Here is a 57,671-nt window from a genome sequence, read left to right as displayed (position 1 = left end):
CACACCTGGGTCTTCTCGGACCGTGTCGTGCTGCGCGAAGGACAACCGGAAATCGATCTCCTCGATGGCGGCACCATCGGCGCGAGCAGCGGCGGCACGCCGCGTCACAAGCTGGAACTGCAGAGCGGTTATTCCCAAGGCGGACTTGGCCTTCGCCTCACCGGCAGCTGGCAAAGCGGCACCACCGTGAACGGCATCGCAGGTTTCCCCACGACACAGCTGCGCTTCGACGATTTCGCGAAGTTCGATCTCAGGCTCTTTGCCGATCTTGGCCAACAACCCAAGCTGGTGGACAAGATCCCATTCCTGCGCGGTTCGCGCCTGACGTTTTCCGTCGCGAACTTGCTCGACTCCCGCCAGCGTGTTCGGGATGGCAACGGCGCGACACCCTTCGCCTATTCGCCCTACTATCTCGATCCGGTCGGGCGCGCGTTCCAGGTTACGTTCCGCAAGCTGTTCTTCACGGCTCCGCCACCAGGGCAGCGTCCGGCCCAGGGGTTCCGGCGCTGAAAACAGGGTGATGGCGGCGTTCGGTCGCCATCACCAACCTGCTGCGGAGCGCCCCAGGCAGAACAAGGAAGTGACGCGCGTTTGATCTCGATCGCTGTCACGCTAAAGCGGACGGGCTGGGTCCGGCAGTGAGCGAAAGGCGCTCAGAGGCTGATCTGCGCCATGATCATTACGAAGAAGAGGACCAGCGCGGTCGTGGCGAACCCGGTCAGAAGCGCGGTTCGCCACAAAGCGCCGAAGACGCCAAGACCATAGGCTCCACGTAGCTGCCGGAACATGTGGATTGGCGGCAGGAAGAACAGCAGTGTCATCAAGACGCTCGCGCCGAGCCGGTCGAGCACCATGCCAAGGATGACCAGTATCGTCATGAAGCATAGAGAATAAGTGACGAATACCGTATGGTCGTAAAGGTGGAACCGGCGGCTGAAGGGAAACAGCAGCCACAGGAACGGCACCGAGATCGGGATCAAGGCCCAGCTGTATTTATACGCATAGGTCTGAAGTTTGTACGCTGCCAGCTCCGGATTTTTCCTGAACTTTCTGATCGCCTTGTCGATCTTCTCGAAGTTGCTGTACCGTGTCGCACGCGGCATGTTCTCGGCGATGGCCGAGCGGGTGTCGGTGAGCGCCTCCAGCGCGCGTTCCCGGCTGTCGATGCGGCTGTCGATCGCGCCGGTATCCGCGCGCCGGTCCTGCAAGATCTTGCGCTCGGCTTGCAGCCGCGAAAGTTCGCTGCGCGTATCGGCTACTGCCCGGTCCAAATCCGCGTTCGAAAGGGCGGGGGCTCCGGCAAGTTCGGCCCCTTCCAGCGCGTGGAACACCGCGAACATGAGGAAGACGCTGAAGAGAAACAGCGCGATCGGAGACACGTAGCGCGCGCGGCGACCATCGACATACTCGCGCGTCAGCTTGCCCGGGCGCCAGGCCAGCATCGGCAAGGTGCGCCAGATCCTGCCTTCGAAATGGAAGACCCCATGCAGCAGGTCGTGGAAGAACCCGCCGAGACTGCGATGGACGTGTGCCGCCTGCCCGCAGGCATGGCAGTGCGACCCGATAAGCGGCGTGCCGCAATTCAGGCAAGCCGTCTCATGGGTATGGCCGTCCCCGTCCAGGGTCAGACTGCCGTGCGTTGCCTGAGCAGCCAGCGCGCCTTGGCCGATTTCGCCGAGACTTTCCGTGATCCCGTTCATGCCGTTCCCCCTGATGCAGAGCGAACCTATCGCGTTGTCCGCGCGCTGAACAGATCCGACGTGAGCGGCCTGAGCCGGGCGCTTTTCAGGATCGGCGCTCGGCCAGCTTGGTTTCTATAGCGCTCCACAACCGCGCGAAGTGCTGTGCGGCCGGGCTTTGGGGGGAGTGCGCGCCGACCGGCTGCTGCAACACGGCGCATTGCTCCACCGCGCTGGCATAAGGCACCGAAGGCCAGGTCGGATTGGCTTGGCGGGCCTGCTTATGCAGGCCGCGGCGCAAGTCGAGCATGGAAAGCACCGGCAGGATCGGCGGATGGCGACGCGTGTTGCCGGCGATTTCGCGGACCACCAGATCGAAAGCGCGAGCGGAGAGTGGGGACGGCGGCAGCGGCACGATAATAAGGTCGGCGGCGCGGACGACTTGCGCGGAAAGCTCGTTCATGACTGGGGGGCAATCGAGCACGATCCGCGCATAAGTCCCGGCCAGTTCTTCGGTCAGCCGGGCAAGCCGTTTGCGCTTGCCGATCCGCACGAACTGCGCATCCAGAGCGCGGATGCTTTCGTCGGCGGGAAGAACGTCGATCCCCTGCCAAGCCGTGCGCTGGATCAAGCGGGTGGGCGAACGATCGCGCGAGAACACTTCCTCGGCAAGCCTAGACCCTTCGGATTCGAGGCCGTAGAGAAAGCCCGACCCGCCCGCTGCGTCGAGATCCCACAAGAGCGTCGAGTGTCCGCCCTGTGCCGAACACCAGGCAAGATTGGCCGCGAAGGTCGTCTTGCCGACGCCGCCCTTGACGCTGTAGATCGCAATCGTCGCGCCTTCCGCGGGTCTTGCAGCGGAAACTTCGGCGGCGTCAGAGCGCCGCGCTTTTCCACCTGCGGACAGGCCCGCGATGCGGGGTAACTTGTTCTTCTTTCCTACCACGTCCAGATCGTCGCCGCGCCGCAGCGATCCGTCAACCGGCAACTCCACAAATCATGCGAGAAGGCTGAAACGGGCTCGGCCCGCAGTCTCCACCGAAGCCTTGCAGGCAAGTCGAGGGAGAACGCGGGCCGATGCCGCAAACCGGAAATGATGAGGCGGAATGTCCGCCCTCAATCAGCCGTCGTAGTCGCCGCCCAGCGAAGTGTTGCGGGTCGGAGCCGAGGCGGTGATGCGCAGGGCTTCGGCCGACTGGCTGAGCGAGCCGATTTCGTCCATCTCGTCGTCGTCGTCGGGCAGAACGCGCTGCATCGAGGTGACCAGCGTTTCCTTGAGGTTCGCCGGAGTCACGGTCTGCTCGGCGATTTCGCGCAGGGCGACGACCGGGTTCTTGTCACGGTCGCGTTCAAGGGTCAGCTCGGCGCCGCCCGAGATCTCGCGCGCACGCTGTGCGGCCAGCAGGACCAGATCGAAGCGGTTGGGGATCTTGTCGACACAATCTTCGACGGTAACGCGCGCCATGGGCACTCCGTATGAAATCTGGTGGATCGGTAAACGTCGCCCGATAAGCGCCCAAGCAGGCAAAGTCAAGAAAAGCGCTAAGAGACCAAGGCGGCGCGCCGGAAGCACTCGGTTTCGTGATCGTCGATCACGCCCACGGCCTGCAACCAGGCATGGACCACCACTGGGCCGACGAACCCGAAGCCGCGCTTCTTCAGCGCCGCCGACAAGGCATCACCCACAGGCGACCGCGCCGCGCTGCCCGTACCGTCACCCGGCAGAGGCTGGCCGCCGACATGCGACCAGACGAACGTCGAGAAATCGTCGCCGCGCTCCTCCATCGCCAGGAAGGCCTGGGCGTTGCGGATCGTCGCCTCGATCTTGGCTCGCGAACGAACGATCCCCGCGTCCGCCATCAAGCGCTCGAGTTCCGCCGGGCCGTAACCTGCGACGCGCCGGGGATCGAACCCTTCGAAGGCGCTGCGGAAGGCATCCCTCTTGTTGAGGATCGTTCGCCAGGACAGCCCCGCCTGGAACGTGTCCAGCACCAGCTTTTCCCAAAGCGCACGGGAATCGCGGACCGGCACGCCCCATTCCTCGTCGTGATAAGCCTGCATCCGCGCGTCGCTCTCGGCCCAGCGGCAGCGGTGGATCGTAGAGGTCATCGTGCTTTCCGAAACGTGAGATTGTAGCGCCAGGGCCCGGCATCGGGATGGTAGCCGCGCTCTACGCTGTCCAACCCATGGAACACCATGCGGGACGGCCCGCCCCAAACCACCACGTCTCCATGATGCACGCGGTGGCGCCGCGCCTTGTCTCCGCGCGACAGGCCGCCCCACAGGAAACCTGCGGAAAGGCCGAGCGACACCGACACGATCGGCGCATCGTGATCGCGCTCGTCCATGTCCTGGTGCAGCGACAGCCGGGTATCCGCGTCGTATCGATTGACGAGGCACGCGTCTGGCAAGAAGCCCGGATAACCCGCGCTCTCCGCCGCACGCGTGGCAAGCGACAGAAAGAGGTCGGGAATGGGCGGCCAAGGTCTTCCGGTCTCGGGGTCTAAAGACTGATAACGATAGCCCCGCCGATCGCTCACCCATCCGGTGATTCCGCAATTCAGCATCGCTACCGACAGACGGCCACCGCTGCGGGTCGTCATATGGCGGAAGGGCGAAATTGCCGCGAGGCGGGGGATCTCGCGCAGCAGTTCCTGCCCCTGGTCCAGCGCTTGGCCGCGCAGAAGTACCGCGCCGGGCCCGAGCGGCAGCGCCTCGCGGCTCTCCGCAAAAAGGTCAGGCTGCATCGTGGAAAATGATCCCCAAGGTGTGCCGCTTGCCGGAATGAACCTTCGAGACGCCATGCCGCATGACGACCCGGTAGTCTCCCCGGGTGCCGCGCTGGGGCCGCTGGTTCACGGCGAAGACCACACCATCTCCTTGCTCCAGCGGCACGACGATCGGCCGCGACTGCATGCGAGGTCGCTGCTCGGTCAGCACGAACTCGCCGCCGGTGAAATCCCGCGCGGGCCGGGACAAGAGGACCGCGACCTGCAGCGGAAAGACCTGCTCGCCGTAGAGATCCTGATGCAGGCAGTTGTAGTCGTTCGGCCCGTATTGCAGCAGCAACGGGGTCGGACGGCGCTGCCCGGCGGCGTGGCACCGGCCGAGGAACGCGGCATGATCCTCGGGGAAGCGCGAAGTCCGATCCATGCGTTCGTGCCAGCGGTTGGCGATCGGCGCCAGCCAGCCATAGAGCGCGGCGCGCAGAGCCTGGACGGGATCCGGCAGCGGATAGGCGAAGTAGCGATACTCGCCCTGACCGAAACCGTGGCGCGCCATGTGGACATGGCTGCGAAACGGCCCCTGCTGGTCATAGAGATCGGCGATCAGCGCGCAGTCCACCGGGTGCAGGATCCGCGGCAGCCGTGCCCAGCCCTCGCGGTCCAGATCGGCGGCGATCGTGGTCCAGTCGTACGGTGGAAGGGTGATGGGGGCGAGCGTGCTTTCGGTCATGAACGAATATCTAGCGCCTCGCCGAAGCCGTGGCGATCCGATCCTTGCGACCAAAACCGCCGGCGCCTCGCGAACCGGAGAGATTTCGTTACCTCATCCACTTATCGCTATTGATTCGCATTATATTGTGCGACCATGGGGTGTTTCGTTTTGCCCAGAAAGATCCCGATGCGCTTGAAACCCCTTATCCTTGTTGCCGCGAGCGTCACCGCCGCGCCTGCCTCGGCCCACTCGCCTTATCTGCTGCCGAACGGCTTCGTGCTGGACAAGGGCGGCCACGTCACGGTGGAGGCCTCGTTCAGCGAGCACGTCTTCGTGCCGGCGGTCGCCATGCAGTCGGACGACTTCCACCTCGTGGGGCCGGACGGTGCCGCCGTGGCTCTCAAGCCAGTGATGCTGCGGCATCTGGCGGTCCTGGAGGCGCAGCTTCCGGCGGACGGCACCTACCGGCTCACCAGCGGCGAGCGGCAGGGGCGCATCGCCAAGGCCGCGCTGATCGACGGCATCTGGGAGTTCGTCGATCCGCGGCGCACCCTGCCGCCGGGCATGGTCCCGGTCGACATGCAGAGCGTCACCAGGGCCGAGGCTTTCGTGACACGCGGCAAGCCGAACGCGGCGGCGCTGGCACCTACGGGCAAGGGCCTAGAGTACCGCGCGATCACCCATCCCTCGCTGATTCGCGCCGGTCAACCTGCCGCGTTCGAAGTGTTGTTCGACGGCAAGCCGTTGCCCGGTGCCGAAGTCGAAGTGGAAGTCGCCAGAGCTGGAGACGTGGAGAACGCCCGCCTGCCGATGATCACCAGCGACGCCAAAGGCCGCTTCACGGTCGTCGCGCCCGAGCCAGGCCTCTACTTCGCCATGACGCGGCACCGCGTCGGTCCGGCCGGTGCCCAGCCGGCCCGCAGCTACACTTACGCCCTGACATATTCCGTTTCGAAATAAGGAAAGATGCCATGAAATCCCGAGCTTGCGCCATGTCCCTGCTTGCCGCGCTCGCCACGGCCACGGCTGCCCATGCCGCGTCCCACGACCTGACCACCTTCATCCAGGAGCAGGATCTCGACGGCGACGGAAAAGTCAGCAAGGACGAGTTCCAGCGCGGCCGCGATGCCGAATTCGCTCGGATGGACCGCAACGGCGACGGCGTCCTCTCCCACGACGAATATGTCGGAGACTATCGCCAGCGTCTCGAACGCGAACTGGCGCAGCGCCCCGCAGGCGAACGGGACGAGGAGCGCACGCGTCAGATGCGGCAGGCGGAAGTGCGTTTCGGCGTGCTCGACAGCGACAAGAGCGGCGGCATCACGCGCGCGGAGTTTGCCGCGACCGGCTGGGGCATGTTCCTACGCCACGACACCGACCATGACGGCTTCGTCACAACCAAGGACGTACCGGCGAAGGACGCGAAGTAAGAAGCAGCAGGCGGTGCGACAGTCCCGTCTTGCCAACCGATTGCCTCGCCCTCCATGCACAGATCGTCATCCCGAAAGCGTTCCAGGATGACGACAGTGCCTGGCCCCGGCGTCCAGGTCATGGCTGGCGACGTGACGAAGCCATAGGTCCAACCTGCATCATCTCACTGCAAGCTGCGGATGAAGAATTCCGACATGCGCCGCGTCACATAGTCGATCGGCCCCGTCGAGCGGCCCACGCTATGCTCACCGCCCGGCACCACCAGCAGATCGAAGTCCTTGTCCGCCTTGATCAGCGCATCGGCGACCTGCATCGTCGAAGCCGGATCGACGTTGCTGTCCTGCTCGCCCACGATCATGAACAGCTTGCCCTGAAGTCGCGCGGCATTGTCCACGCCCGAGGCATCGGCATAGCTCCTGTCGACCGGCCAGCCGAGCCACTGCTCGTTCCAGCTGATCTTGTCCATGCGGTTGTCGTAGCATCCCGCCATGGCGACCCCGGCCTTGTAGAAATCGCCATGGAACAGCAGGGCGTTGAGCGTGCTCTGCCCGCCTGCCGAGGCACCGTAGATTCCGACACGGCTGATGTCGTAGGCGCGGTCCCTCGCCGCGAGTGCCTTGTGCCAGAGGATGCGGTCCGGGAAGCCGGAATCCTGGAGGTTCTTCCAGGCCACGTCCTGAAACGCCTTGGAGCGGTTGGCCGTTCCCATGCCGTCGATCTGCACGACGATGAAGCCGAGGTCGGCCAGGGCCTGCATGCCGATCACCTTGTCGCCGCCGGAATGATAGCCGAAGGGCCAGAAGCTCTTGGGCACGAAGCTGTCATGCGGCCCGGCGTAGATGTTCTCGATCACCGGATACCTTTTTGCCGGATCGTAGTCGCGCGGGCGCACGACGAGGCCCCAGATGTCGGTCTTGCCGTCGCGGGCCTTGGCGGTGAAGACTTCGGGTGCGCGGAAGCCGGCAGCGGTGAGGCGGCTGATATCGCCCTTCGCGACCGTCTGCACCAGTGCTCCGTCGCTGGTGCGGTGGAGTTCGCTGACATTGGGCATATCCACGCGCGAGTAGGTATCGACGTAGAACTGCATATCGGGCGAAAAGCTGACCGTGTGGTCCGCGCGCTCGGGGGTGAGCGGCGTGAGGTTGCGGCCATCGAAGTCGATGCGGTAGTAGTGGCGAAAGTACGGATCCTCCCCGGCATTGACGCCGCTGGCGGCGAACCAGATCTGGCGCTTCTCGTCGTCTACTTTCACCACGTCGCGCACCACCCACTGCCCACTGGTGATGCGGTTCTTCACTTTGCCGGTGCGGCCGTCGATCAGATAGAGATGGTTCCAGCCGTCGCGCTCTGAAGCCCAGACGATCTCCCGCCCCAGTCCCTTCACATCATGCGAGAAGCGGCGGTCGGCATAGATGAATGTCTTGGCATCCTCGGTGACGGCGGCATGGGCCGCGCCGCTGGCCGCATCGACGGAAACGATCCGCGCCTGCCCGAAACCGCGGCGAACGTAGTCGAACGCCACGCTCTTGCCGTCCGCGCGCCAGTGCGGGGCGGACAGTTCATAGGCGTTGGGAAACAGCGCGGGGTCCACCACGATCTGGCGGCGCGCGGCGACATCGAACAGCACCGGCTGTTCCTGATCGATGGCATCGCCCGGCTTGGGATAAAGCTGCGTGCGAAGTGCCGGTTGCCCCTTGCCTTCCGGCGCCGCCTCGACGCGCAGGACCTGGCGGGCATAGCCGGGCCGGACCCGGTAAATTATCAGGCGGCGGCTGTCGGGGGACCAGGCGATCGTCTCGGGATCGTAGAAGTTGCCGGAGGAGCCGTCGGTACTGAGGCGGACCGCCTCTTTGCTTCCCGCCGGGCGGACGATCAGATTATCGTCCTCCACCAGAGCTTCCCACTTGCCATCCGGCGAGAGCCGCGGGTGATTGTCGGCGGGAACCGACAAGTCGCGCACGACGCCGAAGCCGCGCGGACGGCGCGGGTCCTGCTGCCTCTCGCAAGCGTAGTCGGTCAGCGTGCAGCGCCAGCCATCGTCACCCAGCCAGAACTGGATCGTCTGACGGTCTCCCGCATAGTCGAATGCCTCGAAGGGCAAGCGCAGCGGAGCGACAGGACGACCGAGAGCCTGGGTCAGCGTTGCGGCGAGGCGCTGCTGGTCGAACGCCGGGCTGCGCGACAGCGACCAGGCATCAACGGTCTCGAAAGCGAAACCGCCTTCGACCGTCTTGCGATAGGAGAAGGCCGCTCCATCCGGAGTCCAATGCGCAGGCCAAGCCACATCGCGCGTAAGGTATTGCCAGCTTTCGCGCAGGGCCAGCGAGCGGTGGATGTCCGCTTTGTTCGGGGCGGCATTCACGCCGGCGGAGATCAGCGCCGCTCCGCCCGCGATCATCAATCCGCAGAGACGGGCACGGCGACTAGCAAACGACATGATAACGACCTCGACAGAAACAGAGATCAAAATCGTATACCGTATTACGAACTCGAAGCAATGGTGGCGTTTGGCTGGACGATGCCGAGAATGGAAGCCACGTTGCCGACTGGGTGCAAAATGGCCATGTGATATGGCATGAGACGCATATTGCACTGTGCGTGCCGCCATATGTGAGGCCTCGGCGCACGATGCCGCCGCCATTGAACCCTTCGAGGGAAATCCTAGTTTAACCACCGGGCCCGAGCAGACGGTCCGCTAGAGGAGACGGTCACGGCCATGGATACACGTCGCGAGTCCGACAGCATCGGTGAAATCGAAGTTCCCGCATCGGCCTACTGGGGCGCTCAGACGCAGCGCAGCATCGAGAACTTCCCCTTCTCCTCCAGCGAGCGCATGCCGCTGCCGATCGTCCGGGCTCTCGCCCGCGTGAAGCTCGCCGCCGCCCGCGCAAACCGCGCCCATGGCCTCGACGAGAGACTGGCGGACGCCATCGAGATGGCCGCGACGGAAGTGGTGGAAGGCAAGCTCGACGATCAGTTCCCGCTCGTGATCTGGCAGACCGGAAGCGGCACCCAGAGCAACATGAACGTCAACGAAGTGATCGCCGGCCGAGCTAACGAGATCCTGGCGGGCCAGCGCGGCGGCAAGAGCCCGGTCCATCCCAACGATCACGTCAATCGCGGCCAGTCCTCCAACGACAGCTTCCCCACCGCCCTGCACGTTGCCGCGGTCGTCACGGTGGAAGACGTGCTGGTCCCGGCACTCGACCGGCTGACCGCCTCGCTCGATGCCAAGGCCAAGGCATGGACGGATATCGTCAAGATCGGCCGCACCCACCTTCAGGACGCGACGCCCCTGACGCTCGGCCAGGAGTTCTCGGGCTATGTCCAGCAGTTGCGCGATGCCTATCAGCGTATCCGCGATGCCGAGAAAGGCGCGCTGCGGCTCGCCCAGGGCGGCACCGCCGTCGGCACCGGCCTCAATGCGCCGCAAGGCTTCGGCGAAGCGGTCGCTGCCGATCTAGCCGAGCAGACCGGCAAGGCCTTCGTCAAGGCGCCGAACACTTTCGAGGCGCTAGCCAGCAACGATGCGCTGGTGCAGCTATCCGGCACGCTCTCGACGCTCGCGGTGGCATTGACCAAGATCGCCAACGACATCCGCCTGCTCGGCTCCGGCCCGCGCTCGGGACTTGGCGAACTGGATCTGCCGGCGAATGAGCCCGGCAGTTCGATCATGCCCGGCAAAGTCAACCCAACCCAGTGCGAGATGCTGACGATGGTGGCGGCGCAAGTGATCGGCAACCACCAGGCCGTCACCGTGGGCGGACTCCAGGGCGCCTTCGAACTCAACGTGTTCAAGCCGATGATCGGCGCGGCGGTGATCCGCTCCATCGAACTGCTCGCCACCGGCATGACCAGCTTTGCCGAACGCTGCGTGGACGGTATCGAGCCGAACCGCGGGCGCATCGCCGAACTTCTGGAGCGCTCGCTGATGCTGGTGACGGCGCTGGCGCCCGAGATCGGCTACGACAACGCCGCCAGGATCGCCAAGCACGCTCATGCGAAGGGCCAGACCCTGCGTGAGGCGGCGCTGGAACTCGGCCTGGTGGACGATGCCACGTTCGACCGCCTGGTGCGGCCGGAAACGATGGTCTGACTACTCTCCCGAGGGCGCCGGCCGGCGCTCTCAGGGCAGGTCCTCGGTCTTCGGCAGGACGAGGGATATCCGGCAGCGGAGCCCGGCGGGATCGAAATCGAGCAGCGAGACTCCCTGGTCAGCCAGGAAAGTGCGTTCGATCAGCCGCATGCCGAACCCTCTCCGCTCGGGCGGCGCGACACGGGGGCCTCCACTCTCGGTCCACTTCAGCACCAGTCTTTCCCGGCCGCCGTCATCCTCGATATACCAGGTCAGATCGATGCCGCCCTCACCGCGGGACAGCGCGCCGTATTTCACCGCATTCGTGGCAAGTTCGTGAAGCGCCAGGGCCATCGACACCGAGGTTTGCGGCGTGAGCAGGACCTTCGGACCCGCTGCCGAGACCCGGTCCATCGCCTCGCCCAGCGCTGCCGAGAGCGTCCCCCGCACCGTCGCGTCAAGTTCGGCAGGCTGCCAGCTTCGCTCCGTCAGGACATCGTGCGCCAAGGCCAGCGCCCTGAGGCGTGCGTCGAAGACTTCGCGCGCCGCACCGGAAGAATCCAGATCGCGGAACGACTGGGTGGCAAGGCTCTGCACGATCGCCAGGGTGTTCTTCACCCGGTGGTTCAACTCGTCGATAAGCAGCTGCTGGCGTTCCAGCGCCGCGACTTCTTCGGTGACATCCTGCCCCTGCACGAAAATCTGGCTGACGCGGCCATCGTCGTCGAAAATCGGCTGGAAGATGAAGTCGAGGTGGCGGTGCTCCAGCAGACCTTCCTCGAGGCCCGCGAAAGCCACTCTGACCCCGCGCCCGATGTAGGGCTCACCGGTGCGATAGACCTCGTCGAGCAGGGCCACCAGCCCTTGGTCCACCATTTCCGGCAGAGCTTCGGCGACCGTCCTGCCGATGATGACGCGCTGCCCGGTGAGGCGGCGATAGGCCTTGTTGGCGATCCTGAAGACGTGATCCGGCCCATCTACGATGGCGATGAAGCCCGGCGCCTGGTCGAACATCGCCTTGATCCGCTGGCTCTCCGCCGCCAGATCGCGGTTGCGCGCCTGCACGGCCCGCGCGCGGCTCACTAGATGCCGCTCGTCGCGCAGCTTGCGAAGGCCGTGCAACTCGGTGACGTCCACCGTATGCTGCAGGATGAAGGCGACCTCGCCGCCCGGTCCCAGGAAAGGCGTATGGGTGGCGCTCCAGTACCGGCGTTCCATCGCGCCGTCGTCGCCGCGGATGTCGTAGCGGATCAGGGCAAGCTCGTCTCGCTCGCGGGTCGAGATGACGCGTGCAAAGGAGGCTTCCAGCAGTTCACGGCTTTCCGACCCCGGCTCACTGGGAAATGCCTCGAAAATGCCGCGACCGATCAGTTCCTCTCGTGTCCGTATCGTCGCTTCGAGATAGGCCTCGTTCATCCCGACGATCGTCAGGCTGCCGTCGAGCAGGATGTAGGGGTTGGGCGAAAGGGAAAAAAGCGCTTCGAAATCGATGGCCAAACTTGGATCCATACCGGCAGCATCCTTGAGGTACAGGCTCGGACGCCGTGCGGGCAAAGCGTCGCGCGTGTCAATCGAGAGCCTGTTCATTTCCCGCAAAAGACGGCTGCGCCGCCTTTGTTCCGCACGCTGCGGCTCTATTCGCGCGCTCCCAGCGCGTGGATCGGCAGAAGCGCCGCCCCGAGAGTGATCGGCGAACCGCCAAGGCCGGACACTCGAACCGGCGGACGGCGCCCTTCCACCGTGCTGGCCAGCAATGCCTGCGACAACCTCTCTTCCAGGCCGCGCAGGATCTCCGCAGGCAAGGGACCGGCCAGCACGATCGCGCCGGGATCGAGCCAGGCGAAGGCATTGTTGCAAACCGCCTCGAGTTGACCCGCTGCCCGGTCCATCCAGGCTTCGATGGTGGCGCGCTGGTCCAGGGCTGAAGCATCGATCTGCGCCACCGAGGTGATCGCGCAGCCCTCCGCGCGCAGGCAGGCGAGCAAGTCGAGAGGACTGGGCCGGGGACGATCCATCGGGAACAGGCAGCCCACCTCACCCGCAACGCCGTACTGTCCGCGAACCAGCCGCCCGTCGACGATCACCCCGGCGCCGATCCCGTAGCCGAGCAACACGACGACCACGGTGGAAAAGTCCCTCATCAGCCCGCCGAGATAGAACTCTGCCAGCGCTGCGGCATTGGCATCGTTTTCCAGCCAGAGCGGCCATGCCAGCTCCCCGGCCATGATCTCGCGCAGCGGTGCGCCCCGCCATCCCGGCAGGGCATCGACGACGCTCCAGCGCTCTCCTTCGATCGACAATGCCGGTCCGGGCACCGCTATGCCCATGCCGAGCATGCGCCGTCCGATCAGGTTGTAGCGGCCGATCAGTTCGTGCGTCAGGTCGCGCAGCTTGCGGGCGAACTGCCTGGGATCGATCGGCGCGATGGTCTCATGGTGCATGCCGATCGTGGCCCCTGCAAAATCCACAAGGGCCAGTTCGAGTACGCCTTTATGCGCAGTGGCCCCGATCGCATAGCCTCCGGTCGATGCCAGTTGCAGTGGGACCGCGGGACGTCCGCGCGCGGCATGGGCAGGATCGTCCAGTTCTTCGACCACACCCATCGACAGCAGGGTGCGGGACAGCTTCGTCAGCGCTGCGGGGCTGATCTCCAACCGGTTCGCCAGCGCGGTGCGCGACAGTGGCCCGGATTTGCGCAGTTCCTGCACGATCCGGCGCTGGTCCTTGTCGAAAACGGGCAAGTGCATGGAAGGGCTCCGATATCCGAAGGCGGCCGACTTCGAATTGTCATAATTAATTATTTTATGAATAATAATTAAAAGCGTCATGACCCGTCGTCAAGGGCACCCGCGTCGCCTCTCCGGTGACTAGCAACGAAATGAGGGTCCCCGATGCTCAAGAGCATTCTCGCTTCCGGTTCGGCGCTTGCCGCCATCTGTTCCGTCTACGCCGCGCCTGCCGTGGCCCAAACCGATGCCGCTCCCGCCGACGCGGCCGAACGGGATGCGTCCTCCGACGACATCATCGTCACCGGCTCCACGCGTGCGCAGCGCCGCTTCGACGTTTCCTACGCGATCAACACCGTGTCGCAGGAAGACATGCAGAAGATCGCGCCGGTGAACTTCGCGGACCTTATCGGTCAGCTCCCCGGCTTCCAGACCGAGATCACCGGCGGCGAAGTGCAGAACATCTACCGCATCCGCGGCCTGCCCAACGACGGCGGCTTCGTGAGCTTCCAGCAGGACGGCCTGCCGCTGTTCCATGAGAACGACGGCGTGTTCTTCCGCGGCGATGCAATCCTGAAGCCCGACCTCATGACCGAGCGCGTCGAAGTGGTGCGCGGCGGTCCGGCGCCGGTCTATGCCAGCTATTCGGGCGCCATCATCAACGCGATCACCGTTACCGGCAGCGAAGTTGCCCGCGGCAAGGCGCAAGTGACGCTCGGCGATACCGGCCTCTACCGCCTGGACGCCTTCCAGGCCGGCGCGCTAGGCGAGAAGACCTATTACGCGGTGGGCGGCTTCATGCGCTACCATGACGGCTACCGCGACAACGGCTTCCCGAACGACAAGGGCGGCCAGATCCGCGCCAACATCAAGCATGAGCTGGACAACGGCTTCATCAAGCTGAACGTCAACTACGTCAACGATCACAACGTCTTCTACCTGCCGATTCCGACCAACGACCCGCGCGATCCCAGCAAGTCGCTGAACCGGTACATCGACTATTTCACCGGCACGATGAACTCGCCAGCCTTCCGCCACGTCAACCTGAAGTATCGGGACGGCACCGGCGCGATTCAGAGCCGCAGCAGCGACCTTTCCGACGGCCGCCACATGCGGATGGTGAATTTCGGCGCCCAGTACGAAGGCGATTTCGACGGCTGGCTGGTCACGGCCGCTGCCGGTTACACCCAGGGCAAGAACGACTTCACGGCGTTCTACTCGACCACCAACCCGGTGGACGGCAACGTCTTCGCCAATACATATCTGAACCGTGCCGGCGGCGCGCCGTTCGGCGCCACCCGCTTCGGATACGTTCTGGCCGGCACCAACACGGTATACGACCCCTACTCGGCTTCGGGCCTGGTGATGCAGGGCCAGTACCGCGACATTCATTCCAAGTTCTACTCGGGCCAGGCCAATCTCGCGGTGGCGAAGCAGTTCGACACCGGCATCGGTACCCACGACATCAAGGTGGGCCTCTATGGCAGCCTCTACGGCGAAGACAGCCGCACGCTCTACCAGAACTACCTGATCGAAGTGGCGGGCGAACCGCGCACGCTCGACCTGGTAGGCTACAATGCCGCCGGTGCGGTGGTGGGACGCGTCACCGACAACGGCGTGCTCAACTACGCCGCGACCCTGAACCAGGGCGATTCCGACGCCAAGATGTTCGCTATCTACGCCAACGACACCTGGGAGATCGTTCCCGGCCTGCGCATCGACGGTGGCATCCGCCATGAACGCTATAGCTACAAGGGCTGGGCCGCGCTTACCGCGCAGGCCAACCTGGGCGATGCGACCACGCTTGCCGACGACGCGACCCGCGCCTTCACCGGCGTGATCCTGAACCAGAAGCTCAAGCCCAACGTCACCAACTGGACCGTGGGCGCAAACTACGACTTCAACAGCCACGTCGGGATCTACGGCCGCGCCTCGCACCTCGAAACGCCGCCCAGCGTCCAGACCGTCATGAGCATCAATCCCACCATCATCACCACCGTGGCGGACCAGTTCGAAGCCGGCCTCAAGTTCGCCTCCGGCCGTTCCTATCTCTACGTGACGGGCTTCTACACCAACTTCGACCCGCTCAATGCCTCGTTCCTTGCATTCGATCCCACCACCGGTCGCAACGACGTCAACGTGCCCTTCATCGGCGAGGCGCAGGTCAAGGGCATCGAGTTCGACGGCGCCTGGTCGGTCACGCCGTGGTTCACCCTGAACGGCGCCCTGACCGTCAGCGACCCCCAGTACAAGAACTTCCAGAGCAGCACCGGCGCCGACCCGGAGCAGGCGGAAGGCAACCAGATCGTTCGCCAGCCGAAGGTCTACGGCAACATCCGCCCCAGCTTCGACTTCTCGACCGGCGACACGGACATCTCCCTCTATGGACGCTACACCTACATGGGCAAGCGCTTCGTCGACCTCTACAACAATACGGCGCTGCCCGCCTATGGCACGATCGGAGCGGGCTTCACCGTCACGCACGGAACGTGGCAGATGCAGGTCGTGGGCGACAACCTGTTCAATGCCCATGGTCTGACGGAGGGCAATACCCGCACGGACTCGCTGGCAGGGCAAGGCAGCTCGGAGGCGATCTATGGCCGTCCGATCTTCGGGCGCAACTTCCGCCTGGTCGTGAGCAAGTCCTGGTAATGCGCAAGACGGCGTACCGTGCGGCGGCCGTTTTAGGCGCGGCCGCCCTGCTCTCGCTCGCTTCCGCCCCGGCTTCGGCCGGGGCGGTTCGCGACCTCGAAACCGAAGCGCTTTCCAGTCGCCTGTTCCCGCTGTTCGATACGCTCGGGAAGAATGCCGCCGCACTGGACCACTTGAAGGCGAAACCCGAAGTGGCGACCCTGCTACGCGCCCGGCAGGATCGCCGCGATGCCTGCGGCTCGGATCTCGGCTGCCTCGCCCAGGCCATGGTATGGACTTCCGCAGAGAGCGCCGCCCTGGCGCGTGCCGCCGACGCCTCGGCCGGCGCTGCCCGGGCCGATGACGGCCCTGCCGCCCAGACGAAGCGCGAACTCGACGGCGTCAACGCCATCGTGCGGACTTTCGGCCTCGGTCAGGTTCCCTCCTATCCGCAGATCGACGGCGCGGGCACGATTGACCCGCAGGAGACGCGCGCCCGCCTTCAGGCTGCCGCCTGGCTCGCTCGGACGCCGCGTGCCGCTTCGGCCCAGGGGCTTGATCCCAGCATCGAGTTCGCGCTGGCCCTGCTCGACGTCAGCGATCGCACCGACGCCGCCGGCTTCGAACCGCTCGCAGGCGGGCTCAACGCTGCAGCCATGAAGCGCGCCAAAGGCCTGGACTGGAAGCGCTATCGCTACAGCGCAATGATCGTGACCGGCGTGGGGCCGGAAGTCGAGGACATGGCGCTCAGCCCCTTCGGCAAATATCACCTGCGCCTCGCCGCCAACCGCTTCGCGGCAGGTGACATACCCTTCATCATCGTCACCGGCGGCCGCGCCCATCCCCGGGCCACGCGTTTCGTGGAGGCTGAAGAGATGCGCAAGGCCCTGATCGAGCGCTATGGCGTCCCGGCGGAAGCCGTCGTCATTGAGCCCTATGCCCGCCACACGACGACCAACTTGCGCAATGCCACACGCCTGCTGACGGCGATGGGTGCGCCGCTCGACAAGGACACGGTGATCGTCTGCAATCCCGGCCAGAGCGCGGCGATCGAAAGCCCCGCCTTCGTCCAGCGCAACCTCGCGGAACTCGGCTACGAACCCGGCAAGATCGGCCGCCGGGTATCGCCCACGGAGCTGGAATTCCGCCCGTCCGTGCAGTCCGCCCGGGTCGACCCGCGCGATCCGCTCGACCCCTGATATCTTTTCCAGGAGCCTGACATGCGCCCCTTCGTTCTGGCAGCCCTTGCCGCCGCCATTCTCCCCGCCCCCGCGGTCGCCTGGGGCGGCACTGCCCACGCCGTGATCGATCGTGCCGCGATCGAGGCGATCCCTGACGACGGTCCGGTATTCCTGCGCCGACATGTCGACTACATCGCCGGCTCGGCATCGCTCCCGGACGGCTGGCGCGGCGACAGCGAGCCTTTCTCGAAGATCGAGGAAGACCCCAACCATGGCTGGTTCAAGGAGCAGTTTGCATTTTTGAAGCCGATCCCACGCTCCCGCTATGCCTTCATTCTTGCACTCAACAAGCACTATGAAGCGATCAGGGAAAGCGATCCGGCGACGGCCGCGCGTACCAATGTGCGTTGGACCGGCACCCTGCCCTACGCCGCCATGGAGGCTTACGAACGCCTGATCGCCTGCATGCGCCAGATCCGCACCTTGCGCGCCGAAGGCAAGGACACGGCCTTCGCCGAGCAGCACTGCGCCTTCCAGGTGATCCGCCTGGGACACTACATCGGTGACGGTGCGCAGCCGCTCCACGATTCGGTGAACAGCGATGGTTGGCGGGGAGACAATCCAAAAGGTTACACCCGCGACCGTACCATCCACGGCCGCTTCGAAAGCGAGTTCGTGGACGGAATGGCACTTACCGCGAAGGACATCGGCCCGCGCATCGGCGCACCAGGTCATCGGCAGGGAGACATGTTCGATGCCGTCCTGGCCTTCCTCGACGATGCGGCGAGCCGGATGGAATATGTCTACATCCTCGAAAAGCGCGACCGCTTCGCGAACTTCAAGGACAAGGACGTGCGGGAGCTCGTCATCCTGCAGGCGAGCAAGGGCGCGGCGATGCTGCGCGACATGATCTGCCGCGCCTGGGCGGAAAGCGCGATCAGGCCCGTGCCCCTCTCGCCCTCGCCGCTCGATCCTGCCAATCCGGCTTACGATCCCGAGACGGGCTCCGCTCCGGCGCTGGCCGGGCACTGACGGGAGCAGCAGTCGCCAAGCCCGCATGCCGGATGCGCTTGCGCCCTTCGGCCAGCGCGGAGAGGACGCGGGCGTGGCGCGCATGGCCGATGCGAAACCGCCGCAGCAGGGCGATGGCGGCAAGGCTTCCGGCAATCGGCACGCCGATTCCGAGCGCGAGGATCCCGCCCCGAACCACCGCCGATTGCGCCGCGCCGGGCACATAGCCCAGTTGCCCCAGCGACCATCCGATCAATCCCGTGGCAGCCGCGCCGCTTGCTTTCACGGCCACGAGATAGAAGGCGAACAGTCCCGTCTCGAAACGGCGCTCGTGCTTCCAGGCGACGAAATCCACGGCGTCGGCCAGCAGGCCCCAGGGCAACATGAAGACGCAGGTGAAGCCCATGCCGCTCAGGACCGCGCAAGCCAGCAGGGCGGGCGGCCAGGCCATGCACAGGAGGAACAGCGTCAGGCTTCCGACGCAGAGCATGTGCCCCGCCGCCAGCAGACTGCTCTTGTCGTGGCGGTTGGTCAGCGTGGTCCACAGCAGCACGCCCAGGAACTGCCCGAAGGTCACGGCGACCAGCAGCGAACTTACCGTCTCCGGCCGGTGGAAGACGTAAGTGCCCATGTAGAGCAACATGCGCTCGAAAGTGGGGACCGCAAAGCCGGTGATCAGAGCCAGCAGGCCCATGCCAAGGACGAGCCCATCGCGCACTGGCACGGCGATGCCGTCGCTTTCGCCGTCCCGTTCCGCCTTGCCGTCCGTGTTGTTTCGATCCTCCCTGCCGGATGCCAGTGCCGAAAAGGCCATGGTCATCGCGAAGAGCAGCCCGGCTGCGCAACCGGTCAGTGCCAGCATTTCCACCGCGCGCGCCGCGACGGCCTGCTGGACGACAGGCGTGAGCAGCGAGGCGACCGTCAGCGAGGACATCGTGCTGAAGAACAGGCGGTAACCCGAAACCCGGCCCCGTGCGCGGCTGTCCACGGTGACGCGCGCCATCAAGGCGTTGTGCGGCACGTCGATCACCGCATAGGCTCCGCGAAACAGCAGAAGCGCGCCCGCCACCATCCAGAGGCGCTCCGCCCCCAGTGCCGGCAGCGCGTAAAGCAGCGCGAAGCCGGCCCCGCCCGGCACCGCGCCCGCCATGATCAGCCAGCGATAGCCCCTGCCCGCCCGGCGCAGGCGGATGACCAGCAGGGCGGCCAGGAGGTCGAAAACCAGGTCCCCCGCCAACGCCACCAGCATGAGCAGCCCGGCCACCGCCCCGGGCAATCCGAAGAGATCCGTCAGGAGATAGAGAACGGTAAGATCGGCCCCTGCGAAAACGAGGTTCTTGCCGAAGTTTCCGCTGGCATAACCCAGCAGCCGCGCTTCACCGGCAATATGCCGATGGCTGGCTGAGGATCCTGCCGATTGTTGCTGGGTCGAAAGCACACCGCGTCACATCAAGGAAAAGGCGCAAGACCGGGCGCCACGCCGGCGCTCTAGCGGCAATCCTTTGCAGTTTTGCGACGGTCGCCGCGCTTACGGCACCGAATGTCAATGTATCTCCGCCAGCGTCGTGCCTGCCTGCCGTTCGAACAGCCGCCGGTACTGGCCATGCTCCGACTTCAGCAGATCCTCGTGCGTGCCATCCTCCACGATCTGGCCGCGCTGGAACACCAGGATACGGTCGAGCGCGCGCACGGTGGACAGGCGGTGCGCGATGACGATGGCGGTTCGTCCCACCATGAGCCGCTCCATCGCGTCCTGAATGGCCGCCTCGGATTCCGAGTCCAGGCTCGATGTCGCCTCGTCGAGGATGAGGATCGGCGCGTCTGCCAGAAAGGCTCGCGCGATGGCGATACGCTGCCGCTCGCCGCCCGACAGCTTCACGCCGCGCTCGCCCACCAGGGTACGGTAGCCCTTGGGCAGCCGCATGACGAAGTGGTGCGCATTGGCAAGCCGCGCCGCCTGTTCGATGTCCTCGATGCTGGCGCCGGGCCGGCCATAGCCGATGTTCTCGGCCAGGGTTCGGTGAAACAGCACCGGCTCCTGGGGAACGATGGCGACCTGCCGCCGCAGCGAGACTTGCGTGGCCTGGGTCACGTCGTGGCCGTCGATGGTCACGCGCCCGTCTTCCACGTCGTAGAGGCGCTGGATCAGCTTGACGAAACTGGTCTTGCCGGATCCCGAAGGGCCGACCAGCCCGACGCGCTGTCCGCCGGGAATACTCACGTTCAGGTGCTCGAACAGCGGCTTGTCCTGTCCGGCGTAGTGGAAGGTGACGTCCTCGAAGCGCACCGCTCCGTCGGATATGCGGATTGCCTCGGCACCGGTGCGATCGGCGACGCCGAGCGGCTCGTCGTGCAGCTGTACCAGTTCCTCCATCTCGTTCACCGAACGCTGCAGCATGTGGACATGCTGACCGATGTCGCGGAGATATCCGTTGAGCACGAGATAGCTGGTGATCACATAGGCGACATCTCCGGCGCTGGCCTGTCCCTGCATCCAGAGCCATAGCGCAGCGGCGGTCACGACGGCGCGCACGATCCATAGCAGGCTGGTCTGCGCGCTGCCTGCCCACGTAAAGGCCATCCAGGTGCGCCATGTTCGCCGCCGCCACTTGGCCACGGTGCGGCCGAGCAGTTCCTCCTCACGCAATTCGCCGCCGAAGGCTTTGACGACGGCATTGGTGCCGACGGCGTCAGCCAGAATGCCGCCGATCCGCGTGTCCCACTGGTTGGAAAGCCGAGCGATCGGCGCCAGTACCCGCATCGCCAGTCCGACCGTCAGCGCGATATAGGCGAGCGCGCCCAGGCCCATGACCAGACCCAGGATCGGCCAGTGCAGGGCCAGCAGGATCACCGTGGCCGCCAGGACCGTGAGCGAAGGCAGCAGCGAGAGCAGGAGCACATCGTTCAAGGTATCGAGCGCCCACATGCCGCGCGTGATGCGCCGCACCGTAGATCCGGAGAACGCGTTGGCGTGCCAGTCGGTGGAAAGGCGCTGCACCCGGGCGAAGGCCTCCTGCGTGACGTCGCGCATCATGTCGAGTGTCAGCGGCGTGATCGCCCACCAGCCGAGAAACCGAAATATGACCAGTCCCAGCCCGAGCACGGTTATGGCAGCGAAAGCGCGCCAGGCATCGGCCGCGGCGCCGCTCCCGACGGCATCGATCATCCGCCCCGCCTGGACCGGCACGAAAACTTCGGTGACGGTCGCCACCATCATGGCCCCGCCGCAGGCCGCTGCCAGCAAAGGCGCGCGTGCCCAGTGGCGGAAGGTGAAAGTCAACACTTTGCGCAGAACCGCGGCGCGCGGGAACAGGTCTTCGTCTTGATCGGTCATGAGGTGATTCCATGCAGCTTCGCGCTGTTTCGCGTCTCGGTCGGTTCGGGCCGACTCCGACGAGTTCGGGATCGGCCAGCGAAACAGGTCCCTGGCCGGGCTCCATGCGAGTCGCTACGCTAGGGCTGGCCCGCGAAGGGGTTGTACGGATGGATCATCGTCGCCCTTCCTCGTCTCACGGAAATGCGCATGCCGCGCGCGAGGGCCGCCTTTAGCAGATCGTGCTCGCCAAGGCCAGATGAACGCAGCAAGCCGGTGCCGCCGGCGCGATGGGCCTTTGCGTTCAGCCTCTTCCCCTGCGCCACGCCGGCGGTACACGCGGGATACGGACTGTGGGCGGTTATCGAATTTGGCTATTTGTCCATCGATGCGCGGCAGGCCGGCTTGAGCGCCGCCGCGACATCCGCGAGGAGCCGGCAGCCTTTCGGCAGCGCGCCGTCCGGTAGAGCCTCCATTCTGGAGCTGCCGGAGAGACGCCACCGCCGAGGGGGATATCGCCAGATAAATATCCGCAGCCCATCACACGAAGACCAAGGGCCGGATCAGAGGAGAAGTGCATGGAAGATCCCCGCGCCATCATTGCGCGCGAGCCGATGCATTACCGGCAGGTAATCGCCGTCGCCATCGCAACCGCGCTCAACGCTCTCGACGGGTTCGACGTGCTCTCGATCAGCTTCGCCGCGCCCGGCATCGCCAGGGACTGGGGCATCGACCGTGCCGCGCTGGGCCTGGTGCTGTCGATGGAGCTGTTCGGCATGGGCATCGGCGCCTTCGTCCTCGGCAGCCTGGCCGATAAAGTGGGACGCCGGCCGATGTTGCTCGCCTGTCTGGTGATCATGGGCATCGGCATGGCAATGGCCTCCACCGCGTCGAATGTCACCATTCTCTCCGCCTATCGCCTGTTCACCGGCCTGGGCATCGGCGGCATGCTGGCTGCGACCAATGCCGTCGTCGCCGAGTGTTCGAACGCCCGCCGCCGCAACCTTACGGTCGCCATCATGGCGGGCGGCTATCCAATGGGCGCGATCGTCGGCGGTTCGGCCGCCTCGTGGCTGCTGGCAGCGACCGGCCGCTGGGAATCCGTGTTCGAGTTCGGCGCCGTGGTTACCGTCGCCTTCATTCCGCTGGTGCTCTGGCTCGTGCCGGAAACCATGGCCTTCCTGCTGCTGAAGCGTCCGGCCGGCGCGCTGGAGAAGATCAACCATACGCTGGTGCGCCAGGGCCGACAGCCGCTGGCCGCCCTGCCGCCCGCCGATCCGGTGCAGCGCAAGATGGGCGTCGGCGCGCTTTTCGCACCGGGCATGGCCAGCGTCACGATCATGCTGACCGGCACTTACTTCTTTCACATGATGACCTTCTACTTCCTGGTGAAGTGGATTCCCAAGATCGTCGTCGATCTGGGCTTTCCGGCGGCGCTGGCCGGCGGCGTGCTGGTCTGGGGCAATGTCGGGGGAGCGATCGGCTCGATCGCCGTCAGCCTGCTCAGCCAGAAGATCGGCATCCGGCCGGTGGTGATCGCCTCGATGTTCCTGGCCGCCATCTCCGTTTCGGTGTTCGGCCAGGGCGCGACCACTCTGGGCGGGCTCTCGCTGATCGCCGCCGCGGCCTGCCTCTTCGCCAATGGCGCGATCGCCGGTCTCTATGCCGTGCTGGCGCAGAGCTATCCTGCGGCCTTGCGGGCCGGCGGAACCGGCCTGGTCATCGGCGTCGGCCGCGCGGGCGCCGCGCTGGGACCGATCCTTGCCGGTCTGCTGTTCTCGGCCGGCTGGAGCCTTGCGCCGGTCGCGATCGCGATGGCCTGCGGCACACTGATCGGCGGCGTTCTCCTTTCGCTGGTCCGCTACCGCGAGAACGAAGTCGCCTGAGCGGGGGATAAAAAGATGCGGGGACGGCGGCATGCCACGCGCCGTCCCCGCCTAAAATAGCAAGACGCTCCAGAGAGGACTTTCCATGCGCTCCCCCCGCGCCTTGACACTGCTTGCCTGCGGCACTGCCGCTTTCGCCTTCCAGCCCGCCTTCGCCCAATCGGTTCCGCCGGAATCGGTCAAGACCGACGAGACCGGTACGCTCGCCACCCAGGCGCCTCCGGGCGTCCGCCCCGCCAGGTCGCAGCCCCGCCCCGCCGAAGCCATTCCCGGCGGCCGTCCCGGTCCTGCCGGGCTGCCGCAGAACATCCGCTGGACCGAGGACTGGTCCAATCCGGCCGCTGCAGACGATCCCCTGCTGGTCAAGATCAAGCACATCCCGATCGCGGGCGACGACGTGTACCTCACGCTCGGCGGAGAAGCCCGCGCCTACTACACCCGGTGGCATCGTTCCTCGCTGGGCCTGCGCGCCAACGACGACAACGATCCGCTCCAGTCGCGCCTGCGCCTGCTGGCCGATCTTCACGTCGGTGAAAACCTGCGGGCCTATCTCGAACTCGGCGACAACCGCGAATTCGGCGAGCAGTTCGCCACGCCGCCCAATCGCGACAAGCTGGACGTCTACCAGGCGTTCGTCGACGTCGCCCTGCCTCTCGGCAAGGCCGGGAAGATCACCTTCCGTCCCGGCCGTTTCGAGATGCCGCTGGGCAACGGCAAGCTGGCCGGTGTGCGCGAAGGACTCAACATGCGCTTCACCTACCAAGGCCTGCGCGCGACCTATATCCTTCCGGGCAAGCTTTCGGTGGATCTCTTCGCGGTGAGGCCGGTGCAGATCGATCCAGGCACCTTCGACGACGGCCCCAACGATGCGCAGGTCTTCCACGGCGTCTATCTCAGCGCGCCCAACCGCATCGCCGGGTTCGGAACGGACCTCTACTGGTACGAATTCAAGCGCGACCGCGCCACGCTGACCGCAGGCGTGGGCCGGGACGAGCGCAACAACTGGGGCGGCCGCTTGTGGAAGCGCGGCCCACGCTGGGATATCGACATCGAAGGCACTTATCAGAGCGGTTCCTTCATAAACAAGGACATCCGCGCCTTCGGCGCCATGTTCGAAGGCGGCTATACGTTCGGCGATGCGCCGATGCAGCCCCGCCTGGGCCTGCGCACGAACTACTTCAGCGGCGACAGGAACCCGGCGGACGGCAAGCAGGGCACGTTCGTCCCCGCTGCCGCCCGGCTGCCGCTGATCAGCGAGGCGGCCTTCTTCAGCTTCTCCAACCTCATGGACATCTACCCCTCGATCACGGTCAAGCCCATTGCGTCGATCACCATCATGGCCGGGCCGGACTTCCTGTGGCGCGCACGCAAGGGCGACGGCGTCTACATCGGCCCCTCGGGATCGAGCTTCGCGCCTTATCGCTCCAGCCGCTCGATCGGCACGGACTTCAACCTCGAAGCCTCATGGCAGGCGACCGATCGTCTGGCCTTCCGCCTCTGGGAAACCTACTTCGCCGCCAGCGACTCGTTCCAGGCCAATGGTGGCCGCAACGGCAACTATCTCGGGCTGATGGCGAACTATCGCTTCTAGCCGCATGCCCTTTCTGCGCCTCGGCTCGTCCAAGGCGCAGGAGGGTTGAGGAACACCGGAGGGTGAAGGGTCTCGGAACAATACCGAAACTCTGCAGTTGATCAGATAAGGGATCGGGCCGGGCGGCAACGAAAGGAGCAGCCAGCCATGACGAGATTGACACCGTTTCCGCAAGAGCACCGCAAGCTCGACCTTTTCACGATCGCCGGCCTTGCGGCCATGCTGTGGGTCGTGCTCATCGCCATCGCCCTGATCGTGCTCTAGGATCGTTCCTTAATCGCTCTCCGGTTCAGGTCGCGACCTTCCGCAGCGACTTCTCGATCTCGCCGCCGCAATAGGCATCTGCGTACCGCTCCCGCGAGGTCCGGGAGAGACGTGCAAGCGAAGGCATCCGCATCATCCGGTTCGTCAGGGAAGCCACGCATGGTGCCGAACGGTGCAGCAGTTCGCGGATCCGGCCGAAGCGCTCGCTCATCGTCGACCACAGCACGGCGGTAACGATATCGGCCAGCCCGGGGTTATCGCTGCCCAGCAGAGTGCCGCCGTCCTCGCCCAGTCCATGCTTCCTTCCGGTGGCTTCCCAGATCTCCATCCACCGGCCGAGACGCGGCGTGAAGTCCCGCCATTTCTCCTGCGTCCACATTTCACGGCCGCCATCCAGCGTGAGTTCGTCGATCACGTCGTTGGCGTCGTTGACGACCTTGATCGTTGCGGCACGGCTCTCGCGAGAGGTCGGGAGAAGATCCAGCGTCTCGGCCAGATAGAAGGCTATGGCGGGCATTTGCGCGATGGCGAAATGCTGCGAATTGTCCACCAGCACCGGCGGCCCCATGAACGGGACGTCCTGCCGATCGGGAGCCCTGGCCATGATTTCGCCGATCTCTTCCGCGTCATGCTCCGTCCAGGTTTTTCCGGAGAATGCCAGGATAGCGCGGATGAACTCGCCGCGAAAAGGGACGGGCCAGTAGTAGAGGTCGAAGTCGCTCATGGTCGGCAAGGCTCCTGCAGAGGTCCCGACCCGAATGCCGGTGACGCTCAGGCGTTCCAGTTGCAGGCCCGGAGCGCGCCCATCAGGGCCCTGGCGGCGGTGACTCGCTGGGAGAGGACGGCATGATCTGCTCGATCACCTTGCGGCCATCGATCTGGAGGCCGTTCTGGTCCAGTCGTACATCGACCGGCGCGCCGCCGACCTGCGTGGAGAAAACCGCCCCGCCCTTCTCCACCCGCAAGTCGCTATTCCCCAAGGGAATGTCGCCGAGATCGGGAACGTCGAGCGGTTGGACGGGGCCTTGCGGATCCGGGCTCTCGATCGCGCGCGGCCGCGGCGCGGAACGCTCGCCAAGCGCCTGCTGCATGAAGTCTCGCCATATCCGGGCCGGGATCGTGCCGCCCGAAATGCCCTTCAACGGCGTGTTGTCGTCGTTGCCGACCCAGACGCCGACCACCAGATCCTTGGCATACCCCACGAACAGGGCGTCGCGATTTTCCTGGCTGGTCCCGGTCTTGCCGTAGTTGGCGGCCTGGATTCGCGCGCCGCGTCCGGTGCCGCGGTTGACGGCACCGCGCAGCAGGGCTTCCATGTTCTCGTGAACGCCGTCCGAAAGACTGCTGCGGCCGCTCAGAAGACCATCGAACCAGCCCTCTTCCTTGGCCTTGAACGCGCTCGGCGCTACCGGGAAGCGGTTGCCGGCAATACCTGCATAGGCGGCGGTCAGTTCCATCAGCGTCATGCTCGACGTGCCGAGCGCCAGGCTGGGATCACCTTGCGGCAATGGCGCGGTGACGCCCAGCTTGCGGGCCATGTCGATCACCGCCTTGTCGCCCACCTTCTGAAAGAGGCGCACGGCCGCCACATTGCTGGACCGGGCGAAGGCATCCGCCAGCGTGATGGTCCGCGAATAGGCGCCGCCCGCATTTTGAGGGCGATAGTAGCCGATCTCGAACGGCGTGTTCTCGATCGTGTCTTCCGGCTTCCACCCTTCCTTGAGAGCGGCCAAGTAGACGAAGAGCTTGAACGTCGATCCCGGCTGACGCCGGGCCTGGGTCACGCGGTTGAACGGAGACTTGGCGTAGTCCCGGCCGCCCACCATGGCGACCACTTCGCCGTTCGGGCGCATGGCCACCAGCGCGACTTGCGCCTGGCCCAGCGGCGCGTTCTCGATCGCGCGGCGGGCGGCGGCCTGGAGGCGGGAATCGAGTGTGGTCTTGTAAGTCTGCGCGGCATAGCTCGCTTCGTCGAGTCCGCGGGCCTGCGGCAGCGCCCAGTCGGCGAAGTACGTGCCGGTCGGCAGATCGTTCTTGGAACGCACGTCGAGCCGCGGCGAGCGGATGGCGCGGGCCTGCGCCGGGGTCATGTAGCCAGCATCCACCATGGACTGGAGAACCAGCTTCATGCGCCGCTCGGCCAGATCGTAATTGTTGGTGGGCGCCAGGCGCGAGGGCGCCTTCATCAGCCCGGCCAGCATCGCCGACTGGGCCGGAGTCAGGCTCTCCGGCTTGCGATGGAAATAGTGCATCGCGGCCGCGCGCAGGCCATAGGCATTGTCGCCGAAGTACGCGTTGGAGAGATAGCGTTCGAGTATCTCGTCCTTGCTCAGCCAGGCCTCCAGCCAGAAGGCAATCAGCACTTCGCGCGCCTTACGGGTCAGGCTGCGCTCCGCCGTCAGGAAAGTGAACTTAGCCAGCTGCTGCGTGATCGTGCTGCCGCCCTGGGTGCTGCCGCCGCTGACGTTGCTCCACATGGCGCGCACGATGCCGCGCGGATCGATGCCCCAATGGCTGTAGAAGCGCCGGTCTTCGATGGCGATGAACGCCTGTATCACATGGATCGGCAGCTTCTTCACCTCGACCGGCGCATCGACGATGGCGCCGTTGCGCGCGATCGGCGTGCCGTCGGCCGCCAGCAGCGTGATCTGCGGCGGCGAGATCGGCTGCAGCGACTTCGACAGCGGAGCCGTGATCGCCAGCCAGCCGATCGTCAGGAACAGCAGCATGAGCAGGGCCGCCAGCCCACGCGAAAGCCACCACCACCGCGAACGCCGCCTCCGGGCGGGTTCCTCCGGCGGGGGCGGCTGATTCGGGGAATGGTGCGGCAGCGCATCCTGATCGGGCCGGCCTTCCGACCGGCTGTCCAGGTTATCCAACGTCAAGGCCATGTCTTCGGCTTCGCCTGCCAGTCCCTTACATCAGGCCCACCCCGGGCCGGATCTCGCCAATACGGGGTTCCTTGGCAGCTTGCGAGGCAATTGTTGTCGCAGGATCGACAAACCACCGATCGCAGCCGACGACAAACACGCTAAGGTCAGCCTTATGGCCCGCCCGCAGATCTTCCGGCATACTCCGCCGGTATAAGTTCCGCTCCTCCGGGGCTAGGCTCGGCCGCTCACTCGGGCATTCGGTATTATATGGTCCTGTAGATACGCGGCGTCCCGGCCCCGCGATACATTTCCTTCATTCCGCTGGAAGAAGGAAACGGGCGTGACGGCACTTGCGAAAATCGATGCTCCCAGGCGCGAAGACCGGCAGAACCGCGAACTGCTGACCCTGGAGCAAAGCCTCGCGCTCGATACCGAAAGCGCGATGGGACTCTATTCCGCGCACCTCAACCGGTACATGCTCCAGGTGTTCGATATCCTGGGCCTGGCACAGATGGATATCGAGAGCGCCCAGGGCGTGGAGATCGTGCTGCGGGACGGCCGCAGGATCCTCGACTACTCGGGCGGCTTCGGGGTGCTCGGGCTGGGGCACAACCATCCCCGCATCATCGGCGCCGAACGCCTGTGCCACGAACGCAAGGTGCTGGACTGCATCAAGATCGCCCCGCACAAGCTGCAAGGAGCGCTGGCGTACAATATCTCGCGCTTCCTGCCCAAGCCGCTCAACGTCTCGTTTCTGGCGGTATCCGGAACCGAAGCCAACGAAGCGGCGATGAAGATCTGCGAACGGGTGCAGACGCCCAAGGGCAAGACCAAGTTCCTCTGCTTCAAGGGCGCATTCCACGGCAAGACCCACGGGCCGCTTTCCCTCACCACGGCAACCGACGTGCAGAGCGGCTTCATCATGGGCGTCCCCAAGGAGAACGTGGTTTTCGCGACTTACGGGGATATCGCCTCGGTCCGGGACGTCATCGCCCGCGAGACCGGCGATAAGGGCAACAACATCATCGCCGGCATCGTCGAGACCATCCGCGGCACCTCCTGCCATGTCCCCCGTGCAGGCTTTCTGACGGAGTTCGCCAGAGTCTGCCGGGAAAACGACATTCTCACGATCTTCGACGAAGTGAAGGTGGGCATGGGCCGCACGGGCAAGTTCTGCGCCTTCCAGCACGAGGATGTCGTCCCCGATGTGGTGACACTTGCCAAGACGCTGGGCGGCGGCAAGCGGGAACTGGGAGCGATGGTCACGTCGCAGACCTTGTTCGACAGAGCCTATGGCAACAAGAACGACTGCAACCTCCACAGCTCCAGCTTCAGCGGCATGGGCGAAACTTGCGCGGTGGGGATCGAGACGCTCAACGTGCTTCAGGACGAGCGCCTGATCGAGCGCGCCGCCGTCATGGGCAACTACTTGCGGGATGGACTTGAGAAACTGCAGGAGAAGTACCCGCGCAAGATCGTTTCGGTGCGCGGCGAGGGCTGCTTCCAGGCGATCGAGCTGAACTTCGGGCAGCAACTCGCTGAAAAGGCGATGGACATTCGCACCAACCCGCTGTTCGTCACGTACCAGACCGTGCTGATCGGCGCGATGGCCCGTGAGCTTTACGAGCGGCACGGCATTCTCGTCCATTTCCAGCCCGGCGCGCGCGATCTCCTGCACTTCATGCCGCCCTATGTCGTCAACGAAGACCAGATCGTCCGGCTTCTCGACGCGCTGGACGATGTGCTGGGACGCGGCATCGCCGACGCCACCGTGCGCTTCGTGGTCAAGAACATCAAGCGCGTGCTGGGCTGAACGCATGGCCACCCCCGCCGAGAGGTTTATCCCTGCCGCCACCTTCGCCGCCCCCCGGCGCATCCACCGTGCCGAGGCCGGCGGAACTATCGCCTGTGCCCTGCTCATGGCCGTCTCGCTGATCCTGTACCGGCTCAACAGTCATGTCGGCATGACGGTTTGGCCGGACAGCACCCGCTATATGGGGATCAGCCCGATCCCTTACGATGCGCCGGTCTATCACTGGATGCTGGTCCTGCCGCATGCCTGGGGCGTTCCGCTGCTGACCGCCGCCTTCGCCTGGGGCATTGTGACGCTCTGTGCCAACGTCGCCCTGGTCTTCGCGTTGGTGCGGCGGGCCTCGGGAGACTGGCGCCATGCCGTCGTGGGCACCGCGCTCGTCGCGCTGGCGCCGCAGTTCGTGTCTCTCCACGCAGCCGTGATTTCAGAGCCGCCTTTCATCACCTTCGTGCTGCTGACGCTCTGGTTCGCTCTCGACTACTTTGCGCGCGGCATGCGGCGCGACCTGCTCCTGGCCTCGCTGATGCTGGGCATGGCGACGCTTACGCGGTTCACGGCCCCGCCGCTCGGTGCCGCCATCGTTCTGGTCATCCTGACCGACGCGCGCGTCTCCCTCTCGCGCCGGATCGCCGACAGCGCGGTGCTGGCCCTTCCCGGAGCGGCGCTGTTCTTCGGCTGGGTGGCGGTGAGCACTCTCACTGTCGGCCATTCGATCGGACGCGAGTTGCAGTTCTACGGCAACATGGGCGCGGCGCAGTGGTGGGCGAACCTCAAGACCACGGCGGCCTGGATCCTGCCAGACGCCGTGCCGCTGTCGATCCGCCTGGCCCTGCTGCTTGCCGTTCTCGGCTTCGGCGGGTGGCAGTTCCTGCGACAGCTGGCCGCCTGGCGCCGGGCACGCCTCGATCTCTCGTGTGAACTGCGCATAGCCTTCTCGCTGATGCTGGGCCTGTTCTTCGTCGGCTACCTTGCCTTCGTCTGGCTCTCGACGGCGCTGGAAGCGAACCTCCAGTTCGTCGGGCGATACGGCTTCCCCGCCTACGTCGTGCTGGTCATGATGGTCGCGACGCAGGCGAGCGGACTGGGCCGGCCGAGCGGCCTCAGGACCGTCTGGCTCGCTCTCGCCGCCCTGGCCGCGCTGGTCCTGCTGGGACACACCGTGCGCACGGCCGCCCGGACGCACCAGATGTTCCGCGAAGGCACCGGGTTCCTGAGCCGGGACTGGCGGGCTTCGCCCACGATCGCGGCGGTGAAAGCCCTTCCGGCGAAGGCCGCGCTCTATTCCAACGGCGCGGACGCGCTGGCCCTGCTGACCGACCGTCCGGCGCAGATCACCCCGCAGGAACGCCTGCTTCGCACCAATCGGCCCGATCCCGACAACCCGCCGGAAGCGCAGATCGCGCGAATGCAGGCACAGGCGGACGCGGGCGTGCCGGTCTACCTCGTCACGCTCGATCGGATCGACTGGCGCTTCTATCTCGCCAGCGAGGCGCGCCTCCTGCGCGAACTCACGCTCGTCCCCGCCGGTACGTTCGCCGACGGCCGCATCTATCGCGTCGCGCCCGGCGAAAGCCGGTGAAAGTTCCGCCCCCTCCCTCCGTTTCAGGAGAACCCGGAAAATGCCTACGTCTGACATGACCTCGTCCCAGACCACCCAGGCAGCCGCGAGGGCGGGCAGGACCGCGAGACTGCGCGACTATCTGAGCCTGGCACGCTTCGATCACGCCACCAAACACGTCTTCGTGATCCCCGGCCTCATCCTGGCCTATGCCTTGCGCGAACCCTCGCTTCTGGATGCGCCGCCCCGCATCGCCGCCGGTTTCGTGGTGGCCATCGCGATCGCCTCGGCCAACTACATCATCAACGAATGGCTGGACCGCGAATCCGATGCCCATCACCCGAGCAAGCATCATCGCACGGCGGTCTCGCTGCATCTGTCGCCGGGGATCGTCTACCTGCAATACGCGGCCTTCGCCGCTTTTGGCCTGGCGCTGGCGTCGTGGCTGGGCACGGCGTTTCTGGTGATTTCGGCGGTCTTCCTGGTTTCGGGCCTGATCTACAACGTCCAGCCGCTGCGCTCGAAGGACCGGTCGTTCCTGGACGTGATCTCGGAGTCGGTGAACAATCCGATCCGCCTGACGCTGGGATGGCTGATGATGGATCCCTCCAGCATGCCCCCGGCCAGCCTGCTGCTGGCCTACTGGGCCGGCGGCGCTTTCCTGATGGGATCCAAGCGCCTGTCCGAATACCGCGACATCACCGCGATGGTCGGGATCGAGACGCTGACCCGCTACCGCAAGTCCTTCGCCGGCTATACAGCGGAGAGCCTGGCGGTGAGTTGCCTGGTCTATGCCATGCTGTCCTCGTTCTTCCTCGGCGTGTTCCTGATCAAGTACCGGGTCGAATATATCCTGGCCTTTCCCTTCATCGCCGGCCTGTTCGGGTGCTATCTCTGGCTGTCCATGCTGCGGGACTCCATAGCCCAGCGGCCCGAACGCATGTTCCGCTCCCGGCGGCTGATGACCACGCTAGCAATCACCGTAGGCGTGCTCCTGGCCCTGTCGTTCATCGATCTGCCGAGCCTGACCGCGCTGTCCAACCGCAGCTTCACGCCGGTCGACATGCTGCCCGAACGTGACCGGTAAGGAGGCGATACCGTGAACGACGTCGTCTGGAGCAAAGTGCGGCTGGTGGTCTTCGACCTGGACGGCACGCTCTACGATCAGCCGCCGCTCCGCCGTGCCATGGCAATCGAACTGGCCCGGCACAGCCTGCGCCGTCGCAGCCTGCGCACGGCCGAGACGCTGCGCGCCTTTCGTCAGATCCGCGAACTGCTGGGCGAGGTCCAGGGGGACGATTTTCCCAACGAACAGTTCCGCCTCACCTCGCGGCGCTGCGGCTGTTCCGAAGGGGAAGTCCGCGCTCTGGTGGAAGAATGGATCGAGCGCCGCCCACTCGCGCATCTGCCGCGCTACAAGGCGCAGGGGATCGATGCGCTGTTTGCCGCCTTGCGCGCCACCGGGCGGCGGATCGCCATATGGTCCGACTATCCGGTCCACGCCAAGCTCGCGGCGCTCGGGCTGCAGGCCGACCATGTCCTGTGGTCAGGCGATCGCGGCGTGGGCCGGCTCAAGCCCGATCCGGCAGGCCTGCTCGCGCTGCTGGAGGCGGCCGGTGCCACGCCGGAGGAAACCCTCGTCATCGGCGACCGCAAGGACAGAGACGCCGCCGCTGCCGCCGCCATCGGCGTGCGGGCGCTCATCCGCAGTCCGCGACCGCAAGGCCATGCCATGTTCCGACGCTTCGACGATCCCGCGTTCGCGCCCGTCCTGGCCGAAGCCCGCCATGTCTGAGGGCGCCCGCGACGAAACCGATGCGCTTGCCCGCTGCGTCGGCGCCATCGTCGATGTCCTGATCGACGAATCCCGGCCCGACCTGCCTCCGTGCGATCGCCGGACGGTCGTGGACTACGTCCGCGCGACCCTGGCCGCCATGCCGGACCATTTCAGGCTGGGCTTCCGCCTGCTCGCCCTGGCCTTCGACATCACCGCGCTGCCGGCGCACGGTCATCGCTTCTCCCGGCTGGCCCCGGCGGAGCGCCGCGCCCATCTCGAAGCTTGGCGCGGCTCGCGGCTCGGCTTCCGGCGCTCCATGATCGCCTTCTATACCACGTTCGCCTGCTACGGCCTCTATTCCCTGCCCCGCGCGCAAGACCGTGCGCCTGTCGCCAAGATCGCGGCATGATCCTGCGCGACCGCAGCGGCTCGGGCGAGATCGAGACCGAGATCCTAGTGATCGGTTCCGGCCCCGGCGGGGCGGTGAGCGGCACGCTTTTCGCGCAATCCGGCAGGCAGACGACCATGGTGGAGGAAGGCGATCACCTCGCCCTGGAAGCCGCGCCGCACTTCTCGCGCGAGGAGATGCTGCTCAAGTACCGCAATGCCGGCGTCGGTGTGGCGCTGGGGCGGAACAAGCTGGCCTGGGTGGAGGGGCGCTGCGTCGGCGGCGGGAGCGAAGTCAATCGCGGCCTCTATCACCGGACGCCGGGGTACATTCTCGACGATTGGCGCCGCCGCTTCGCCGTTCACGATCTCGACCTGGCGGCGATGGCACCGCACTTCGCCGCTTGCGAGGAAGTCGCCAGGGTCGAATATGCCGGGAGTGCCGCGTCCGACATGTCCCGCCGGCTCCAACAGGGCGCCCAGGCGCAAGGCTGGCTGGCGATCGAGGCGCCGCGTCTCTATCGCTACGACCGCGATCAGGGGGGCGGTGTAAAGCAATCGATGTCGGCCACGTTCGTGCGCCGCTTCATCGAGGCCGGCGGCGCCTTGCTCCCGGCCACCCGGATCGACCGGCTGCGGCGGATGAATGGCCGCTGGATCGCGGAAGGCAGCCGGCGCGGAGAAGACGGCAAGCGGCGGCCGGTGACATTCCGGGCCAGAACGGTGGTTGCTGCCTGCGGAGCGGTGCAGACGCCCGCGCTGCTGCGGCGTTCGGGCCTGTCCCACAATATCGGCAATAGCCTGCGTTTCCACCCGATGGTCAAAGTGGTCGCCGAGTTCGACCGCGACGTGAACCAACCGGGAGATTTCGATCCGGTCCATCAGGTCAAGGAGTTCGAGCCGCGCTTCGGAATGGGCTGCTCGATCAGTACGCCGGCCATGCTCGGCGTCGCGCTCTCCAGTCGCCCCGGCCACTGGGACCTGGTGGCGGAGCGCTGGCGGCGCATGGGCATCTATTACGTCCAGTCCGGCGGCGGCGAGGCCAGCGTGCGCAACCTGCCCGGCTTCGAGGATCCGATCGTGCGAGTCCGCTTTTCCCAAGGCGACCTTTCAGTACTGGGCGAAGGTCTGCGCAGGCTGTGCGAGGCCCTCTTCGCTGCCGGCGCGCAGCGGATCTATCCCTGTCTTGCAGGCTATCCGGACCTCCATTCGCCGGGCGACCTCGTGAACCTGCCGGCGGTGCTGCAAGCCAGCGACGGCAGCGTCACCTCGGTCCACGTCTTCTCCTCCTGCCCGATGGGCGAGGACACCCGGCGCAGCGCCGCCAACTCCTTCGGGAAAGTCCACGGCACGGACGGGCTCTACATCAACGACGCCTCGCTTCTCTGCGGGCCGACATCGGTCAACCCGCAAGGCACGGTGATGGCCGTGGCCCATCGCAACGCCGCCGAGGCTCTCGCCCGCCGCTTCCGCTGAGCAACGCGGCGGCGAGCGGCTCACTGCGCGCGCAGTGCGAGCAGCGGCGCCTCGCGCCGGGTCGTCATCAGCCAGCCCACGGCGAAAAGAGCAGTCGGCAGCCAGAGCATGACATGCGCAAGCAGGATGATCGCCGTCGCCGGCTCCGCAGCCACGCCCACCGCGCGGTACGACAGCATACCGAAGAATTCATAGGAACCGAAGTGTCCCGGCAAGGCGGGAACCAGCGTACCAAGGGTGGAGAAGGCAAAGGCCACCAGCGGTTTCGACCAGTCCGGCAGCGCGCCGCCAAGGCTTACCCAGGCGCCCAGCATGACCAGGCTTTCCAGCAGCCAGAGCGCGAAGGACAGCAGGACCATACCGAGAACGCGCAAGGGATCACCGGTGCCGCGCACGGCCTGAGCCAGGGACCGGGCCGCATCGGCCAGGCGCACGACCAGCGGCAGCGCAAACCGTCGTTCGCTCCAGCCCGCGGCAGCCTCGATGGCGCGGGGGGACAGCAGGACGAACAGGCTCGCGGCGATCGCGAGAACGGTGACCAGGCGAATCTGGGTCAGGATTTCGTCCGGCACGGCGCTATCGACCAGGCTCAGCGCCAGCCCCGCGACCATCAGGATCGATACCAGATCGAGCACTCGCTCGACCACCATGGCGCCCAGGACATGTCCCATCGGCAAGGCGAAGCGGCGATGGAACCAGTAGACGCGGAATACGTCGCCCAGGCGAAACGGCAGGATGTCGCTGATCCCGAAACTCGCGACGAAAGGCGCGACGCTGGGCCGGAGCGGCACGCGCTGCCCTTTCGGGTCGAGCAGCATGCGAAAACGCCAGGCGCGAAGCAGGAAGTCGAAAGCGTAGGCCAGCAGCGCCGGGAGCAGCGGCGGCCAGCTCGCCCGCGCCAGGAGAGCGCCCACCGCCGCCATGTCCACGGAAGTCCAAAGCAGCGCGAGAAAGGCGATGCCGGCCAGTGCCCCCGAAATGAAACGCAAGCCATCACGCGCGGTGTCTGCCGTGGAAGACTTTGCCGCCATGGTCAGGCGGTGTCGCTGATCTGCGATTGATATTGCACGAACAGGGTCGCCAGCGTGGTCCGGCTCGAAATGTCGAGCTTGCGGTAGATGTTGTGGAGGTGGATGCTGACCGTGCCCTCGGTCGATCCCACCATTCCGGCGATCGCCTTGTTGGAAAAACCTCGGCAGACCAGAGCGCTGATCTCCTTCTCACGCGGAGTGAGACCGGCGATGTCGCTGCGAATGTCCACGCCCCCGCCCCGCCTGGCCTTCGTGACGAGATCCTCCGGGAGCCACTTCCTGCCGGCGATCACTTCGCGCAGGCAGTCGAGCAGCGAGTCCGAAGCATAGTCCTTCAGCAGCAGCCCCCAGACGCCCAACCCGATCGCCTCGGCAATCTGCCGACCGGTCATCGTCGCCGACAGGAAGATCACGCGCACGGGCAAGCCGGCTTCCCGAATGGCGCGCAGGATGGCGAGCCCACCGACGTCCGGCATCGACACGTCCAGCACGGCGACGTCGGGCTTCCGGTCGCGGATCACCGCCAAGGCCCGCGTGCCGCTACCGGTCGCTTCCACCAGATCGACCTGCGGCATGGCCTGGAGCAGGTCGGCAAGCCCTCGCAGCAGCAAGGGATGATCGTCGGCGACGATGACGCGGCAGGCCTGCGCCTGCACGGTGGTCATGCCGCCACTTCCAGCGGAATTACCACGGTGACGCGCAGGCCGTCCGAACTGTCGTCCAGCGCGATTGATCCGCCAAGCTGCATCGCCCGGCTCCGGAGCGAGGCCGGGCTCACGCCCCCTGCCCGCCCGAGGCCGCGGCCATTGTCCGCCACGCCGAGTTCCAGCGCGCTCCCCACGCGGCGGGCTTCCAGAGCCACCCGGGTTGCCGCGCCGTGCCGCACCGCATTGGCCGTCGCTTCCGAGAACAGCGCGATGACCTCCTCGACGAGATTGCGGGGAAGCTGGGTCGCGCGGCCATGCCAGTCGAACGCGACGGAGACGCCCCATTTCTTTTCCAGGAGGTCCGCCTGACGCCGCAGGTCCTCCACCATGTCGGTCGGCAGATCGGCGTCGACGTCGCGCTGCTTTTCAACGAAGCGGCGAATGCGCCGCTGCTGCTCCGTCACCAGTTCCTCGATCGCCTTGAGATCCTGAGCCGCCGCCGGCTGGCGCGCGGCAAGCCCGCGCAGCTTCAGGCTGGTCGCCGTAAGATCCTGGAGCACACTGTCGTGAAGATCCTGAGCGAGACGGCTGCGTTCCTCCGCGCGGGCGCTGTCGGCGCGCCGCGCCACCAGTTCGACGTGTTCCAGTTCGGAACCGGTCCGCGCGGCGATGATCTCGGTAAGCGCCAGAGCATCCTCGGGACGCCCGTCGGGATCGATCACGATCATCGCGCCGCGAAACCGCAGTCCGGAGAAGCCCGAGCGGACGGCATAGTCGTGCGGCCGCGGCCGAGGCAGGCCGAGCACATCGAGCACATGCGTCAATCCGGCCATCTCGACGGAACTCACCAGGCTGGCGCGTGCGCGGTCCATGAAATCCAGCCGCGTTTCCGCAAAGACGCTGCGGAAGGTCGCTGGATCGAGCGGCAGGAGGCGCAGCCCCTCCCGGCGCCAGTGCGCGATGAAGCCGGTGGGTTCGTCCTGCTCGCGCCAGATCAGAATCAGGCTTTCGCAGCCGGTGATCGCGCCCGAATGGCCGCAAAGCTCGGCAAGCCATCCGCGCTGGTCGCCGACCCCCGCATCCATCGGCCAGCTTGCCAGCCGGGCCAGCCTTTCCCGGCTGCTCTCGCGATAAGCGCCGAAGTAGCCCAGGAGGATGGCGCAGACGAGGAAGTAGACGGAACGGATGATCAACACGTTCAGTTCGGACTCGCCGTCCAGGATATCGGGAATGCCGACCGCGAACAGTACGAGTTCCAACATCACCGCACCGAGCAACGCGCCCATGAAGCCCCAGCGTACCGTCATCGCCAGCAAGGTGAAGGGCAGGAACGAGAAGAACGGACTGGTCAGTTCGTTGGTCAGGAAAGCGAGCCAGCCAAGGATCGCGGTATCGAGTGCATGAACGGCGAAATGGACCGGACTGTCCACCGGACGCCGGATCGGCACCGCCACGAGCGCGATCGCCATGACCAGATAGATGGAGAGGACGTCCTGCGCCTCCGTCCGGTAGCGGGTGGGCTGCGTGGGATCGAGGTAAATGGCGACGACCGCGAAGATCGCCGTGAACAGGCGTCCATAGCTGATCAGCCGATTGGGGTCGGTGACCAGCAGGGCATTGCGGGCCCAGCTCAGGCCGGAAGTCGTCGCATCGAAAGTCCGCCCCATGTTTCCTCGTTCCTCGCGCGCGCGGCATGCACGGCCGGAGCGTTGCAAACAGCTACTAAGCTGCCGCAATCCGGTCGAGTCAGCCTTCCTGCTGATCGAGCGGCGAAAAGGGATATGCGCGGATGCCATAGGCGGAAGCGGTTGACGCTTTCGAGCGGAGGCCGTAACGACCGCCGCAGCATCAAGAGTCGGGATCGTGCCCGGCACCAACCTGCTCCCGAGCAAGGTGGTACCTCCGCAGACATGTGGAGGGATGTGGCCGGACCGGCAACAATCGGGTTATCCAGCTGCATCGCCGTCGTTCTTTCCCGGCCCGTGACCTCGATCGCGTGTCAGAAGGAATATAGCATGTCCCGTCATCCCTCCACCGCTACCGAGCGGCCCATCCCGGCCCAGCAGTTCGCCAGCGACAACTATGCGGGCATCTGTCCCGAGGCCTGGGCGGCCATGGAAGCGGCCAACCTGGGCTCGGCCCCGGCTTATGGCGAAGACGAGTGGACCCGGCGCGCCGCGGACGCCTTTCGCACGCTGTTCTCCGCCGACTGCGACGTCTACTTCGCCTTCAACGGCACCGCCGCCAACTCGCTGGCGCTGGCCGCGCTGTGTCAGTCCTATCACTCGGTGATCTGCTCCTCTTCCGCCCACGTCGAGACCGACGAATGCGGCGCGCCGGAATTCTTCTCGAACGGCTCCAAGCTGCTGGTCGCCCAAAGCACCGACGGCAAGCTCACGCCGCAGGCGATCCGCGCGCTTGCCAACGGCCGGTCGGACATTCATTTCCCCAAGCCGCGCGTTGTCACCATCACGCAGCCGACTGAAACGGGGCAGGTCTACACCATCGCGGAGATCGAGGCGATTTCGGCGACATGCCGCGAACTCGGCCTGAAACTGCACATGGACGGCGCCCGTTTCGCCCATGCCTGTGCCGCGCTGGGCTGCTCCCCGGCGCAGATCACATGGCAGGCCGGGGTCGACGTGCTGTGTTTCGGAGGCACCAAGAACGGCATGGCCGCGGGCGAAGCGGTCATCTTCTTCGACCGCGCCCTGTCGGAGGACTTCGCCTATCGCTGCAAACAGGCCGGCCAACTGGCCTCGAAGATGCGCTATCTGTCGGCGCCGTGGATCGGCGTCCTGGAGAGCGGCGCCTGGCTGGAAAATGCCCGTCACGCCAATGCCTGTGCGCGCCGCCTTGCCAAGGCGGTGGCGGGCATGGACGGCCTTGAGCTGATCTTCCCTGTCGAAGCGAACGCCGTGTTCCTCTCCGCGCCCGAGCCGGTGTTGGAAGGGCTGCGCCGGCGCGGCTGGAAGTTCTACACGTTCATCGGCGGCGGCGCCCGGTTCATGTTCGCCTGGGACGCCGATCCCGAGCAAGTGGACAGCCTGGCTGCCGACGTGGTCGAACTCGCCCATGCGCATGCCGAGCCGCTGGTCGCCGCCTGAAGGTGGTCGTACGCTGGAAAAAATCGTCACGGCTCCGCTCTGGAGCCGTCCGACCTTTGCGCCTTCCGACTGAACGGCTATTGCGACTTCCGCGCGGCACCCTGACCCGGCGCGATTGCGCCTGGTCTCGCGATGCCGCATGCGGCCGCTATGTGCAGCACCTCTGCGCCGCAGCCGACGCCGACCTGAAGGATTGGGTGGAGCACGGCGCCAGGATCCTGGTCGGCGGCAGCCTGCAAAACATGGCCCCGCCGTCGACGGCGCGCTGCGCTTGGCGACGAGAGGCTGAAGCGATCGCCGAAGCCGGCCTTTACCGCCGCGACATCTAATGACAGCTTGGACGGCCGAAACATTCCGAAACCATGCAGCAATCCGTCGGCAGAGCAATCCTGAGCACAATGCGCTAAACCTGCGTAAACGGAGAGGAACCGGCCATGGTCCGTAAGCGTAACATAGCTCCAGGGTGGATGCTGCCGCTGCTGCTCGCAGGCTCCATGCTCGCGGCGGGCGTTGCCGTCGCTTTCGTCCTCACCCTGGAATGACGTGAACCCGGCTGCGGCCGGCAACCGGCCCAGGCATCCGCCGAAGCCGCACCAGGAGTTTGATTTGCCGCATGGTACGCCTCTTGTCGCCACAGTCGTCGCCGGTCTCGTCGCGGCCTTCGCCATGGGCGCCCTTGCGCATCGGCTGAAGATCTCGCCGGTAGCGGGCTACCTCTTCGCCGGCGTGCTGGTGGGGCCGTTCACGCCCGGCGTCGTCGCCGACAGCGCTTTGGCCAACGAACTGGCCGAACTCGGCGTTATCCTGCTGATGTTCGGCGTCGGCCTGCATTTTTCCGTGCGCGACCTGCTCTCCGTAAGGAAGATCGCCCTGCCCGGCGCCGTGCTCCAGATCGCCTTGGCCACCGCGCTGGGGGCAGGACTTTCGGCATGGCTGGGGTGGAGCCTGGCCGCCGGTCTCGTCTTCGGACTTGCGCTTTCCGTGGCGAGTACGGTGGTTTTGCTAAGAGCGCTGCAGCTCGGCAAACTGCTGGAGACGGAGCGCGGCCGCATTGCGATCGGATGGCTGATCGTCGAGGATCTGGCGATGGTGCTGGTGCTCGTCCTGCTGCCCGCGCTGGCCGGTCTGGCGAACGGCCGCGCCCAGTCGAGCGTCGATCTAGCCTGGATGGTAGGGCTGACCCTGGCCAAAGTCGGCGGTTTCATCGCGCTGATGTTGATCGTCGGCAAGCGCGTTATCCCCGCCGCGCTGCACTGGGCGGCGCATACCGGCTCGCGCGAGCTGTTCCGCCTGGCCGTGCTTGCCATCGCCCTCGGCGTCGCCTTCGGTGCGGCCTATTTCTTCGACGTGTCCTTCGCGCTCGGGGCGTTCTTCGCAGGCATGGTCATGGGTGAAAGGCAGCTCAGCCGCCGCGCCGCGGAAGAGACGCTGCCGCTACGCGATGCCTTCGCCGTACTGTTCTTTGTTTCCGTCGGCATGCTTTTCGATCCTGCGGTCGTGTTGGAGCAAGGCTGGGCAGTGCTGGCGACCGTGCTGATCGTCGTCGTCGGCAAATCGCTGGCCGCCGTCGCCATCGTGCGGTTCTTCGGCCATCCTCTTCACACCGCGCTGACGGTGGCGGCGGGACTTGCCCAGATCGGCGAGTTTTCCTTCATGCTGGCGGCTCTGGGCGTGCAACTGGGCGTCCTGCCCGAAGCCGGACGCGACCTCATCCTTGCCGGCGCGATATTCTCCATCTTCGCCAATCCGCTGCTGTTCCGCTGGCTGGCGGGTCGGCACAGCGTGGTGCCCTCCATCGCAAGCTCTGAGCGGGAACGGCGGGCAGCCGATGACGGTCCGGTCAGCGAGCGCGTCGTCCTCGTGGGCTACGGCCGGGTCGGGCGCCTGGTGGCCGATGGGCTCGCACCGTCGACCAGGCGCTTGGTCATCGTCGAGGAACGCGCCGACCTCGTCCAGCGGGCGCAAGACCAAGGCCGCGAGGCTGTCGCCGGCAATGCCTCCAACCCCGATGTCCTTGAAGAAGCGGGTATTCGGGAGGCTACGCGGCTGATGATCGCGATCCCCGAAGGCTTCGAGGCGGGCGTTATCGCCCAGCGCGCTCGCCAGCTCAATCCGGAGATAGAGATCCTGGCCCGCGCGCACTCGGACGAGGAAGTCGATCACCTCCGCAGGATCGGTGCCGATCATGTGGTCATGGGTGAACGCGAGATCGCCCGCAGGCTGCTCGAGCTTCTCGAATCGTCGCGGCGGCCCATCGGAAACGTAGCGGTCTGATCCCTTGGAGGCCCTGCACTGCCATGGCCGGCAAGCGCCCGCGATTGTTGCCGTACTGTGTGCTTCCGGGGCCTCTTCGCGAAAGACGCTCATCCGGAAGCGCTCACCTGGTGGATTCTCCGTAACCTGTCCGAAGGGGTCTCGCAAAAGCGTGTTAGCTACCACGGCCATAAGGTCTTAGCGCTTAGAACATTCGAGAAGAACCGGGCCACTCGCAAGAGCGACTTACCGGTGAGACGCGTTCCTGTACCCTTGGGCGAGGGGCAGAATGCGGAGACAAGTCATGGAAAAGCCCGATATCTTCACCGGACCGCAAGGCGAGGGCGATCGTCGCGCTTTCCTGGCTGCCTGTGGCAAATATGGACTGCTCGTGCCGCCCAGCATGACCATGCTGCTGTCGACGACACTCACCTCCCCGGCGATCGCCAGATCGGGTGGCCAAGCCGGAGGGGGCAGTAGTAGTGGTGGTGGTGGTGGTAGTGGCGGCGGCGGAGGAGGAGGATCCAGCGGCGGGCGCGGCGGTGGCGGAGCTGGCGGCGGAGGAGGAGGCGGTCCCATCGCGCGGGCCAAAGACATCTGCAACACCGGAGAGGCCTCTACCGAAACGCTTGGTGATCGTAACCAGCTTGCCGATGCGCAGGACCGGGAAGCGCGCGCGAGAACCTGGAAAGCGACCTGCTGCAGCGACCCGGAACCGGTCCTTCGCCCACGCCCCTTCCTGGCGCGGATGCAGGAGAAGCTCGGCAAAAGTCCTAACCGCCTGCCGAATTCGTCGTGTCAGCGGGTTTAGGACGGCGCTTCAAGGCAAAGGTGCCTTAGCGTTCGCGCATGGCCTCCTTCGCCTTGTTGATCGGTTTCATCAGGTACTGCAGAACGGTCTTACGGCCGGTTCTGATTTCCACCGTCGAGACCATGCCGGGCATGATCGCATATTCGTGCCCGTTTTTCGCCCGCAAGGTCGAGCGCTGAGTACGGACATAGACGCGGTAATAGACCTGATCGCGATGGACTTCGTCCTGCAAGGTATCGGGCGAGATGCGATCGACCGTTCCCGCCAGCGTCCCGTAGATCGACGGATCGTAAGCGGTGATCTTGACCGTCGCAGGCTGGCCGGGGCGGATGAAGGCGATGTCCCGAGGGGATATCCGGGATTCGATCAGAAGCTGATTTTCCAGCGGCACGATTTCCATCAAGGATCCGCCAGGCTGGATCACCCCGCCGATCGTGGTCACCTCCAGGTTCTTCACGATGCCGCGCACCGGCGAATAGAGCACCGTCCGGTCGAGCTGATCGCGGCGGCCGCCGATCACTTGCGTCACCTGGTCAAGTTCCGCACGCGCCTTGGCATAATCGGCGCTGGCGTCGATCACGTATTGATTTCGCAAGGAGTCCAGCTTGGCCTGGATCTCGTTTTCCTGCCGGCGGAGCTGGATGATCTCCACCTGGTTGGCCGCGCCGAGTTCGACCAGCGGCTCCGTCATGGAAAGCTGGCGACGCGTCAGTGAGAGCGACTGGCGCAGGCTGGCGGTCGCCACGTCCAGGTTCTGACGCCGCGATCGCATCAGTTCCATCTCGCGTGCGACCAGGCCGGGCGTGTCCTGCACGGCCTTGGGGAAGTTCGGGCTGCCGCCGTTGATCTCGGCTTCGAGCCGCGCTGCCGTGGCTTCCAGGGTACGCGCCTTGGCTTCCGCCTCCCCGAGCATCGAACTGAAGCGCGCCTGGTCCAGGCTGGCCAGCTTTTCGCGCGGTTTGACGATGTCCCCTTCGTGCACGAAGATCCCGTTGACGATGCCGCCTTCCAGGCTCTGGATGATTTGCGAACGCGACGGGGGCGTCACCTTGCCCGGTCCCACCGCAACCTCATCGAGGACGCCGAAGTAGCTCCAGATCAGGAAAGCCAGGATGCCGACCGAGAGGATCGGGATGATCCGCAGGCGCCCGACCGTTCGCAGCCAGCGACTGTCCTCTTCGCCGCGCAGACCTTCCAGCAGGCCGCCGCCGGCCATCGCCGATGCCGCATTGCCGCGCGTCATGCCCGCTTCTCCCTGATCCCGGCCGGACCGGCCAAGGCGGCAAGAACCGTCTCTTTCGGTCCGTCCAGCGCGATACGGCCGGAATCGATCACCACGATGCGGTCGACCAGGTCGAGCAGGCCGGGGCGGTTTGTCGTGACGACCAGTGTGCGGCCGCGGAGCCACTGCCCCAGGTTGGACACCAGCGCCCGCTCGCTGATGTCGTCCAGCGGCGCGGAAGGTTCGTCGAGCAGAAGGATATTGCTGTTACGCAGCAATGCGCGCGTGAGAAGCAAAGTCTGCCGCTGGCCGCCGGACAGACCGGCGCCGCCTTCCTGAAGCAGCAGATCCAATCCCTGCGGCTGGTTCTGGACCAGCGCCAGCCCGCCGGTCACCGCCAGGGCGTGCAGGATCTGCTCGTCGCTCACGCCCGGGGCACCGATCATCAGGTTTTCGCGGATCGTGCCGAGAAACAACTGCGCCCCCTGCCCGAGGTACGCCGTATCTCGCCTTATATCGACCGGATTGATCAGGGTGATGTTTGTCCCATCCAGCAGCACTTCTCCGCTCGTCGGCCAGGCCAGGCCGGATAGCAGCCGCAGCAGGGTGGACTTGCCGGCACCGATGCGTCCCAGCAGGGCCACGCGCTCTCCGGCCCGGATCGACAACCGGTCGACTTTCAGGGCGAGCGGCCCGTCGGGATCGTAGGCGTATGTCAGGTCCTTGACTTCGTAATAGCCGTTGAGCCTGGCGCGGCGCAGCAGGCCGCGTTCGGGATCGTGGTCCACGGGCTTGTCGAAGAGATCCTCCAGCCCTTTCATCGCCACTTTGGCGTTCTGCCAGCGCGTGAAGATCTGGCCGAAGGGCACGAACAGGACCAGCGCCCTGCTGGTCAGGATGGAGCAGGCGATCAGCGCGCCCATCGTCATGTCCCCTTCCATGACCTTGAAGGCGCCGGCCACCACCACGGCGGTATAGGCCAGTTGCTGCAGGGTCTGGGTCCAATTGACGAACAGGGCCGAAAGGAAGCGCTGTTCCGCACCGACGCGGGTGCCGGCCAGGGTAAGGCGTTCCCACAGCGACTGGAAGCGCGCCTCCGCCTGCGCCGACTTGATCTCGTCGATCCGCTCGATCGATTCCACGAGGATGGCGTTGCGCAGGGCCCCTTCGCGCATGCCCTCGGTCGCGAGCCGCGCCAGCGGTCGCTGGAGCAGCAGCCCAGGCAGCAGGATCAGGGCCGCCGCGCCGATCAGCACGAAGGTCAGCTGCCCGGCCAGGAAGGCGAAAAGCACCAGGAACAGCAGGATGAACGGCAGATCGATCATCGCCGACACCGTGGTCGATGTCAGCATCTCGCGGATCTGCTCCACGTCGCGAAGCTGGGCGATCAGCGAACCGGTGGAGCGCGGACGCGCATCGTTGCGGATGTCGAGCGCCCGAGCGAATATGCGAGAGGAAATCGCCATGTCCGCTCGCCGCCCGATACGGTCGACCAGCTGCACCCGCGCCGTGCGCAGCAGCAGTTCCAGGAAGAGCGCCATGCCCGTGCCCAGCGCCAGCACCCATAGGGTCGGGATCGATTGCGCCGGGATGACCCGGTCCCACACCTGCATGGCGAACAGCGAGGTGGCGAACGTCAGCAGGTTGCCGAAGACGGAGCCCAGCACCACTTCGCCATAGCCGCGCCGGTCGGCCATGATGATGTCCCAGAGCCAGGACCGGGACGGCGTTCGCAGAAATTCGTCCAGGCGTGCATCGCGCGAACGGGTGGACAGCGGCTCAACGAAACCGACCCGGCCCGTGGTGCGCGGGCGGAAGCTCTCCAGCGAGATCTCGACCGGCGCATCGTGCCGCATGCCGGACATGGAGACGCGCACGTTCTGCCCGTCGCGCGCGTGAAGTATCGCCGTGCCCTGATCGTCCAGTTCCACGATGGCGGGAAGCAGGAGCTGGGGCACATCGTCGAGCCGCATGTTCACGATCTGAAAGTCCAGCCCCGACAGCCGCGCGGCGTGGATCAGCGTCTTCTCCGCGCTCATGCCTTCGGACCAGTAGAGCCGGTTCGCCAGTTCCTGCGCGCCCACCGGCACGCCCTTCAGGGTGCCGAGCGCAGCGACGGCGGAGGTCCAGGGCGGGTGGACGATCTCGGCACTGTCAGCCATCGAAGTCTTCCTCTTCACGCAGACGGGCGGGCAGGCCGAGCGAAGGCCGCAGGGTGCCGCTGACGTTTTCGAAACGGACGCGCGCTTCCATGATGTCGTATTGCGCGGAAATGCGGGCGCTGGCGGCGCGGTAGACTTCGAGCTGGGTGTTCAGCAGCTCGGTAAGGGTCCGTTTGCCGAGCTTGTATTCTTCGAAGAAGATGCGACTGGCGGTAACCGCCTGTTCCTCCTGGTGCGTGTAGGCGGATATCCTGGCATGGCCCGCCCGGATTTCCTGCCGGGACGCAAGCGCCTTGCCGCGCGCTTCGAGCACGACGGCATCCCGCGTCGCTTCGGCAGCGCGGCGATCCTCTTCCGCCGCCTCGATCAGGTAATGGTTGCTGCGGCGATAGAGATCGCCGGTAACCGTCACCATGCCGGCGAAGGAATTGTCGCGCGTATTGTAGCTGTAGTTATTGCGGGTGTAGCCCATTTGCAGCCCCAGGCGCGGATAGCGCTCAGCCCTGGCCTGGCCGATCTTCGCGGCGGCGGCATGTTCGGCTTCTTGCGTGGCGACGACCGATGGCAGCCTGTCGTAGTCGGGCTCGTCCTCACCGGTCTCGAAACGCGATATCTGCGCGGCAGGATCCTCGTAGCTTTGCGGAAGGTCTCCGATCAGGTTGAGCAGACCAGACTGGGCCACCGCGAGTGCCGTTTCCGCCTGGATCGCCTCGCCGCGGGAACTTTCCACGCGCACGTCGGCCAGCATGAGATCCGACTTGTCCGACACGCCCGCGTTCACGCGCAGGCCGATCAGGTGACGGAGACGTTCGAGTTCCGCGACCTGTTTTCGCGCTTCGATCGAAAGCAGCTCATAGCGTTTCACCTGGAGGAACGCCAATGCGCCCTGCTCCGCCAGTTGATCCGCCACCGATTCCAGCTCGTAACGGCGCTGCCGCATGGTCGAGCGCGCGGCGCCGATCTCTCCTTTGGAACGGCCGAAATCCCAGACCTGTTGCTGAAGGTAGACGCTCGGCCCGGCCATGTTCTCGTTCAGGCCGGACGTATTTCGGCCGGACAGCATGTTGGGCCCCAGGTTGGCCTGGTAGGAAACCTGGGGATACCAGGCGGACTTGGCGGCACCGAGGTCGGCCCGACCGCGTGCGAGTGCCGCGTTCGCTCGCGACACTTCAGGGTGGCGCAGAAGAGTCAAAACAACCGCATCGGACATATCTAGATGCGGAGGAACACCGGGCACGCCCGTTTCCTCCGCTTCCTGGCCGACAGGCTGCAACGCGGGCAGGCCGGGGGTGGGTGCTGCGGCTGATACCTGTTCAATCTGCGAAGCCACGGGCGCCGGCTCGCCTGCCGCTCCTGACTGTGCGCTCAGCGGCGGCAATTCGCCCGACGCCGCGACCTTACTTTTGTATTCCCGTTCCTCTGCGTGACATCGACTTCCCACGATGGCCAGGACGGCGATCCCCACCGTCCCGGCACCCCTCCATTCCGTAAGCGCCATGCTCCCCTTTCGTTATCCAGATCGATGGCAGGAATTGCGCTCAGACGACGACCATCACCGGATGATCGACGAAGACATCCGTCGTTCCGAGCGAGTAGTGGTTGTACGCTTCTCCATTGATCAAGGTTTGCCCCTGGAACACCGCGCCCGTCATCGTGACACTGTCGTTCTGATCGCCGTTGATGGTGAGCTGGTGGCTGCCTTCCGTCGCGCGAATTACACCCGCTTCGGTGAGATTGATGCGTCGTCCCGCGTCGCCCATGCCCAGGTTGATCACCTCTATATTGCGGATATTGTTGGCCGTTCCCAAATCCAGCACTTGTCCGGTGCCGCTGTCGATCAGAAGTGTATCCGTTCCGGTTCCACCGTCGATCAAAGTGTCGGCCGCGTCGTAGACCAGGGTATCGTTGCCGGCACCGCCGTTGAGCGTATCGGCGCCCGCACCTCCGCGCAGGAAGTCGTTACCGGCACCGCCGTTCAGGACATCGTTTCCGGCATGGCCGTAGAGGCGATCGTTGCCCGCCGTTCCGTTGAGCGGATCGTTGCCGAGGCCGCCTTCTATGACGTTGGGAGACCCGCTCGCATTCAGCAGGCTGAGATCGAGCAGCGTTCCGGTGGAGGACGTCGAGGAGAGATTGCTGGAGTCCGTCGCGGTTATGCTGATCGAGTTCAGCAGGTCCAGCCCGAGCGTCGAGACGTTCTGCTGGAAGTGGACGGTATTGAGCAGCTCGTTGACGGCCAGGTTATCAATCGTTCCGCCCCCGATCGCGGTGATCGTCAGCGTCGATGTCGGCGCGACGATGCCGAGGATCCCCGAGGTATTGCTGATGTTGATCTGAAGCCCCAGCTCCGTCGCAAGCACGGAAGAAGCCGTCAGCGTATAGGCGCCGAGGCTGAGCGCAAGAAGCGGCGCATAGCGGACCTGGACGCTCCTGAGATTGTTGTTCGGATCCACCGCCGTCAGCGATTGGGTGCTGAGGTCGATCAGGTTCAGCGCCTCCACGCCGACAAGCCCCAGTAGCGATGTACCGCTGGCTTGGACGATCGGCGCCTGCGCGGGAATGGCGCTGATGTTCAGCGTCTGCGACGCGCTGTTGCCGATGTTTCCTGCCGCATCGACGACGCGGGCGGAAATGCTGTGCGATCCGTTAGCCAGCGTTCCGGCGCCGTAGAACCAGGTCGAGCCCGAGGCGCTGGCATTCACCCAGGCTCCGCCGTCGATCCGTACCTGCACCTGCTCACCGGCTCCGAGGGGCGCACTGAGCGTCCCGCCGATCGTCGGGCTGGTGTCCTGGGTGCTCCAGTCTCCCTGCGTGCCGGTGTCGGTCGTCAGGAGGGTAATGGCGATCGTCTGCACCGGCGCAGCGGTGTCTACGACCAGACCATAGGTGTTCGAAGCGCCGCTGGCATTTCCCGCAGGATCGACCGCCACCGCCGTGAAGCTGTGGGTGCCGTTCGCGATTGCCGCGTCCGGCGTGAAGCTCCAGGCACCGCTGCCGTTGGACGTCGTGCTGCCGAGCAGAACACTGCCGTCGTAGATGAGGACGACTGTATTGGCCGCCGCCGTTCCGTTCAATTGCGGTGAGGCATCGTTGGACAGGCCGCCGCTGCCGATCGCTCCGATGTTGGGAGCCACGTCGTCGACGATGTTGGTGATGACGGGCGTCGGCGGTGCCGTGAGATCCACGGTGATCGTGAAGGCTGCCGAAGGACCGCCGGGATTGCCGGCCGCGTCGGTAGCGATGGCCGTGAAGGCGTAAGTGCCTTCCGCCAGTCCTGCGGCCGGGCTGAAGGTCCAGTTGCCGGTGGCATCGACCTGCGTCGTTCCGATCGCCGCGCCGTTCGCCAGGATCGTCAGCGTGGCGCCGGCCTCCGCCGTGCCGCGCAGCAGCAGGACGGGGTCATTGGTCGTCCCCCCGTTGGCGACCGGGCCCTGGACGGTGCCGAGATCGTCGGTGACGCCGGCGATGGTCGGCGCCGCCGGTGCACTCGTGTCGACCCTGACCGTGTAAGCGGCGGAGGCGGCGCCCTGGTTGCCGGTCGCGTCGGTCGCGCGAACGGTGAAGCTGTGGCTGCCGTCGCCCAGCGACAAAGTCGGCGTGAAGCTCCAGACGCCGGCGGCATCTGCATTGGTGGTCCCGATCAGTACGCCGTTGTCGAAGACCGCGATGCTGGCATTGGCTTCCGCCGTACCGGAGATCGTCGGTGTCTGGTCGTTGGTGGCACCGCCACTGACGAGCGGGCCGGTCTGCGGGGTCGCGTCGTCGAGAGCGCCAGTGATGACCGGAGCGGCAGGCGGCGTAGTGTCGACCGTCACCACATAGGCCGCGGAGGTCCCACCGACATTGCCGGCCGGGTCGCGAGCCACAGCGGTAAAGCTGTTCGGGCCGTCCGCCAGCGGAGACAATGGCGTGAAGGTCCAGGCCCCTGTCCCACTCGCCGCGGCCGTGCCGAGCAGGACGCCATTGTTATAGATCGAGACGGTGGAATTCGGTTCCGCCGTACCGGTCAACAGAGGGAGGGCGTCGTCGGTGGAACCGCCGTTGGGGATCGCACTGCCCACACCGACGTCATCGGTCGCCCCGGTGATGACCGGCGCGACCGGGGGCGCCGTGTCGACGGTCAGGTTGAAGGGCGCCGTGGCGGCGCTCTGGTTTCCTACGGCATCCGTAGCCGTGACGGTCAGCGCATGGAGACCGGGCGTCAGCGGCGTGGTGGGCGTGAAGCTCCAGGCTCCCGCACCATCGGCGCTCGCTGTGCCGATGAGGTTACCATTGTCGAAGATGGAGATGGTGGTGCCGGGATCGGCCGTGCCGGTCAGCGTCGGCCGGGTATCGTCTGTCTGCGCGTCTGCCGCAAGGCCGCCCTGGACTGCACCGATGTCGTCCGTGACTGCCGTCACCAGGGGCAAGGCGGGCGATGTGAGGTCCACATTGACGGTGAACGGCGCAGACGCCGGCCCCTCGGTCCCGGCTGCATTGCTCGCCGTGACCGTAAGCACATGCGTGCCCTGCCCCAAGGCGGGCGCCGTGATCGACCAGGCACCGGCAGGATCGCTGGTCGTGCTGCCGATGACGTCGGCGCCGTCATAGAGTGTGATCGTGAGATTGGCCCCGGCGGTGCCGCTGAGCGTAGGCTGGGGGTCGTCGGTGCTGCCGCCGCTGACGAGGGGGCCGCGAATGGTGCCGACGTCATCGGCCACGCCGGAGATGGCCGGGGCCAGGGGCGTAGTCGTCACAACCGTCAGTTCATAAGCTACGGAGCCTGCGCTGACATTGCCGAAGGCGTCGGTCGCCGTTACCGTGAAGCTGTGCGGCCCCTCTCCCAGACCGACGGGCGGCGTGAAGGTCCAGCTTCCGCCTGTGGCCACGGTCGTACCTAGCAACGTGGTCCCGTCGTAGATCGAGACGGTCGAGCCCGCTTCCGCCAGACCGGTCAGGGTCGGCGTGGTATCGTCCGTACCGCCGCCGGGCACGACCGGACCGATGACCCCGCCGACATTGTCGTCCACGCCCGAGATGGTGGGAACGGCAGGCGCAGTCGTGTCGAAGACCGCCGTGGCCGGTTGAGACGGATTGCCGGCAGCGTCGCGAGCGATGACGGTGACCGTGTCGCCCTCGACGAAAGCCGGGTTGGGCGTATAGCTCCAGTTACCCGCGCCGTCGGCCTGAACGATGGCGGAGCCGCCGGGATACGTGATGATCACCGTGGCATTCGCTTCCGCCGTGCCGGCCAGGAGCGTTCCATCGCCGGTTTCGATGATCGGCACGCCGGGAGCGGTCAGGTCGATGGTGAAGCCGGTCGCATCGCCGCTGATGCTTTCCACGCCACTGGCAGTCGCGGTGGCGGAGATGCTGTGGGGACCTTCACCCAAGCCCTGTGTCAGGGTCAGGCTCCATGCGCCTGTGCCATCGCTGTTAGTGGTGCCGATCACCGTGTCGCCGTCGTAGACCGTGATCAGGACATTGGCCGCGGCCGTGCCGGAGATCAGAGGCGTGGGATCGTCGGTGACGGTGCCGTCCTCGATCAGACCGGTGACCGGCCCGGCATTGTCCTCGATCGCCGTGATCGCGGGAATGGGAGGCGGTGTCGAATTGGTGTCGTAATCCACGACACCCGTGCCTGCATCGGAGACATTGCCGGCCGCGTCCCTGGCGACGGCGGTGAGCACGGCTTCATCGGCAGCCCGCGTCGAGAGTGTCACGGTCCATTCGCCGCGGCTGTTGGCGATGGCGGTATAGTCGCCGTCGCCCGGCACCGTCAGTGTGATCACGGTTCCCGCTTCGGCCTCACCGACCACCGTGGTGCCGTCGCTGGCCTGGATCGTGGGAGCGAGCGGGTCCACCGTATCGACGACGATCGCGTAATTGCCGGAGAGCGTGCTTTGGTTGCCGGCCGCGTTCGTAGCGGAAACCGCGATCGTGTGCGGCCCGTCCAGCAGGAGGGCGGAGACGAACGCCCAATCGCCGTCCGGCCCTGCAAGGACGGTGTCCACGGCGGCACCGTCGACATAGAGCGTGATAAGAGCGTTCGCATCTGCGGAGCCGGAGATGAGCGGCGTCGGATCGTTGGTGGCACTGCCGCCAACGATAAGGACCGGGGCGGAGCCCTCGTTGTTGGAAACGGCCGCGATCGTCGGAACGTTGGGCTGACCCGTCAGTACCGTGAATTCCAGCGCGGTACTGGCCGGTCCGAGGTTTCCGGCAGCGTCGGTCGCCTCGAAAGTGATGCTGTGCGGCCCATTGCCCAGAGCGGTGGTAGGGGTGAAGGACCAGTCGCCGTCCGCGTCGGCCTGAACGGTGCCGATCGGGTTCAGATTGTCGTAGATGCGCACGGTTGCATTCGGCTCGGCAGTGCCGGTGAAAGCCGGGAAGCCATCGTCGATCGTGGCATTGATGCCGCCGATCGCTCCGACGCGGTCGCCCTGATCGTCCAGAGCCGAGACCAGTTGAGGCGCGAGCGGCGGCGTCAGATCGATCGGGACGGCCGTAGGCGGCGAGGCGTTGCCTGCCGCATCGATAGCCGTGACGGAGATCGCGCCTGCAGGCGTGCTTCCCGGAATGGGGTAGGTCCAGACGCCGCTGCCGTCCACGGGAACGGTCACGGGCGCAGCGCCGTCGATCACGATGCTGACGGCCGCATCTGGCTCGGCCGTGCCGCTCAGGGTGCCCGTGCCGTTGGTGGGGTCGACAAGAGGCGCGTTGGGCACGCTGGCATCCAGGGTAAAGGCGAAGGCCGGCGACTGCCCGCTGCTGGCGCCTGCCGCATTGGCGGCGCTTACGGTGATGCTCTGCAGTCCGTCCTGCAGGCTGGGCAATTCGAACGACCAGTCGCCCGAAGCCAGGACCTGTGTCGTGCCTACCGGGGTGCCGTTGACATAGACGGTCACCGTCGCTTCCGGATCTCCCCGGCCGACCAGCGTCGGCGTCGGATCGTTGGTGAGGCCGCCGTTCGACACCGGATCGATGTTGCCGGGGGCATTGTCCTCGGCCTCGGTGATCGTCGGCACGCTGGGAACCGAGGTATCCACCGTGATCTCGTAGCCACCCACGGACGGCGCCGAGTTCCCCGCCGCATTGGTGGCGACGGCGGTGAACCTATGCGCGCCGCTGCCCAGCGCCGCCGTCAGTGTCAGGCTCCACTCCCCGCTGCCGTTCGCGGTGGTCGTACCGAGCAGGTTCCCGCCTTCGTAGACTTGCACCGTCGCATTGGCGCCGGCCGTACCGACGATCGTCGGCAGGGTATCGTCGGTGACACCCGTGTCGATCACGTTGCCGCGTATCAGGCCCACGTCATCCGTGACGCCGGTGATGACGGGAGCGATGGCCGGGCTAACATCCACCGTAACGGTGTAAGGCGCCGAAGCCGGGCCCAGGTTGCCGAGCGGGTCGGTGGCAGTGGCCGTGAAGGAATGGGGGGCGGCTCTTGCTGCAGCGGTCACCGTCAGCGCCCAGGTACCGTCGATTCCGGCTGCTGTGGTGCCCACAAGGACACCGGCATCATAGACCAGGACGGTCGCATTCGGCTCGGCCGTACCGAACAGATCGAGCGAAGTATCGTCGCTCGTACCGCCATTCGTTACGGTCCCCACTTGCGCGCCGACATTGTCGACCACGCGATCGATGCTCGGCGCCTGCGGAGGCGTGCGGTCGATGATGATACGGTCCGTACCGGAGGCGTTGCCGGCGGCGTCCATGGCCGTCACGATCACGGTGGTCCCGCCCGCCAGCGGGGTGCCGGGAGCGTAAGTCCAGTCTCCGTCTTCGTTCGCCGTGGTCTGGTCGTCGGTCACGCCGTCGCCGTCGAGGTCGAGCAGGATGGTCGCGTTCTGCTCGGCCGTGCCGGTCAGGATCGCGCCCGCACTGGGGTCGATCTCGGGCGCCAGCGGCGCGCTCGTGTCCACCACGATCGTGAAGGCACCGGAAACCGGACTCGTATTGCCGATCGCGTCCGTGGCCCTGGCGGTGAACACGTGGGGGCCTTCGGACAGGGCGGAAGTGGGTGAGAAGGTCCATCCTCCGGAGCCGTCCATCGTGGCGAGACCGATGGCGACATCGTTGTCGTAGACGGTGACCGTCGTACCGAGAGGCGCCGTGCCGCTCAGGACTGGAAGAACGTCGTCGGTGGCATCGCCGCTCACCAGGGGATCGGTGACACTGCCCACGTCATCGGCCGCGGAGCCGATCGTCGGCGGGGCGGGGAGCGCGGTCGAAACGGTCAGCACGAAAGGCGCGGATGACGCGCTGGGTACGCCGGCGGCGCTGGTGACGCTGGCCGTATAGGTATAGGTCGTGTTGCCCAGAGGATCTGCGGGCGTAAAGGTCCAGACACCGAAGGCATCCGCCGTAACCGTGTCCACTAGGAAGCCGTTCTGGAGAATGGCGACTTGCGCGTTCGGGTCCGCCGTGCCCGTCAGCACCGGCAGGGGGTCGTCGGTAGACGCGCCCGTGGCGAGAGATCCCTGCACGGAGCCGATGTCGTCGAAAGCCGATGTGATCGTGGGCGTAGCCGGCACGGCGCTATCCACCGTGAGTACGAAAGGCGCGGACGGCGTGCCGATATTGCCTGCCGGATCCGTCGCGACGAAGACGAGGCTGTTGCCGCCCGGCGCAAGCGGTTCAGGCGGCGTGAAGCTCCAGAAGCCGAAACTGTCCGCGTCCGTGGTCCCAAGGAGAATGCCGTTGCCGTAGACGGCGATCGTCGAGTCCGCTTCCGCCGTGCCGGTAAAGGTGGGCTGCGCGTCGTCGGTGACATCGCCGGTCGCCAACGGATCCTGCACCGGGCCCACGTTGTCGGCCACCGCCAAGATAATCGGAGCCGCTGGTCCGGCATTGTCCACCACGAGGGTGAACGTCGCCGGAAGACTTTCATTGCCCACGGCATCGGTCGCCGTGATGGTCAGGGTGTGGCTGCCCTGGCCCAGCGGCGCCGAAGGCGTGACGCTCCAGGCACCCGTGCCGTCGGCCCGCGCGGTGCCGATCACCGTGCCTCCTTCATAGAGGGTGATGAGCGCGTTGCCCTCGCCGGTGCCGCTGAAGGTCGGCTGACCGTCGTCGGTGGAACCGCCGTTGGTAATCGGATCGCGGACGGTCCCGATATCGTCGCTGACCAGCGCGATCGTCGGCGTGGCCGGCACATCGGTGTCGATCGTGCCTGTCGCCGGACCTGACGTGTTCCCCGCCGCATCGATGGCTACGGCCCCGATCGGGCCAGTGCCGAGCGGAAGCGGCGGCTGATAGCGCCAGACGCCCGACGCGTCCGCCTGAACCGGCGTTTCGAAGATCCCGTCGTTGTCCAGGTCGAGATTGACGAAAGCGTTCGGCTCGGCCGTGCCGCTGATGGCGGTTCCATCGGACAGGTTGATTACCGGCGGTGCCGGAACGCCGGTATCGACGGTGAGTTCGAAGGCCGGCGACGCAAGGCTTTCATTGCCCGCCGTATCGGTGGTCGTAACCGTCAGGCTATGGGAGCCCTCCCCCAGAGGCGCGTTCGGCGTGAACGTCCAGATGCCCACTTCGTCGGCATTCGTCGTGCCCAGAAGCGTACCGTTGTCGTAGATCGAGACCAGGACGTCGGGCTGCGCGGTTCCACTGAAGGTCGGCTGCGTGTCGTTCGTGGAATCCCCGCTTGCAAGCCCCCCCTGAGACGGGTCGACGTCATCCATCACCCGGTCCAGCAGCGGGACCGGCGGAGGCGTAGAGTCAATGGAGTTGTCCACCACGACGGTAGTGGGCACGGTGGGATTGCCCGCCGGATCGACCGCGACGACATCGACGAGCGCACCGCTCGCCAAGGGCGGCGTGAAAATGACGCTCCAGCGGCCGTCGTCCCCTGCAACCGTGCTCTGCTCGGCCGTGCCATCGCCATTGGTATCCACCAGCACCGTGGCGCCTGCCTCGGCCGTGCCGGTCAGCGTGGCGCCATCGGTTGGGTCCACAACAAGCGCGGGCGGCGAGAGATCGACGATGACGCCGTACGTCACCGAAGGACCGCTGACGTTGCCGGTCTCGTCGGTGGCCGTGACCGAGAATTCGTGCGTTCCTTCGCTCAGCACACCGGTGGTGAGCGTCCAGTCGCCGGAGGGACTGGCCGTCAGCGTGCCGATCAGCAGCGTGCCATCGTAGACCCGCACGGTGGAATCCGGTTCCGCCGTGCCGTTGATGGTGAGCGTCGCATCGTTGCTCACCCCGCCTCTCACGACAACGCCGGGGCCGCTTTCCACGTCCTCGATGATCTCGGTGATGCCGGGCGCGACCGGCACGCTGGAATCGACGGGCACCGTCGCGGGCGGGGAGATATTGCCCGCAGCGTCCGTAGCGGTGACCGAGATTGTCGTACCGTCCGCCACGGGGCTGCCGGGCATGAACGTCCAAGCGCCTGCGCCGTCCGCCTGGACGACCCCGTCGATGACCCCATCGTCGCCGATATCGATGCTGACAGTGGCTCCGATTTCGGCCGTGCCGGAAATTAACGCACCATTGGTGGGGCGGATCGTCGGAGCCGCGGGAATGCCGGTGTCGATGGTGAACGCGAACGGTGCGGACGCGGCGCCGCGGTTGCCGGCGACATCGACCGCCACGAACGTGAAGCTGTAGAGCCCATCGCCAAGAGGCGTGGTCGGCGTGAAGGTCCAGCTGCCATTCGGTGCGACCAGGGCATTGCCGATGAGATCGCCGTTGTTGAAGACTTCCACCACGGAGCCGGGCTCGGTGGTTCCGCCGAACGTCGGCGTGGGATCGTTGGTCGAGCCACCGGCCGCGATCGGCGCGACCACGGGATCGGCGTCGTCGCTGCCGCCGGAAATGACCGGCGCTGCCGGAGGCGTCGTATCGATGCTGCCATCGACGGTCGCGCTGCCGGGACCGGAGATATTGCCAGCGGCGTCTGCGGCAGTGGCGCTGATAACGGTGCCATCGGCCAGTGGCGTGGGCAGCGTGATGCTCCAGGTCCCGTCGCCCGCAGCCGTCGTGGTGGCATCGGCAATGCCGTCGCCATCGGTGTCCAGCCCGATCGTCGCTCCGCCCTCCGCCGTGCCGGAAATGGTGGTTCCGTCCGTGGGGTTGAGCACAGGCGCCGCCGGAACGCCGGTATCGACGGCGAATTCGATAGCCGCAGATGCCGCGCTCTGGTTGCCGGCGGCATCGATGGCGACGAAGGTCAGGTTATGCCGGCCTTCACCCAGCGGCGCCTCGGGCGTGAACGTCCATGTCCCATCCATCGCCACGACGGCCGTGCCGATCTGCGTGCCGTTGTCGAACACCGCGACGACAGATCCCGGCTCGGTCGTGCCGCTGAAGCTCGGCGTGGTGTCGTTGGTCGCGCCGCCGGAC

At 65.9% G+C, this 57,671-nt stretch carries 39 protein-coding genes and 1 riboswitch (1 of these 40 running past the window's edge); of the genes, 19 read left to right on the top strand and 20 right to left on the bottom strand.

Going from position 1 to position 57,671, the window contains the following annotated elements; all coding sequences use genetic code 11:
• Positions 1–510, top strand: partial view of a TonB-dependent receptor plug domain-containing protein gene (locus L284_RS35525; protein ID WP_152524660.1) — the final stretch only. 2,187 nt of this gene lie to the left of the window's left edge; the window shows 510 of its 2,697 coding nt (coding positions 2,188–2,697); the start codon falls outside the window, past its left edge; the stop codon is at positions 508–510.
• Between the two features lie 143 nt (positions 511–653).
• Here the strand turns inward: L284_RS35525 and L284_RS35520 are convergent, their stop codons facing one another.
• From L284_RS35520 to L284_RS35495, 6 genes are all read right to left on the bottom strand, one after another.
• Positions 654–1,700 carry a DUF3667 domain-containing protein gene (locus tag L284_RS35520; RefSeq protein WP_021234077.1) on the bottom strand — a complete coding sequence of 349 codons (1,047 nt, stop codon included), beginning with the start codon at positions 1,698–1,700 and terminating at the stop codon, positions 654–656.
• Between the two features lie 85 nt (positions 1,701–1,785).
• On the bottom strand, positions 1,786–2,511 hold the full coding sequence (locus L284_RS35515; protein ID WP_031342126.1) for a ParA family protein: 726 nt from the start codon (positions 2,509–2,511) through the stop codon (positions 1,786–1,788).
• A gap of 288 nt (positions 2,512–2,799) precedes the next feature.
• Positions 2,800–3,144, bottom strand: a complete 345-nt coding sequence (rpoZ, locus tag L284_RS35510) for a DNA-directed RNA polymerase subunit omega (RefSeq protein ID WP_021234075.1) — start codon at positions 3,142–3,144, stop codon at positions 2,800–2,802.
• 77 nt (positions 3,145–3,221) lie between these two features.
• Positions 3,222–3,788, bottom strand: coding sequence for a DNA-3-methyladenine glycosylase I (locus L284_RS35505; protein WP_021234074.1), 567 nt, complete (start codon positions 3,786–3,788; stop codon positions 3,222–3,224).
• Complete coding sequence (alkB, locus tag L284_RS35500; protein ID WP_021234073.1) at positions 3,785–4,426, bottom strand: DNA oxidative demethylase AlkB; 642 nt, start codon at positions 4,424–4,426, stop codon at positions 3,785–3,787. Before alkB ends, L284_RS35505 begins: the two co-directional genes overlap by 4 nt.
• Positions 4,416–5,135: a 2OG-Fe(II) oxygenase gene (locus tag L284_RS35495; RefSeq protein WP_021234072.1), complete on the bottom strand. Its 720-nt coding sequence runs from the start codon at positions 5,133–5,135 to the stop codon at positions 4,416–4,418. Before L284_RS35495 ends, alkB begins: the two co-directional genes overlap by 11 nt.
• 174 nt (positions 5,136–5,309) lie before the next feature.
• On the opposite strand from L284_RS35495, the gene L284_RS35490 reads away from it, so the two are divergent.
• Complete coding sequence (locus tag L284_RS35490) at positions 5,310–6,077, top strand: DUF4198 domain-containing protein (protein ID WP_200861654.1); 768 nt, start codon at positions 5,310–5,312, stop codon at positions 6,075–6,077.
• An 11-nt stretch (positions 6,078–6,088) separates the two neighbouring features.
• Positions 6,089–6,547, top strand: a complete 459-nt coding sequence (locus L284_RS35485) for an EF-hand domain-containing protein (protein ID WP_031342125.1) — start codon at positions 6,089–6,091, stop codon at positions 6,545–6,547.
• A gap of 164 nt (positions 6,548–6,711) precedes the next feature.
• Here L284_RS35485 and L284_RS35480 read toward each other — a convergent pair whose 3' ends face one another.
• Complete coding sequence (locus L284_RS35480; RefSeq protein ID WP_235054362.1) at positions 6,712–8,985, bottom strand: DPP IV N-terminal domain-containing protein; 2,274 nt, start codon at positions 8,983–8,985, stop codon at positions 6,712–6,714.
• Between the two features lie 279 nt (positions 8,986–9,264).
• On the opposite strand from L284_RS35480, the gene fumC reads away from it, so the two are divergent.
• The gene (gene fumC / locus L284_RS35475; protein WP_021234068.1) at positions 9,265–10,644 is read left to right on the top strand and encodes a class II fumarate hydratase; all 1,380 of its coding nucleotides are present in this window, start codon (positions 9,265–9,267) and stop codon (positions 10,642–10,644) included.
• 30 nt (positions 10,645–10,674) lie between these two features.
• Here fumC and L284_RS35470 read toward each other — a convergent pair whose 3' ends face one another.
• Complete coding sequence (locus tag L284_RS35470) at positions 10,675–12,132, bottom strand: PAS domain-containing protein (RefSeq protein WP_040713264.1); 1,458 nt, start codon at positions 12,130–12,132, stop codon at positions 10,675–10,677.
• Between the two features lie 125 nt (positions 12,133–12,257).
• Positions 12,258–13,370, bottom strand: coding sequence for an ROK family transcriptional regulator (locus tag L284_RS35465; RefSeq protein ID WP_021234066.1), 1,113 nt, complete (start codon positions 13,368–13,370; stop codon positions 12,258–12,260).
• 144 nt (positions 13,371–13,514) lie between these two features.
• On the opposite strand from L284_RS35465, the gene L284_RS35460 reads away from it, so the two are divergent.
• From L284_RS35460 to L284_RS48770, 3 genes are read left to right on the top strand one after another with little or no spacing between them, the layout of a single operon-like run.
• The gene (locus L284_RS35460; RefSeq protein WP_021234065.1) at positions 13,515–16,001 is read left to right on the top strand and encodes a TonB-dependent receptor; all 2,487 of its coding nucleotides are present in this window, start codon (positions 13,515–13,517) and stop codon (positions 15,999–16,001) included.
• Positions 16,001–17,179, top strand: coding sequence for a YdcF family protein (locus tag L284_RS35455; RefSeq protein WP_021234064.1), 1,179 nt, complete (start codon positions 16,001–16,003; stop codon positions 17,177–17,179). The genes L284_RS35460 and L284_RS35455 overlap by 1 nt, the downstream gene beginning before the upstream one ends.
• 21 nt (positions 17,180–17,200) lie before the next feature.
• Positions 17,201–18,193: a phospholipase C/P1 nuclease family protein gene (locus L284_RS48770; RefSeq protein WP_021234063.1), complete on the top strand. Its 993-nt coding sequence runs from the start codon at positions 17,201–17,203 to the stop codon at positions 18,191–18,193.
• Here the strand turns inward: L284_RS48770 and L284_RS35450 are convergent.
• Both L284_RS35450 and L284_RS35445 read right to left on the bottom strand, forming a co-directional pair.
• Complete coding sequence (locus L284_RS35450) at positions 18,099–19,610, bottom strand: MFS transporter (RefSeq protein ID WP_235054361.1); 1,512 nt, start codon at positions 19,608–19,610, stop codon at positions 18,099–18,101. The genes L284_RS48770 and L284_RS35450 overlap by 95 nt on opposite strands.
• Before the next feature lie 105 nt (positions 19,611–19,715).
• Positions 19,716–21,506: an ABC transporter ATP-binding protein gene (locus tag L284_RS35445; RefSeq protein ID WP_021234061.1), complete on the bottom strand. Its 1,791-nt coding sequence runs from the start codon at positions 21,504–21,506 to the stop codon at positions 19,716–19,718.
• A gap of 557 nt (positions 21,507–22,063) precedes the next feature.
• On the opposite strand from L284_RS35445, the gene L284_RS35440 reads away from it, so the two are divergent.
• Positions 22,064–23,371: an MFS transporter gene (locus L284_RS35440; RefSeq protein WP_021234059.1), complete on the top strand. Its 1,308-nt coding sequence runs from the start codon at positions 22,064–22,066 to the stop codon at positions 23,369–23,371.
• Between the two features lie 85 nt (positions 23,372–23,456).
• On the top strand, positions 23,457–24,962 hold the full coding sequence (locus L284_RS35435; protein ID WP_021234058.1) for an alginate export family protein: 1,506 nt from the start codon (positions 23,457–23,459) through the stop codon (positions 24,960–24,962).
• Positions 24,963–25,251: 289 nt separating this feature from the next.
• Here L284_RS35435 and L284_RS35430 read toward each other — a convergent pair whose 3' ends face one another.
• Positions 25,252–25,950, bottom strand: a complete 699-nt coding sequence (locus L284_RS35430; RefSeq protein ID WP_021234056.1) for a glutathione S-transferase — start codon at positions 25,948–25,950, stop codon at positions 25,252–25,254.
• Between the two features lie 82 nt (positions 25,951–26,032).
• A complete protein-coding gene (locus tag L284_RS35425; RefSeq protein ID WP_021234055.1) occupies positions 26,033–28,117 on the bottom strand; it encodes a transglycosylase domain-containing protein in 2,085 nt (694 codons plus the stop codon).
• A gap of 322 nt (positions 28,118–28,439) precedes the next feature.
• Here L284_RS35425 and L284_RS35420 point away from each other — a divergent pair, with 322 nt between their 5' ends.
• From L284_RS35420 to L284_RS35395, 6 genes are read left to right on the top strand one after another with little or no spacing between them, the layout of a single operon-like run.
• Positions 28,440–29,912: an aspartate aminotransferase family protein gene (locus tag L284_RS35420; protein ID WP_021234054.1), complete on the top strand. Its 1,473-nt coding sequence runs from the start codon at positions 28,440–28,442 to the stop codon at positions 29,910–29,912.
• 4 nt (positions 29,913–29,916) lie between these two features.
• Positions 29,917–31,491, top strand: coding sequence for a glycosyltransferase family 39 protein (locus L284_RS35415; protein WP_021234053.1), 1,575 nt, complete (start codon positions 29,917–29,919; stop codon positions 31,489–31,491).
• Between the two features lie 40 nt (positions 31,492–31,531).
• Positions 31,532–32,557: a UbiA family prenyltransferase gene (locus L284_RS35410; protein ID WP_200861653.1), complete on the top strand. Its 1,026-nt coding sequence runs from the start codon at positions 31,532–31,534 to the stop codon at positions 32,555–32,557.
• Positions 32,558–32,569: 12 nt separating this feature from the next.
• Positions 32,570–33,265 (top strand): HAD family hydrolase, encoded by a 696-nt coding sequence (locus L284_RS35405; RefSeq protein ID WP_021234051.1) that lies wholly within the window; start codon positions 32,570–32,572, stop codon positions 33,263–33,265.
• Entirely contained in the window at positions 33,258–33,656 is a 399-nt protein-coding gene (locus L284_RS35400; protein ID WP_021234050.1) for a gluconate 2-dehydrogenase subunit 3 family protein, read from the top strand. The genes L284_RS35405 and L284_RS35400 overlap by 8 nt, the downstream gene beginning before the upstream one ends.
• The gene (locus L284_RS35395) at positions 33,653–35,110 is read left to right on the top strand and encodes a GMC family oxidoreductase N-terminal domain-containing protein (RefSeq protein WP_021234049.1); all 1,458 of its coding nucleotides are present in this window, start codon (positions 33,653–33,655) and stop codon (positions 35,108–35,110) included. The genes L284_RS35400 and L284_RS35395 overlap by 4 nt, the downstream gene beginning before the upstream one ends.
• A 20-nt stretch (positions 35,111–35,130) precedes the next feature.
• Here L284_RS35395 and L284_RS35390 read toward each other — a convergent pair whose 3' ends face one another.
• Genes L284_RS35390 through L284_RS35380 form a run of 3 tightly spaced genes read right to left on the bottom strand, consistent with a single transcriptional unit; the run spans position 35,131 to position 38,455 of the window.
• Positions 35,131–36,141 carry a lysylphosphatidylglycerol synthase transmembrane domain-containing protein gene (locus tag L284_RS35390; RefSeq protein WP_021234048.1) on the bottom strand — a complete coding sequence of 337 codons (1,011 nt, stop codon included), beginning with the start codon at positions 36,139–36,141 and terminating at the stop codon, positions 35,131–35,133.
• A 2-nt stretch (positions 36,142–36,143) separates the two neighbouring features.
• Entirely contained in the window at positions 36,144–36,806 is a 663-nt protein-coding gene (locus L284_RS35385; RefSeq protein WP_021234047.1) for a response regulator, read from the bottom strand.
• A complete protein-coding gene (locus L284_RS35380; RefSeq protein ID WP_021234046.1) occupies positions 36,803–38,455 on the bottom strand; it encodes a sensor histidine kinase in 1,653 nt (550 codons plus the stop codon). The genes L284_RS35385 and L284_RS35380 overlap by 4 nt, the downstream gene beginning before the upstream one ends.
• A gap of 173 nt (positions 38,456–38,628) precedes the next feature.
• A riboswitch (SAM-I-IV-variant riboswitch) is annotated at positions 38,629–38,739 on the top strand.
• Positions 38,740–38,803: 64 nt separating this feature from the next.
• On the opposite strand from L284_RS35380, the gene L284_RS35375 reads away from it, so the two are divergent.
• The 4 genes from L284_RS35375 (at position 38,804) to L284_RS48495 (ending at position 42,959) form a co-directional block, all read left to right on the top strand.
• The gene (locus tag L284_RS35375) at positions 38,804–39,895 is read left to right on the top strand and encodes a threonine aldolase family protein (RefSeq protein WP_021234045.1); all 1,092 of its coding nucleotides are present in this window, start codon (positions 38,804–38,806) and stop codon (positions 39,893–39,895) included.
• Positions 39,896–39,975: 80 nt separating this feature from the next.
• Positions 39,976–40,224 (top strand): ferredoxin reductase domain-containing protein, encoded by a 249-nt coding sequence (locus L284_RS35370; RefSeq protein ID WP_021234044.1) that lies wholly within the window; start codon positions 39,976–39,978, stop codon positions 40,222–40,224.
• A 277-nt stretch (positions 40,225–40,501) separates the two neighbouring features.
• Positions 40,502–42,169, top strand: coding sequence for a YbaL family putative K(+) efflux transporter (gene ybaL / locus L284_RS35365; RefSeq protein WP_031342117.1), 1,668 nt, complete (start codon positions 40,502–40,504; stop codon positions 42,167–42,169).
• Positions 42,170–42,452: 283 nt separating this feature from the next.
• A complete protein-coding gene (locus L284_RS48495; RefSeq protein ID WP_200861652.1) occupies positions 42,453–42,959 on the top strand; it encodes a hypothetical protein in 507 nt (168 codons plus the stop codon).
• Between the two features lie 25 nt (positions 42,960–42,984).
• Here the strand turns inward: L284_RS48495 and L284_RS35360 are convergent, their stop codons facing one another.
• The 4 genes from L284_RS35360 to L284_RS35345 form a co-directional block, all read right to left on the bottom strand.
• On the bottom strand, positions 42,985–44,202 hold the full coding sequence (locus tag L284_RS35360; protein WP_021234042.1) for an HlyD family type I secretion periplasmic adaptor subunit: 1,218 nt from the start codon (positions 44,200–44,202) through the stop codon (positions 42,985–42,987).
• Positions 44,199–46,343 carry a type I secretion system permease/ATPase gene (locus tag L284_RS35355; RefSeq protein WP_021234041.1) on the bottom strand — a complete coding sequence of 715 codons (2,145 nt, stop codon included), beginning with the start codon at positions 46,341–46,343 and terminating at the stop codon, positions 44,199–44,201. The genes L284_RS35360 and L284_RS35355 overlap by 4 nt, the downstream gene beginning before the upstream one ends.
• Positions 46,336–47,535, bottom strand: a complete 1,200-nt coding sequence (locus tag L284_RS35350) for a TolC family protein (RefSeq protein WP_235054360.1) — start codon at positions 47,533–47,535, stop codon at positions 46,336–46,338. The genes L284_RS35355 and L284_RS35350 overlap by 8 nt, the downstream gene beginning before the upstream one ends.
• A gap of 346 nt (positions 47,536–47,881) precedes the next feature.
• Positions 47,882–57,671: Ig-like domain repeat protein (locus tag L284_RS35345; protein WP_021234039.1), on the bottom strand; the 9,790-nt coding region annotated here is incomplete at its 5' end.

The organism is Novosphingobium lindaniclasticum LE124 (assembly GCF_000445125.1).
Taxonomy (GTDB): domain Bacteria; phylum Pseudomonadota; class Alphaproteobacteria; order Sphingomonadales; family Sphingomonadaceae; genus Novosphingobium; species Novosphingobium lindaniclasticum.
Note: the sequence above shows the minus strand (reverse complement) of the source record. Positions and strands in the feature narration are given on the sequence as shown.

Excerpts from the sequence above, each read along its gene's own strand:
- L284_RS35520 (WP_021234077.1), bottom strand. The coding sequence starts at position 1,700 with ATGAACGGGATCACGGAAAGTCTCGGCGAAATCGGCCAAGGCGCGCTG.
- rpoZ (WP_021234075.1), bottom strand. The coding sequence starts at position 3,144 with ATGGCGCGCGTTACCGTCGAAGATTGTGTCGACAAGATCCCCAACCGC.
- L284_RS35505 (WP_021234074.1), bottom strand. The coding sequence starts at position 3,788 with ATGACCTCTACGATCCACCGCTGCCGCTGGGCCGAGAGCGACGCGCGG.
- alkB (WP_021234073.1), bottom strand. The coding sequence starts at position 4,426 with ATGCAGCCTGACCTTTTTGCGGAGAGCCGCGAGGCGCTGCCGCTCGGG.
- L284_RS35495 (WP_021234072.1), bottom strand. The coding sequence starts at position 5,135 with ATGACCGAAAGCACGCTCGCCCCCATCACCCTTCCACCGTACGACTGG.
- L284_RS35485 (WP_031342125.1), top strand. The coding sequence starts at position 6,089 with ATGAAATCCCGAGCTTGCGCCATGTCCCTGCTTGCCGCGCTCGCCACG.
- L284_RS35480 (WP_235054362.1), bottom strand. The coding sequence starts at position 8,985 with ATGTCGTTTGCTAGTCGCCGTGCCCGTCTCTGCGGATTGATGATCGCG.
- fumC (WP_021234068.1), top strand. The coding sequence starts at position 9,265 with ATGGATACACGTCGCGAGTCCGACAGCATCGGTGAAATCGAAGTTCCC.
- L284_RS35470 (WP_040713264.1), bottom strand. The coding sequence starts at position 12,132 with ATGGATCCAAGTTTGGCCATCGATTTCGAAGCGCTTTTTTCCCTTTCG.
- L284_RS35465 (WP_021234066.1), bottom strand. The coding sequence starts at position 13,370 with ATGCACTTGCCCGTTTTCGACAAGGACCAGCGCCGGATCGTGCAGGAA.
- L284_RS35460 (WP_021234065.1), top strand. The coding sequence starts at position 13,515 with ATGCTCAAGAGCATTCTCGCTTCCGGTTCGGCGCTTGCCGCCATCTGT.
- L284_RS35455 (WP_021234064.1), top strand. The coding sequence starts at position 16,001 with ATGCGCAAGACGGCGTACCGTGCGGCGGCCGTTTTAGGCGCGGCCGCC.
- L284_RS48770 (WP_021234063.1), top strand. The coding sequence starts at position 17,201 with ATGCGCCCCTTCGTTCTGGCAGCCCTTGCCGCCGCCATTCTCCCCGCC.
- L284_RS35445 (WP_021234061.1), bottom strand. The coding sequence starts at position 21,506 with ATGACCGATCAAGACGAAGACCTGTTCCCGCGCGCCGCGGTTCTGCGC.
- L284_RS35440 (WP_021234059.1), top strand. The coding sequence starts at position 22,064 with ATGGAAGATCCCCGCGCCATCATTGCGCGCGAGCCGATGCATTACCGG.
- L284_RS35435 (WP_021234058.1), top strand. The coding sequence starts at position 23,457 with ATGCGCTCCCCCCGCGCCTTGACACTGCTTGCCTGCGGCACTGCCGCT.
- L284_RS35430 (WP_021234056.1), bottom strand. The coding sequence starts at position 25,950 with ATGAGCGACTTCGACCTCTACTACTGGCCCGTCCCTTTTCGCGGCGAG.
- L284_RS35425 (WP_021234055.1), bottom strand. The coding sequence starts at position 28,117 with ATGGCCTTGACGTTGGATAACCTGGACAGCCGGTCGGAAGGCCGGCCC.
- L284_RS35415 (WP_021234053.1), top strand. The coding sequence starts at position 29,917 with ATGGCCACCCCCGCCGAGAGGTTTATCCCTGCCGCCACCTTCGCCGCC.
- L284_RS35410 (WP_200861653.1), top strand. The coding sequence starts at position 31,532 with ATGCCTACGTCTGACATGACCTCGTCCCAGACCACCCAGGCAGCCGCG.
- L284_RS35400 (WP_021234050.1), top strand. The coding sequence starts at position 33,258 with ATGTCTGAGGGCGCCCGCGACGAAACCGATGCGCTTGCCCGCTGCGTC.
- L284_RS35395 (WP_021234049.1), top strand. The coding sequence starts at position 33,653 with ATGATCCTGCGCGACCGCAGCGGCTCGGGCGAGATCGAGACCGAGATC.
- L284_RS35390 (WP_021234048.1), bottom strand. The coding sequence starts at position 36,141 with ATGGCGGCAAAGTCTTCCACGGCAGACACCGCGCGTGATGGCTTGCGT.
- L284_RS35385 (WP_021234047.1), bottom strand. The coding sequence starts at position 36,806 with ATGACCACCGTGCAGGCGCAGGCCTGCCGCGTCATCGTCGCCGACGAT.
- L284_RS35380 (WP_021234046.1), bottom strand. The coding sequence starts at position 38,455 with ATGGGGCGGACTTTCGATGCGACGACTTCCGGCCTGAGCTGGGCCCGC.
- L284_RS35375 (WP_021234045.1), top strand. The coding sequence starts at position 38,804 with ATGTCCCGTCATCCCTCCACCGCTACCGAGCGGCCCATCCCGGCCCAG.
- L284_RS48495 (WP_200861652.1), top strand. The coding sequence starts at position 42,453 with ATGGAAAAGCCCGATATCTTCACCGGACCGCAAGGCGAGGGCGATCGT.
- L284_RS35360 (WP_021234042.1), bottom strand. The coding sequence starts at position 44,202 with ATGACGCGCGGCAATGCGGCATCGGCGATGGCCGGCGGCGGCCTGCTG.
- L284_RS35355 (WP_021234041.1), bottom strand. The coding sequence starts at position 46,343 with ATGGCTGACAGTGCCGAGATCGTCCACCCGCCCTGGACCTCCGCCGTC.